At 61.4% G+C, this 56268-nt stretch carries 55 protein-coding genes and 3 pseudogenes (2 of these 58 running past the window's edge); 20 read left to right on the forward strand and 38 right to left on the reverse strand.

Features of this window, described 5'->3' with window-relative positions; all coding sequences use genetic code 11:
* Window positions 1-836, forward strand: the 3' portion of a protein-coding gene (locus tag NKH35_RS08380; protein ID WP_245271347.1) for an NAD-dependent succinate-semialdehyde dehydrogenase. The gene continues 613 nt to the left of window position 1, outside the view; the window shows 836 of its 1449 coding nt (coding positions 614-1449); the start codon falls outside the window, past its left edge; the stop codon is at window positions 834-836.
* Window positions 837-877: 41 nt separating this feature from the next.
* The gene (locus NKH35_RS08385; RefSeq protein WP_352914115.1) at window positions 878-1660 is read left to right on the forward strand and encodes an alpha/beta hydrolase; all 783 of its coding nucleotides are present in this window, start codon (window positions 878-880) and stop codon (window positions 1658-1660) included.
* A 332-nt stretch (window positions 1661-1992) separates the two neighbouring features.
* Here NKH35_RS08385 and NKH35_RS08390 read toward each other — a convergent pair whose 3' ends face one another.
* A complete protein-coding gene (locus tag NKH35_RS08390; RefSeq protein WP_352914118.1) occupies window positions 1993-2889 on the reverse strand; it encodes an NAD(P)/FAD-dependent oxidoreductase in 897 nt (298 codons plus the stop codon).
* 123 nt (window positions 2890-3012) lie between these two features.
* Between NKH35_RS08390 and NKH35_RS08395 the strand changes: the two genes are divergently transcribed.
* From NKH35_RS08395 to NKH35_RS08405, 3 genes are all read left to right on the forward strand, one after another.
* Entirely contained in the window at window positions 3013-3642 is a 630-nt protein-coding gene (locus tag NKH35_RS08395; protein ID WP_352914120.1) for a TetR/AcrR family transcriptional regulator, read from the forward strand.
* Window positions 3643-4176: 534 nt separating this feature from the next.
* Window positions 4177-5352 carry a zinc-dependent alcohol dehydrogenase gene (locus NKH35_RS08400; protein WP_352914124.1) on the forward strand — a complete coding sequence of 392 codons (1176 nt, stop codon included), beginning with the start codon at window positions 4177-4179 and terminating at the stop codon, window positions 5350-5352.
* A 10-nt stretch (window positions 5353-5362) separates the two neighbouring features.
* A complete protein-coding gene (locus tag NKH35_RS08405) occupies window positions 5363-5911 on the forward strand; it encodes a hypothetical protein (RefSeq protein WP_352914127.1) in 549 nt (182 codons plus the stop codon).
* Window positions 5912-6152: 241 nt separating this feature from the next.
* On the opposite strand, the gene NKH35_RS08410 is transcribed toward NKH35_RS08405, so the two are convergent.
* Complete coding sequence (locus NKH35_RS08410) at window positions 6153-6377, reverse strand: hypothetical protein (protein WP_156931519.1); 225 nt, start codon at window positions 6375-6377, stop codon at window positions 6153-6155.
* Between the two features lie 1047 nt (window positions 6378-7424).
* On the opposite strand from NKH35_RS08410, the gene NKH35_RS08415 reads away from it, so the two are divergent.
* Window positions 7425-7631: a hypothetical protein gene (locus tag NKH35_RS08415; RefSeq protein ID WP_023825912.1), complete on the forward strand. Its 207-nt coding sequence runs from the start codon at window positions 7425-7427 to the stop codon at window positions 7629-7631.
* A gap of 283 nt (window positions 7632-7914) precedes the next feature.
* Here the strand turns inward: NKH35_RS08415 and NKH35_RS08420 are convergent, their stop codons facing one another.
* Window positions 7915-8382 carry a hypothetical protein gene (locus NKH35_RS08420; RefSeq protein ID WP_023667769.1) on the reverse strand — a complete coding sequence of 156 codons (468 nt, stop codon included), beginning with the start codon at window positions 8380-8382 and terminating at the stop codon, window positions 7915-7917.
* A 416-nt stretch (window positions 8383-8798) separates the two neighbouring features.
* On the opposite strand from NKH35_RS08420, the gene NKH35_RS08425 reads away from it, so the two are divergent.
* Window positions 8799-9398: an EF-hand domain-containing protein gene (locus tag NKH35_RS08425; RefSeq protein ID WP_031237941.1), complete on the forward strand. Its 600-nt coding sequence runs from the start codon at window positions 8799-8801 to the stop codon at window positions 9396-9398.
* A gap of 199 nt (window positions 9399-9597) precedes the next feature.
* Here NKH35_RS08425 and NKH35_RS08430 read toward each other — a convergent pair whose 3' ends face one another.
* Window positions 9598-9762, reverse strand: a complete 165-nt coding sequence (locus NKH35_RS08430) for a hypothetical protein (RefSeq protein WP_352914131.1) — start codon at window positions 9760-9762, stop codon at window positions 9598-9600.
* Window positions 9763-10772: 1010 nt separating this feature from the next.
* Between NKH35_RS08430 and NKH35_RS08435 the strand changes: the two genes are divergently transcribed.
* Complete coding sequence (locus tag NKH35_RS08435) at window positions 10773-11432, forward strand: L,D-transpeptidase (protein ID WP_023682764.1); 660 nt, start codon at window positions 10773-10775, stop codon at window positions 11430-11432.
* Window positions 11433-11442: 10 nt separating this feature from the next.
* Window positions 11443-11955: an OmpA family protein gene (locus NKH35_RS08440; protein ID WP_023732303.1), complete on the forward strand. Its 513-nt coding sequence runs from the start codon at window positions 11443-11445 to the stop codon at window positions 11953-11955.
* 306 nt (window positions 11956-12261) lie between these two features.
* Here the strand turns inward: NKH35_RS08440 and NKH35_RS08445 are convergent, their stop codons facing one another.
* From NKH35_RS08445 to NKH35_RS08490, 10 genes are all read right to left on the reverse strand, one after another.
* A complete protein-coding gene (locus tag NKH35_RS08445) occupies window positions 12262-13074 on the reverse strand; it encodes an SDR family oxidoreductase (RefSeq protein WP_280940448.1) in 813 nt (270 codons plus the stop codon).
* 58 nt (window positions 13075-13132) lie between these two features.
* Window positions 13133-13297, reverse strand: a complete 165-nt coding sequence (locus NKH35_RS08450) for a hypothetical protein (protein WP_023667762.1) — start codon at window positions 13295-13297, stop codon at window positions 13133-13135.
* A 25-nt stretch (window positions 13298-13322) separates the two neighbouring features.
* Window positions 13323-15089 carry a thiamine pyrophosphate-dependent enzyme gene (locus NKH35_RS08455; RefSeq protein WP_352914136.1) on the reverse strand — a complete coding sequence of 589 codons (1767 nt, stop codon included), beginning with the start codon at window positions 15087-15089 and terminating at the stop codon, window positions 13323-13325.
* A 9-nt stretch (window positions 15090-15098) separates the two neighbouring features.
* Window positions 15099-15242, reverse strand: coding sequence for a hypothetical protein (locus NKH35_RS08460; RefSeq protein ID WP_352914138.1), 144 nt, complete (start codon window positions 15240-15242; stop codon window positions 15099-15101).
* 132 nt (window positions 15243-15374) lie between these two features.
* Entirely contained in the window at window positions 15375-15563 is a 189-nt protein-coding gene (locus NKH35_RS08465; RefSeq protein ID WP_352914140.1) for a hypothetical protein, read from the reverse strand.
* 174 nt (window positions 15564-15737) lie between these two features.
* The gene (locus tag NKH35_RS08470; RefSeq protein WP_352446583.1) at window positions 15738-15983 is read right to left on the reverse strand and encodes a hypothetical protein; all 246 of its coding nucleotides are present in this window, start codon (window positions 15981-15983) and stop codon (window positions 15738-15740) included.
* Window positions 15984-15996: 13 nt separating this feature from the next.
* The gene (locus NKH35_RS08475) at window positions 15997-16212 is read right to left on the reverse strand and encodes a hypothetical protein (protein ID WP_352914142.1); all 216 of its coding nucleotides are present in this window, start codon (window positions 16210-16212) and stop codon (window positions 15997-15999) included.
* A 180-nt stretch (window positions 16213-16392) separates the two neighbouring features.
* Window positions 16393-17520 carry an NAD(P)/FAD-dependent oxidoreductase gene (locus tag NKH35_RS08480; RefSeq protein ID WP_352914145.1) on the reverse strand — a complete coding sequence of 376 codons (1128 nt, stop codon included), beginning with the start codon at window positions 17518-17520 and terminating at the stop codon, window positions 16393-16395.
* 60 nt (window positions 17521-17580) lie between these two features.
* Window positions 17581-19122, reverse strand: coding sequence for an amino acid ABC transporter permease/ATP-binding protein (locus NKH35_RS08485; protein WP_352805792.1), 1542 nt, complete (start codon window positions 19120-19122; stop codon window positions 17581-17583).
* Window positions 19123-19216: 94 nt separating this feature from the next.
* The gene (locus NKH35_RS08490) at window positions 19217-20059 is read right to left on the reverse strand and encodes an ABC transporter substrate-binding protein (RefSeq protein ID WP_023825904.1); all 843 of its coding nucleotides are present in this window, start codon (window positions 20057-20059) and stop codon (window positions 19217-19219) included.
* 213 nt (window positions 20060-20272) lie between these two features.
* Here NKH35_RS08490 and NKH35_RS08495 point away from each other — a divergent pair, with 213 nt between their 5' ends.
* Window positions 20273-21367 (forward strand): LacI family DNA-binding transcriptional regulator, encoded by a 1095-nt coding sequence (locus NKH35_RS08495; RefSeq protein WP_023667753.1) that lies wholly within the window; start codon window positions 20273-20275, stop codon window positions 21365-21367.
* 177 nt (window positions 21368-21544) lie between these two features.
* Here NKH35_RS08495 and NKH35_RS08500 read toward each other — a convergent pair whose 3' ends face one another.
* The 8 genes from NKH35_RS08500 to NKH35_RS08535 all read right to left on the reverse strand — a co-directional run bounded on the left by NKH35_RS08500 (window position 21545) and on the right by NKH35_RS08535 (window position 30082).
* On the reverse strand, window positions 21545-22963 hold the full coding sequence (locus tag NKH35_RS08500) for an NAD(P)/FAD-dependent oxidoreductase (RefSeq protein WP_352914148.1): 1419 nt from the start codon (window positions 22961-22963) through the stop codon (window positions 21545-21547).
* Entirely contained in the window at window positions 22960-23823 is an 864-nt protein-coding gene (locus NKH35_RS08505) for a PfkB family carbohydrate kinase (RefSeq protein ID WP_352914151.1), read from the reverse strand. The genes NKH35_RS08500 and NKH35_RS08505 overlap by 4 nt, the downstream gene beginning before the upstream one ends.
* Window positions 23820-24674, reverse strand: a complete 855-nt coding sequence (locus tag NKH35_RS08510; protein ID WP_352914154.1) for a sugar phosphate isomerase/epimerase family protein — start codon at window positions 24672-24674, stop codon at window positions 23820-23822. Before NKH35_RS08510 ends, NKH35_RS08505 begins: the two co-directional genes overlap by 4 nt.
* A gap of 21 nt (window positions 24675-24695) precedes the next feature.
* Window positions 24696-25514, reverse strand: a complete 819-nt coding sequence (locus tag NKH35_RS08515) for a carbohydrate ABC transporter permease (RefSeq protein WP_352914156.1) — start codon at window positions 25512-25514, stop codon at window positions 24696-24698.
* A 38-nt stretch (window positions 25515-25552) separates the two neighbouring features.
* Window positions 25553-26512 carry a carbohydrate ABC transporter permease gene (locus tag NKH35_RS08520; RefSeq protein ID WP_023682778.1) on the reverse strand — a complete coding sequence of 320 codons (960 nt, stop codon included), beginning with the start codon at window positions 26510-26512 and terminating at the stop codon, window positions 25553-25555.
* A gap of 11 nt (window positions 26513-26523) precedes the next feature.
* Window positions 26524-27846 (reverse strand): ABC transporter substrate-binding protein, encoded by a 1323-nt coding sequence (locus NKH35_RS08525; RefSeq protein WP_352521152.1) that lies wholly within the window; start codon window positions 27844-27846, stop codon window positions 26524-26526.
* A gap of 28 nt (window positions 27847-27874) precedes the next feature.
* Window positions 27875-28888, reverse strand: a complete 1014-nt coding sequence (locus tag NKH35_RS08530; protein ID WP_023710094.1) for an SIS domain-containing protein — start codon at window positions 28886-28888, stop codon at window positions 27875-27877.
* Between the two features lie 171 nt (window positions 28889-29059).
* Window positions 29060-30082: a LacI family DNA-binding transcriptional regulator gene (locus tag NKH35_RS08535; RefSeq protein ID WP_352521151.1), complete on the reverse strand. Its 1023-nt coding sequence runs from the start codon at window positions 30080-30082 to the stop codon at window positions 29060-29062.
* Window positions 30083-31094: 1012 nt separating this feature from the next.
* Between NKH35_RS08535 and NKH35_RS08540 the strand changes: the two genes are divergently transcribed.
* The 6 genes from NKH35_RS08540 (at window position 31095) to NKH35_RS08565 (ending at window position 37995) form a co-directional block, all read left to right on the forward strand.
* Window positions 31095-32174: a substrate-binding domain-containing protein gene (locus tag NKH35_RS08540; protein ID WP_023692318.1), complete on the forward strand. Its 1080-nt coding sequence runs from the start codon at window positions 31095-31097 to the stop codon at window positions 32172-32174.
* A 363-nt stretch (window positions 32175-32537) separates the two neighbouring features.
* The gene (locus tag NKH35_RS08545; protein WP_352521150.1) at window positions 32538-33530 is read left to right on the forward strand and encodes a substrate-binding domain-containing protein; all 993 of its coding nucleotides are present in this window, start codon (window positions 32538-32540) and stop codon (window positions 33528-33530) included.
* Window positions 33531-33610: 80 nt separating this feature from the next.
* A complete protein-coding gene (locus NKH35_RS08550) occupies window positions 33611-35125 on the forward strand; it encodes a sugar ABC transporter ATP-binding protein (RefSeq protein WP_352521149.1) in 1515 nt (504 codons plus the stop codon).
* The gene (locus tag NKH35_RS08555; RefSeq protein WP_023681803.1) at window positions 35118-36125 is read left to right on the forward strand and encodes an ABC transporter permease; all 1008 of its coding nucleotides are present in this window, start codon (window positions 35118-35120) and stop codon (window positions 36123-36125) included. Before NKH35_RS08550 ends, NKH35_RS08555 begins: the two co-directional genes overlap by 8 nt.
* A complete protein-coding gene (locus NKH35_RS08560) occupies window positions 36122-37147 on the forward strand; it encodes an ABC transporter permease (protein ID WP_023667740.1) in 1026 nt (341 codons plus the stop codon). The genes NKH35_RS08555 and NKH35_RS08560 overlap by 4 nt, the downstream gene beginning before the upstream one ends.
* Complete coding sequence (locus tag NKH35_RS08565) at window positions 37144-37995, forward strand: sugar phosphate isomerase/epimerase family protein (RefSeq protein ID WP_023704358.1); 852 nt, start codon at window positions 37144-37146, stop codon at window positions 37993-37995. Before NKH35_RS08560 ends, NKH35_RS08565 begins: the two co-directional genes overlap by 4 nt.
* A 204-nt stretch (window positions 37996-38199) precedes the next feature.
* Here NKH35_RS08565 and NKH35_RS08570 read toward each other — a convergent pair.
* Window positions 38200-38868 (reverse strand): annotated as a pseudogene (locus NKH35_RS08570) (ABC transporter permease); the annotation flags it as partial.
* Between NKH35_RS08570 and NKH35_RS08575 the strand changes: the two are divergent.
* Entirely contained in the window at window positions 38853-39182 is a 330-nt protein-coding gene (locus NKH35_RS08575; protein WP_023740511.1) for a GMC oxidoreductase, read from the forward strand. The pseudogene NKH35_RS08570 and the gene NKH35_RS08575 sit on opposite strands and share 16 nt — an antisense overlap.
* Before the next feature lie 151 nt (window positions 39183-39333).
* Here the strand turns inward: NKH35_RS08575 and NKH35_RS08580 are convergent, their stop codons facing one another.
* Window positions 39334-39498 carry a hypothetical protein gene (locus tag NKH35_RS08580; protein WP_155922419.1) on the reverse strand — a complete coding sequence of 55 codons (165 nt, stop codon included), beginning with the start codon at window positions 39496-39498 and terminating at the stop codon, window positions 39334-39336.
* On the opposite strand from NKH35_RS08580, the pseudogene NKH35_RS08585 reads away from it, so the two are divergent.
* A pseudogene (locus NKH35_RS08585) lies at window positions 39458-39711 on the forward strand (MBL fold metallo-hydrolase); the annotation flags it as partial. The gene NKH35_RS08580 and the pseudogene NKH35_RS08585 overlap by 41 nt on opposite strands.
* Window positions 39712-39734: 23 nt before the next feature.
* On the opposite strand, the gene NKH35_RS08590 reads toward NKH35_RS08585, so the two are convergent.
* The 7 genes from NKH35_RS08590 to NKH35_RS08620 form a co-directional block, all read right to left on the reverse strand.
* The gene (locus tag NKH35_RS08590; protein ID WP_023686849.1) at window positions 39735-40478 is read right to left on the reverse strand and encodes an ATP-binding cassette domain-containing protein; all 744 of its coding nucleotides are present in this window, start codon (window positions 40476-40478) and stop codon (window positions 39735-39737) included.
* Between the two features lie 9 nt (window positions 40479-40487).
* Complete coding sequence (locus NKH35_RS08595; RefSeq protein WP_023818638.1) at window positions 40488-41687, reverse strand: alanine racemase; 1200 nt, start codon at window positions 41685-41687, stop codon at window positions 40488-40490.
* A 12-nt stretch (window positions 41688-41699) separates the two neighbouring features.
* Window positions 41700-42668, reverse strand: a complete 969-nt coding sequence (locus tag NKH35_RS08600) for an ABC transporter permease (RefSeq protein WP_023686847.1) — start codon at window positions 42666-42668, stop codon at window positions 41700-41702.
* Window positions 42669-42703: 35 nt separating this feature from the next.
* On the reverse strand, window positions 42704-43765 hold the full coding sequence (locus tag NKH35_RS08605; RefSeq protein WP_023735717.1) for a substrate-binding domain-containing protein: 1062 nt from the start codon (window positions 43763-43765) through the stop codon (window positions 42704-42706).
* A 67-nt stretch (window positions 43766-43832) separates the two neighbouring features.
* Window positions 43833-44894: a substrate-binding domain-containing protein gene (locus NKH35_RS08610; protein ID WP_031249128.1), complete on the reverse strand. Its 1062-nt coding sequence runs from the start codon at window positions 44892-44894 to the stop codon at window positions 43833-43835.
* 31 nt (window positions 44895-44925) lie between these two features.
* Window positions 44926-46179, reverse strand: coding sequence for a M20 family metallopeptidase (locus tag NKH35_RS08615; protein ID WP_023695126.1), 1254 nt, complete (start codon window positions 46177-46179; stop codon window positions 44926-44928).
* Window positions 46176-47390 (reverse strand): ROK family transcriptional regulator, encoded by a 1215-nt coding sequence (locus NKH35_RS08620; RefSeq protein ID WP_023732327.1) that lies wholly within the window; start codon window positions 47388-47390, stop codon window positions 46176-46178. The genes NKH35_RS08615 and NKH35_RS08620 overlap by 4 nt, the downstream gene beginning before the upstream one ends.
* A gap of 919 nt (window positions 47391-48309) precedes the next feature.
* Between NKH35_RS08620 and NKH35_RS08625 the strand changes: the two genes are divergently transcribed.
* Complete coding sequence (locus NKH35_RS08625; RefSeq protein WP_023732328.1) at window positions 48310-49656, forward strand: family 1 glycosylhydrolase; 1347 nt, start codon at window positions 48310-48312, stop codon at window positions 49654-49656.
* Window positions 49657-49893: 237 nt separating this feature from the next.
* A complete protein-coding gene (locus tag NKH35_RS32015; protein ID WP_460221634.1) occupies window positions 49894-50235 on the forward strand; it encodes an SDR family oxidoreductase in 342 nt (113 codons plus the stop codon).
* A 172-nt stretch (window positions 50236-50407) separates the two neighbouring features.
* Here the strand turns inward: NKH35_RS32015 and NKH35_RS08640 are convergent, their stop codons facing one another.
* The 7 genes and pseudogenes from NKH35_RS08640 to NKH35_RS08670 all read right to left on the reverse strand — a co-directional run.
* Window positions 50408-50950 (reverse strand): protein TonB, encoded by a 543-nt coding sequence (locus tag NKH35_RS08640; protein ID WP_352914163.1) that lies wholly within the window; start codon window positions 50948-50950, stop codon window positions 50408-50410.
* A gap of 195 nt (window positions 50951-51145) precedes the next feature.
* Window positions 51146-51369: pseudogene (locus NKH35_RS08645) on the reverse strand (Arm DNA-binding domain-containing protein); the annotation flags it as partial.
* 344 nt (window positions 51370-51713) lie between these two features.
* A complete protein-coding gene (guaA, locus tag NKH35_RS08650; protein WP_023732330.1) occupies window positions 51714-53276 on the reverse strand; it encodes a glutamine-hydrolyzing GMP synthase in 1563 nt (520 codons plus the stop codon).
* A gap of 55 nt (window positions 53277-53331) precedes the next feature.
* Window positions 53332-54000, reverse strand: a complete 669-nt coding sequence (locus tag NKH35_RS08655; protein ID WP_023732331.1) for a 5'-methylthioadenosine/S-adenosylhomocysteine nucleosidase — start codon at window positions 53998-54000, stop codon at window positions 53332-53334.
* A gap of 127 nt (window positions 54001-54127) precedes the next feature.
* On the reverse strand, window positions 54128-54586 hold the full coding sequence (locus NKH35_RS08660; RefSeq protein WP_023701303.1) for a PaaI family thioesterase: 459 nt from the start codon (window positions 54584-54586) through the stop codon (window positions 54128-54130).
* An 84-nt stretch (window positions 54587-54670) separates the two neighbouring features.
* On the reverse strand, window positions 54671-55123 hold the full coding sequence (locus tag NKH35_RS08665) for a TspO/MBR family protein (protein ID WP_023732332.1): 453 nt from the start codon (window positions 55121-55123) through the stop codon (window positions 54671-54673).
* A gap of 74 nt (window positions 55124-55197) precedes the next feature.
* Window positions 55198-56268 carry the 3' portion of an RsmB/NOP family class I SAM-dependent RNA methyltransferase gene (locus tag NKH35_RS08670; protein WP_023732333.1) on the reverse strand. Its footprint extends 219 nt past the window's final position, so only the last 1071 of its 1290 coding nucleotides appear in the window; its start codon lies off the right edge, out of view — the gene reads right to left on this strand; its stop codon occupies window positions 55198-55200.

The raw sequence follows: 56268 nt of genomic DNA on the forward strand, positions 1-56268 counted from the left end.
ACGTCCTGACGACCTCGACCCCCGGACCGGTGACGGCGGCCATGCTGGCCGATCCGCGCGTGCGAAAGCTGTCCTTCACCGGCTCGACCGGCGTCGGGCGCGTGCTGCTGGCCGAAGCCGCAAAGCACGTCATTTCCTGTTCCATGGAGCTTGGCGGCAACGCACCCTTCATCGTCTTCGACGACGCCGACCTGGAAGCCGCCCTCGACGGTGCGATGGTTGCCAAGATGCGCAACGCCGGCGAAGCCTGCACGGCCGCCAACCGGCTTTACGTCCAGGCCGGCATCCATGATGCCTTCGCGGAAGGCTTGAGCAAACGCATGGCGGCACTCAACCTGGGCCCGGGCACAGACTCAGACACAGAATGCGGGCCGATGATCACCAGGAAGGCTGTGCACAAGATCGACCGGCTTGTGCAGGACGCCGTTGCCCGCGGCGCCAAAATCCTGTGTGGCGGCGGCGTATCTGAAGGCAGAGGCTTTTTCTATCCGCCAACGGTGCTCAAGGACGTGCCGGCCGACGTTGCCATGGCTCACGAGGAGATCTTCGGTCCCGTGGCGCCGATCAGTCGCTTCGACAGCGAGGCGGAGGTCATCGCCAAGGCCAACGACACAGAATACGGTCTCGCGGCCTACATCTACACGCGCGACCTGGCCAGAGGAATGCGCGTGGCATCAAAGATCGAGTCGGGCATGATCGCGCTCAACCGCGGCCTGATGTCGGATCCGGCGGCGCCCTTCGGCGGAGTCAAGCAAAGCGGGTTGGGGCGAGAAGGCGGCCAGAAGCACGGCGTTGCCGAGTTCATGGAGGCCAAGTACATCGCCGTGACCCTGTGAGCGGACATCACGCCAAAGATCCGTTTCGCATTCGCGATCATGTGGTCGAGTTCGACGACATGGTCGCCGAGATCGTTCGCAGAAGCGAGGACACCAGGGCGAATGTTCCCATGGTCGCCGATGTCGCCTACGGGGCTGACGCCACCGAAACCGTGGATCTGTTCTTTCCCGAGGGCAAACGGGACCGCCTGCCGGTGCACATGTTCATCCACGGGGGCTATTGGCGCATGTTCTCCAAGCGCGACTATTCCTACGTCGCCGAGACCGTTACGAACGCAGGTGCGATCGCGGTCATTGTCGACTACGCGCTGATGCCGACCGTCAGGATGGCCAGGATCGTCGACCAGGTGCGCCGCGCCAAGCGATGGGTATTTGACAATGTCGCACACCATGGCGGCAATCCCGGCCTGCTGACCGTTAGCGGTCATTCCGCCGGTGCGCATCTGGCAACAATGCTTTTCGACGGTGACGAGCGGGCTTCCGGCATCAAAGCTGCGCTGCTGCTTGGCGGCCTTTACGACCTGAAGCCATTGCAGATGTCGTTCCTTGCCGCCGAGATCGCGATCACCGACGAGGAGGCCCGCCGATTCTCGCCCATCGATCACAGTTTCGATCCATCCGTGGGCGTAGATATCTTGGTCGGCGCCGATGAAACGCCGCCGTTCCACAGCCAGGCCGCACTCTTCACGGACCACCTTGACACACAGGGACTGACTGTTTCGCGCACGACCCTTGGCGGGGCCAATCACATGAGCAGCGTCCGTGACCTTGGCTTGGCTGGTACCGAGGCCTCGTCACTGCTGGCCCGCGTCGTGGCCGCCTGAGACTTCCGCCAGAAGCGCTGCTGGACGCGACCGTTCTGCAAAGTAGCGTCGCAGCATCGGGTACCGACAGCGGTGGCGAATCTCCCGCCACCGGTCCCCATACCGTAAGCCCGCCGTCGATGTCGACGTCGACGTGGTTCATGCTTTCCAGCGTGATTGAGCTTGATAACCGATGTCGGCGATCGCCGTCATGCAGGCAGCCCAGTTGAGTTCTCAAGGCTGGCCGGCCAAAGACGCCCCTCGGGGGAGAGCGAGCCGACGTTCCGTAACACCGGCCCGCAACCTTCAGAATACGATAGCCCGCGGCACCCCGGAGAAGGGAATCTGCGCTCTCACACCAGCATCGACTGCTGGGCGAAGATGCCCGCCATCGCGCCGTGCGATATTGCCAGGGTGACCGATGGCGGCGTGAGGGGGTTGGCGAGGTCGCCCGCGGCGTAGATGCCGGGCATGCTGGTTTCGCGGCGCTCGTCGACCTTGAGGATTACGCCGAGGGGCGTATCGACCGTGGCGAGGCCCAGTGATTCGTGCAGGCTTGCGGACGGCTTGTTGCGCGGATGCGCGAACAGGATGTCGACCGCGACATTGGGGCCGGTATCGAGCTTGACGGTGGCGTTATGCCCCCCGTGATGGCCGATCTCGCTGATCCGGCCGTCGAGGACAGGTATGTTGCGGCGCGCCAGACCGGCCCGGATATCGGGCGGAATGTCGTGACCATCAGCGAAGACCGTCAACCTGTCGGTCCAATCGTGGAACAGCCTGACCTGATTCATCGACTGTGGGCCGGACCAGACGAGGCCCCAATGCTGGCCGGCGACTTCAAAGCCGTCGCAATAGGGGCAGGGCACGATGGACGTGCCCCAACCTTCGGCAAAGCCCGGAACATCAGGCATCTGGTCGGCGACGCCATAGCTCAGGATCAGGCGGCGCGCGCCGAGGCTTCCGCCATCGCCAGTGAGGACGGAGAAATCGTCGATGGCCCCGGAGAGGCTGTCGGCCCGGGCATTGACCAGCTTGATCGTGGGATAGCGCGCCAGCTGCCGCCGCGCCTCGGCCAGGATGTCCAGCGGTGGCTTGTGATCGTGGCCGAGCAGGCCATGCGAGTGGCCGGCGAAGCGGTTGCGCGGCAGGCCGGTATCGAGAACGGTGACCTTACGGCGGGCACGGCCGAGTTGCAGGGCACCGGCGAGACCGGCAAAGCTGCCGCCGATGATGATGACGTCATCCATGATGGGTTCCGTGTTGTGGATGAGGGGCTGGTTGGACCAAACCTACCCATCGGCTTGCGCATTTCAGAAACTACATGGTATCGTAATCCAAGAATTAGGATACTGTCAAGGACTGGAATTGTCGTGACCGAAAATAGCCAGGGCCGGCGCGGCCGACCCGCCAACGAGGCGCTTGGCCAAACGATACTCGACGCTGCGTCCGAACTCTTTGTGGAATTGGGTTTTCAAGCGACCACATTGGACAAGGTCGCCCAGCGGGCGAAGATATCCAAACTCAGCATCTATCGGCACTTCGAGAACAAGGAGGCGCTGTTCAGCGCGGCCATCGCGTCCGGCTGCCATCAGTTGTTTGCACCACAGGCCCTTCTTGAAGGCGTCGGCGGTTCGGTCGAGGATCAGCTCATGGCGGTGGGATCATCCCTACTTCGCACGCTGTTGAGATCAGATGTCCGCAGTGTCGAAGCCATGGTCATGGCCGACCAGACGAATCCAAAGTCCTTAAGCAAGCTCCATTACGAAGCCGGCCCCGCCAATGTCATCGCCCAAATCGAGGCCCTGTTGCGTCAGTTGCACGCGAAGGCGGTTCTGAACGTGCCCGATCCTCTCCGGTCCGCCCGCTTGTTTGCCGCGCTTTTCAAAGGATCCGATCTCCTGATTATCGCACGCTTCGATGACGCGAGAGCAGCGGACGACAACGAAATCGAATCCTATTGCCGGTCGGCCGTCGCCATGTTCATCGCTGCGCACGGCTAGCAGTCCGCCCTGCCCGCTAATCATTGTATTTCTGCGAAATACTCCGCTAGAGCCGCCGTCGCGATGGCGCCCATCCACCTCATGTCGATCGCGTCGGTCGGGCTGCGCGCCCGCCGGTGAGCGGCATCTCCTACCTGCTCCGGTCACAGCGCTGACCCTTGAGCGCCTCGGCCGACCTGTGAGGGCGAGGAAGAGAATGCCGGTTATGGCCGCGAGAATCGAGCAGATGAGGTGTCGATCGCCGCGAAGGGACACCTGCGGACGGACCTTCTTTGGTAAACTTGAGTACGTCCATTCGTGGCTCGGGCTCCGGCGGTTCGTGCCCCGACGCGCCCGCGAAGGCCGCTGGTGCCCGCGACAGATCCTTCCAAGGTGCGGGTCTGGAATGGCCCAAAAATTCTATCGAGCTCCCGGAACATCGGTCCGCCCCTGTGGTTCGACAAGCAGCGGCACAGTCGATCCAACCAGGCATCGGCCCGCTTAGGACAGGCGCGAGGTCCCTACCCACAGATCTTGCGAAAATAGGAGCAAGCTATGCGAGCGTTGGTCTGGCACGGCAAGGAAGACATACGCTGCGATCAGGTTTCGGACCCGGAAATTGAGGATGAACGTGACGCGATCATCAAGGTGACGAGTTGTGCCATATGCGGCTCCGACCTTCACCTCTACCACAACTATGTGCCAGCCATGCTGCCCGGCGACATCATGGGCCACGAGATGATGGGAGAGGTCGTCGAGGTCGGCAAGGGCGTCAACGGCGCTCTGAAGGAGGGAGACCGCATCGTCGTGCCGTTCACCATAATCTGCGGTGAGTGCGACCAGTGCAAGCGACAGAACTTTTCGGTTTGCGAACGCACAAACCGCAAGAAGAATCTCGGTGACAAGGTGTTCGGGCACACCACCGCGGGTCTGTTCGGCTACACTCATTTGACCGGCGGCTATCCCGGGGGACAGGCGGAATACATGCGTGTGCCGTTCGCCGATGCCACGCACGTAAAGGTGCCTGACAGCCTTACCGACGAGCAGGTTCTCTTCCTCGGCGATATTTTTCCTACCGGCTGGCAGGCGGCGGCACAGTGCGACATTGAGCCTACCGATACGGTTGCGGTGTGGGGCTGCGGCCCAGTCGGGCAGATGGCCATACGCAGCGCCCTGCTGCTCGGCGCGAAACAGGTGGTGGCGATCGATTGCTTGCCGGAACGGCTTTCCATGGCCGCGGCCGGCGGCGCCATCGCCATCAATTTCGCCGAGGAAAGTGTCGTCGAACGACTGCGGGAACTCACCGGCGGAAAGGGCCCGGAGAAGTGCATCGATTGCGTCGGCATGGAAAGCCACGTCTCGCTGGCCCAGCCCGATACCGTGTACGATCGCGCAAAGCAGTTGATGCTGATGGAAAATGATCGACCGCACGTTTTGCGTGAGATGATCTATGTCTGCCGGCCGGCCGGCGTGATCTCGATCCCCGGCGTCTACAGCGGGCTGGTCGACAAGATTCCGATCGGACAGGCAATGAACAAGGGGCTCACCTTCCGAATGGGGCAGACCCATGTCAACCGTTGGACCGAGGATCTGTTGCGCCGCATCGAAGATGGCCAGATCGACCCATCCTTCGTCATCACCCATACCGTGGGGCTCGAGCAGGGACCCGAGATGTACAAGGTGTTTCGCGACAAGCAGGACAGCTGCATCAAGGTTGTACTGAAACCGTAGGGAAATCGTCATGAACGTGATTGCCAAACTTACCAACATCACCCGATCGCCTGGCGATCCCAAAGTGCTGAAGACTGGGCAGAGTGCCGTCGGGGCCTCCGATGGCCTTGCCCGCAAGCTCGGCTGGTTCAGCATCGCGCTTGGCGTCGCCGAGTTGGTTGGCGCCGCGCGGATTGCCGGCGCGCTCGGCATGCGCGGCAAGGAAGATCTGATCCGCGCTTATGGGGCGCGGGAAATAAGCAGCGGCATACTCTCGCTTTCAGTGGACAAGCAAGCGGGGCTGTGGAGCCGGGTGGCCGGCGACGGCCTGGATATCGCGACATTGCTGACAGCGTATCGGCATGGCAACCCAAAGCGCGATAATGTGGGCCTTGCGCTTGCGATGGTCGCCGGCATCACATTGCTCGACATCATCGGTGCGAAAAGCGTGACCGCGCGCCACTCTCGGAGCGGGACCAAGCCACGCGATTACAGCGATCGAAGCGGCTTTCCCGGAGGCACTGCCGCAGCCCGCGACCGTGCCCGCTCGCAGCGCAGCCAGGAGGCCGGCACAGCCTGATAGAGATTTCCGAACCCTGGCGCCATTCGACCTGGACAGGTGGCATCTCGTCAGGCCCTAACGCCAGAGGTGGTTGCTTTCGGCGAGCCCGAACAGAGTGGACCGTCGAGTGGCCGTTCTCGCCGTGGATCACCGCCGCGCATGGTTGTGTGGCCGGTGCGTTAAAGGCAGGAAGCAAGCAGCGATGCGACCAGGCGTCTAGCCTTCCATGTCTCGTACCTTGGCCAGGTTCCGGCGATCCTCAGGCCGAGCCGCGTTCGGGAAGCTCGGTCTCTTCCGCCACCCCTTTCCGCAGGTCTCGGCGCAAGCGTTCCGCTTCGTCGGAATTATTGTCGTCGTCTGTCCGCTCAAGTTCGCGATCGATTGTCTCGCGCGACCCCTCTGCCGGATCCTGTTGCGGAGATGTGTTCGGGCCGGTTTCGATCTTGCCGTCGCCGGGAACGGTGCGGTCGCCAGACTTCGTCATCTTCAGCTTCCCTTTCATCTGTCATCTGCCTCGCCATCTCCGATGGCATGAATTTTGGCCGCTTCCCTGCCGAACCGGATCGTCGACGCTTTGTTCCGGGAAAGCCCCCGCAGGTTCGTGCTGGTCGGCCCGGGGCATTGGTCGATGCCCTTGCCGGGAAGCATCCTATGCCAACGAGGTCGGCGGCAGCCTCATCGATGTCGTTACCAACATGTGGGCTGTGAAGGCGTTTTCGGCCCGGACACGCGAGCACGCCAGGCTCGCGGCGAGTTTTCGAACCGAAGCAGATGCGCAGCGTAACAGCTGGATGTATACGGAAAAGGCTGCCTAATCCACGACATCGCGCTTTCGGTAGTGGCCGGCGGCATGCTCGCCTGGGCGGTCCGGCAGCTGGTAGCGAACTGGTCATAGGCCTTTGCAAAGCCGCGTCGATGAAGCGGGTGCGGTAGCGCTGGTCGGTGTAGCGTCGACGCATCTGTCAATCGGAGACAAGCGCGACCACTTTTGTGACCTCACTGTTTTTTCCACCGGACTCGACATCTCACTATCATAGTTGATTGTGGCTGCCGGTGGCCCTGCGTAATGGATAGCCATTCCAACTCTCCAACAGGAAAACGGTATGTTGTATCCGGGTCGGTTTTTGGGGCCAAGCGACATTGAGATGCTCGCCCAGGTTTGTCACACGGTCTGCAAAGAGCGCGCCCTACCTCTTGCTTCGCAGAACGGAGAGCGCATAGCTGCGCACATACTCAGGCTGTTTATGAACGGCTTGATTGGGCAGAATGAACTGCTTGATGCTGAGAGGAACTGGGCTAGTCGGCCTGACCGTTCGGTCCAGCAGACGATGTCAACTACGCGCACATGAGAGGCCGCGTGACCCAGTCTTGGTAGTCGGAAAGCCGCCAAGGCCAGTTGGGAACAAACCTGACATTTAAGCGTTTGTAGAGCCCTTCCACCGGGCAACTCACCGAAATGCTTCTTGCCGTGCATGATGGAATATCGACGGCCGTTTTGGCGGGCAGGAGCGCCAATGCGGAAATAGTAGGCGTGGTCGACCTCACCAACAAAGCTGAGGTCGACATCGGCATCACCAGCTTGGGAAGAGCCATCCAGTTCGTGGCCAACGCCTCGGTGCTTGGATACGACATTCGCGGCGCCATGGTCTTCTATGGCGCGCCCGGTACCCCGAGCCTAAGGGCGAGAGAGTGCGAGCGCTTGTGGGCGCAGTTTGGCGGCGCGCTTCTACAGCCGTAGCTCTATCAGGACGTTCGCCCCGCCCGTTCTTGGTATGAACGCGTACGGAACTGAGGCGCTACCCAGCCGCAGCGGGAATGGCTCAGTGGTAGCTCTAGCTGGCGACCGCACTAAGCAGCTTTTCGGTAATGGGCTTTGAGCGGCTGAGCCAGCGTGAGAACGTTCGGCCGCATATCTGCCGGTGCCTGCTTTCATGTGACTGGGCGGGGCTATTGGGGAGCCGTGTTGACCACTGGGCCCTTAGCCGAGGGAAGCACAGTACGGCAACCTCGCCTTTTGCTGGCTAACATCCTTCCGCTCTCAGGGACCGGACCATGCGCACAACAACAGGGTCATACGGTTTCTTTTCGGATTTCCGATAATTCATTGTGAAAAGCGCGGCACGCTGGTTGCAGACCATAATTGCACGGACGTAGCGAATCTCGCCATTCTTGACCCCGGAGTAGCTGGCCCATTTCGGGGCTAGGCGCCGATAGGTCAGTCGCCAACCGGCCTTTTCGTCCTCGATCATGCGATGTTCAATCTCGGCGCGAAAACTTGCTTTGCCCAGTCGCGCGCCCCAAACGACCAGAAACGCGTCTCTTGGGCCCTGAAAAGCCGCGCCCTGCTCCGAATTCTGGGTCAGGACGAAATTCGGAGGAATATCGAAACTAAAGCCAAGCTGTCGGACGCCGAAGGGCTGCCACGCCTCGGCCTGAAGCAACGTGGTCCAAAAGAGAAAAACTGTAAGTCCCAGCAGGAGGCGTCGCATTGCTCTGATTTAGCGCTGGCTAACATGGTGTCCAGACGGACAGAGGTCCGTGACATAAAAAATATGCATCATGGCCGCGCAGCATATGGACGCGGGATTCGCGATTGACGGCGTGCGGTCGAAACGGCTTCCGTCCCACGAAAGGAGAGGACGCAGAGGGAATTGGTGCGTCGGTATGATCGACTGGCAGAAAATTGGCGAGGCCGAATGTCCAACGTTCATTGCCCGCAAAAATGGGCGCCGGCTTCCTCTTGTGCCTAGGGAAGAAGAGCCGAAATTATTCCCTGACGAAGACCCTGATCTACCTCAGACGGGGGGCATGCCCTGTAACTTCGCCGTGACCTGATCCCCTTCGGGGAACAATCAGATCGAGCTCCAGTTTGGCCTTCCAAGCGAAGGCACTGATGGAGCATGCCATGAGATTTCCACACAGCACGACGGCCGCGGCCGCCGTTTTCATTGCCCTGACCTCCCCCGCGCTCGCCCAGACAAGCGGAACACCATCACCCTCGACACCTGCACCCGCTCCGGCAACCGAACCGCCGGCCGCCGGACAGTTGCCGGATGCGACCGGACAAGCGGATGGACCAACACGCGAAATGATCCGCCAGATGGTTGAGCAAGCTGTCCGTGACCGACTGCAGCAGGATCGCGGTTCCGAAGAGGGTTTCCGCGAGGAAGATAGTCGCAACTATCAAGGCGATCGCAACGAGGATGCTGACCGCCACGATGAAGATGGCGACCGCTGGCAGAACCACGGTGACCGCGATCGTGGACACAGAATGGCTGGACGCTGGCATCATCAGATGATGCGCGGTGCCGGCATGCGACTGATGTTCGGGCTGTTGGACACCGATGGCGACGGATCGGTGTCCGAGGACGAGGTTCAACGCGCGGTGGGCAGGATGTTCAGTAGCGTTGACGAGAATGGTGATGGCAAGATCGATGTGAACGAGATCCAGTCCTTCATGCATGGCTCCAGCATGCATGGCACTGATAGCGAGGACACGCCGTAGCTGTCTTCAAAGGGAATGCACTCCCTCGGACAAAGCGGGCGCGTGGCGGCCGATCCCGAAGCGGTGTCTCTTGGCTGTTAGGCGCCCGGCCAGCACCCTTTAGGCTTGAGCTATTCCCGCAGTCCCGCGAGACGCCAGCCGTGACAAAAAAGGCTTCGCATTGCTGATCGAGGAACGATCGAAGCCGACCAACGCAAGATCACTCGGGCGCTCGGTCTTCCAGCAGAACGAAGGATGCGGCGATCAAGTCGTCGCCATTGATACGTCCTTGGCTGTCCTCCAACATAGTTGCAACCTTGCGGAAGGCCATCATTTCACCCGCGTCAATCTGCGCTTCACGCATTTTGGCTGTGAGATCAGCCACGCGATTTCCTAACGAATGTGATTTTGCAGTCTCGCAATTCGACATGATTAGTCATCCTTTGCATTGGGGTTTCACGCTGCCGAACGCAATGCTTCAGCGGATGTTCCGAATTTGGCCATCAGTCTTATGGGATAGGACTTGCGTCTGATTGCGGTTGGAAGAAGCCCGAACGGCGGAACACGCAGCCGGACGCCGAATTGGAAACCCACCGTCGATCGAAGTCCCTTGTCGCCGGTTGAGATCCCGCCATCTTCACTGTCGAGAGGGTGGCGGGATCGCCTTCCGAGGAGCGACGCATATGAGGTAATAGATATTTGGCAGATGTACTCACGGCCATCCTGCTCGCTTCTTTTGTCTGCGCATGTTCATTCTTTTCGGGAAACCCCATCTCTCCAACAACACGCAACAACCGCGTTGCTACCCACGATTGATGCGATGACAACTGCATCAACAAAGCAAAGCCTCTTCGCCTAAGGTGCGATTGCCGCGGGCTTTTTCGACTTGAAGGTCGTCCAACGCGCCCGGTGGTCAGGCCATGGCGTTCAGCGGGAGCCAGGTAGACTCATCGCGAAAATCCCGCAGCGAGGCATGTCGCAAGTCCTCCTCGCCGCGTGCGGATACTGGAATCCGCCTGGCTCGTTGTGACAGGCATGCGAAGATGAGTGTCGGCGCATGGACGCGGAAAAACCCGCCAGCGTGAGCCAGCGGGCCTTGTGATGGGATGGCCCGCGCGTGCGGTCAAGGCTGCGCGGGCCGACCATGATGAATGAGGGGACATCTTGGTCACCGGCACGACCGATGAAGAACGAGCCGGGTGTGACAGAACACCCTTGGAGCGAGGATGTTCCCGTCCGCACAAAAAAGCTCGCCGGCGTGAGCCGGCGGGCAGTCGCTATTTTGCCGTCAAGCGGACAGACCGCTTGCGGCCCACCCACTGCACCATTTTTCCACTTTGAGCCGAAATCATTCTCAACTATGGTTCGCCAGGCTTAAGGCATGGGGGATTGCCGATGGTTTTATCACGCAGGGGTGTCGTGCTCGGCGGTCTGGCGCTGGTCGCGGTCGGTGGAACCAGCAATATTGTTCAAGCCGCGGGGGCAAAATCCTTTTTCGCCGGTACCGCCAGCGATAACGATTTCGTCTATCGCAAGACCAACTTCGCCAAGATCGACAAGAGATGGCATCGCCAGATCGTCAAGTATTTCAGCAGCGAGCCGGTCGGCACCGTCGTGGTCGATACCCGCCACCACTTCCTCTACCTCATCATGGAAAACAAGACTGCCATCCGCTACGGCGTCGGCGTCGGCAAGGAAGGCTTCAAATGGTACGGCCGCGCGACGATCGATCGCCGCGCGCTGTGGCCGCAATGGGTCCCGCCCCCCGAAATGCGCGAGCGCAAGCCGGACCTGCCGCCCATGATCGCGGGCGGCGCGTCCAACAATCCGCTCGGGCCGCGAGCGCTCTATCTGTACCGCGACGGCGCCGACATCGGCTACCGCCTGCATGGCACGCTGGAGCCATGGAGCATCGGCACCGACGCTTCCAGCGGCTGCATCCGCATGTTCCCCGAAGATATCATCGACCTCTACCAGCGGTGCCCGATCGGCACCGCGGTGGAGGTCCTGCCGCACATCGCCGACCAGGCGCCCGCTTCCACCACTGTCGAATGATTGGCGCATCATGAACCGCATGATTGAAAACACGCGCCGGCTGCTCGCCGCCGGCCTGCTGGTTCTGGCCGCATCCTGCTCGACCAGCAACACGCTGGCCCCGTCGACGCCTGACGTCACCAACGCCGAGATTGCCGGCTTCCAGAACGTGCAGCCGGGCAGCGAGGAGGATTTTATCCTCAATGTCGGCCGCCGCACCTACTTCACGAAAGGTTCGGCCGCGCTCGATTCTGTCGCCAAGGCCACCCTCGACACCCAGATCGCCTGGTTGACAAAGCATCCGCGCTGGCTGCTCAAGCTGCAGGGTTTCGCCGACGATCCCGGCGCAAGTGAAACGGCGCTGTCACAGCAGCGCGCCGATGCGGTGATGGACTACCTCGCCGCCGGCGGCATAGACCGGAACCGCATGTGGGCCAAGGGCTACGGCAAGGACAGGCTCGTCCGCGACTGCCCCGACTCCGCCTGCAGGTCGCAGAACCGCCGCGTCGTGTCTAATTTGCGCGATGAGAGGGACGAGTCGTAGAGGCTACTGTTTTGCTGGTCGCCAAATCAGTCTCACAACGCGACGGCGGCATGGCTGCAATGCGCCTATCGGGGACATTCACCCAGCGTTTGCCCCTCTCCGAAAGCTGACGCTCCGGTTGAACCCGGAGTGAAGTCAGCTTCCCGTCTACCAACCTCCGGTTCAGGGTCTGGTGGGAGGCTTCGGCATCCGCCTCGACCAGTTTGCGGACGTGGCGGTTGTCCGCGATCCTGATCGCGCATGAGCCTCGCCACATGTCGGTGTGCTACCGGGAGTGGGCGCCGTGGAGCTGGCAGGTACGCTCGCTCAAAGCATCGGCCGTCCACCGGTGACCTCGTAGAGTGCGCCGGTGGTGTAGCTCGATCCTTCCGAGGCAAGCAGCACATAGGTCGCTGCAAGCTCTGCCGGTTGCCCGGGACGCTTGAGCGGTGTGTTCTTCCCGAACTCCTTGACCTTCTCAGAGGGCATTGTCGACGGGATCAGCGGCGTCCAAATCGGCCCGGGAGCGACCGCGTTTACCCGAATGCCGCGTTCAGCTACCAGTCCTGCAAGTCCGGCGGTGAAGTTGGCGATCGCTCCTTTGGTAGTGGCGTAGGCAAGCAGTGCCGGCGAGGGACTAGTCGCGTTGATTGAGGATGTGTTGATGATGGTCGAGCCGGGTTCCATGTGCTTCACTGCTTCCTGGGACAGATAGAACATCGCATAGACATTGGTGCGAAAGGTGAGATCCCATTCCTCCGCGCTGATGTCCTCCAGCTTCTCGAACGACGCCTGGTGGGCTGCATTGTTGACGAGGATGTCCAGGCGCCCGCATTCATCGATAGCTCGCTGCACAAGCGACCGCGCGAAGATTTCGTCCGAGATGTCGCCGGGTGCGAGCACCGCCTTGCGCCCCGCTTCCTCGACCAAGCGCGCCGTCTCCTGCGCATCTTCGTCCTCTTCAAGATAGGAGATCATGACGTCGGCGCCTTCGCGTGCAAACGCGATAGCCACCGCCCGGCCGATGCCCGAGTCCGCGCCGGTGATCAGCGCGACGCGGTCCGTCAGCTTACCGCTGCCGCGATAGCTCTCCTCTCCGTGGTCGGGCCGTGGATCCATCTCGTCGGTGTAGCCGGGCATGTCCTGCTGCTGTTCGGGAAGCGGCGGCCGAGGATATTTCTGCTGGGCATCCTGCATGTCAGCTCCTTTTTTGGCTGGAGTTGCGGTTGTGTCGATCCGGTTCCGTGATCGATCCCTTGGCGGCTTTCGAGCCACCGCCCCATTCCTCGGACTCGCACGCTTGGTCGCCGCCCATGAGGTCCGGCGAACCGCGATTTGCGGTGCCGCTGTCCGTCTTCTTCAACTCGTGCTCCTTCTTGCGTGGCTCGTCATTCTTTCTCGCCAGCGGTAATCATCGACCTCAGCGGCTCTTGCGCCACATTCGCCTCGATTTCCGCGCGTCCGGGGGTATCCGGTAGCGCCTTGCGGAAATTTTTCGCATAATCCGGCGGCATCTTCGGTGGCATCATCGGTTCGTACGGGTCGACCACGGCCTCGATGACCACCGGACCCTCAGCAGCCAGGGCAGCGTCGAGAACGCCTTCCACCTCCTCGGAGCGAGAGACGCTGTAGCCAATGCCGCCCATGGCTTCGGCGGCCATGGCGAAGTCGATGGGCTGGAGTTCGCAGGCGAATTGCGGGTTACCGAGGAACATCATCTGCTCCCAGGCGATCTGATTGAGCATGCCGTTCTTGAGCACGAGCACCTTGAGTGAGACCCGGTACCGAACTGCCGTCGAGAACTCTCCGAGCTGCATCGCGAGACCGCCGTCGCCGACGACCGCAAAGACCGGCCGGCCGGGAAAGGCCAGGCCCGCGGCGATCGCGTAGGGCAGTCCGCATGCCATCGAGGCCAGCGCGCCCGAGACGCCGAAGGCCTGCCCGTCACGCAGTTCGATATGGCGGGCCGCCATCTCGGTGTTCTGGCCGGAATCGGCAACCAGGATCGCCTCATCGGGCAATCGTTTCCCAAATGCGCGTGTGACCACCTGGGGCTTGAGCGAAGTGGCGGCCTTTTGCTCCGACTGCGCCATCATCTCGCGCCAGCGTCGCATGCCCGCCTGCGCCTTCTCGAGGAAGCTGCGATCATCCTTGCGCTTCAGGCGCTTGTTCAGCAGTCGCAGCGTCACGGCGGCATCGCCGGCAAGGCCGGCCTCAACGGGATAGCGCAGGCCGATGCGCTGCGGGTCGCGCTCGATCTGCACCCCGCGCGCCTGTCCCGGCTTCGGGTAGTATTCGATGTAGGGAAAGGTCGAGCCGACGACGAGCAGCGCGTCACATTCCTCCATGATTTCCTGCGACGGCAGCGTGCCGAGAATTCCGATGCCGCCAGTCGTCAGCGGGTGATCGTCGGGCAAGGCAGCCTTACCGAGCAAGGCCTTTGCGACCGGGGCACCAAGCAGCTCCGCCGTCTCTTCCAACTCGTGCCTGGCACCAAGCGCGCCCCTACCGGCGAGGATCGCGACCCTCGTCGCGCCGTTCAGGATCTCGGCGGCTTTCGCAAGTTGTTCTTCGTCGGGAAGCCTGCTTCCTTCGAACCAACGATCCGGCGTATGCGACGGTTTGTTGCGCTTCGAGCGCTTGGCTTGGACGAGCGTGTGCTCCTGCACATCGCTGGCGATCGAGAGATGCGCAACACCGCGACGTGCCAGCGCCGACCTGCAGGCGAGACCGGCCAGGCTTTCCATATGCGCCGCGTCGGAGACCTGCGCGTTGAAGACGGCGACATCGCTGAAGACGCGCGTCAAGTCGACATCCTGCTGGGTGAAGGTCTCGATGAGGTCGTGGAACTGCATGCCGGTAATGGCGAGCACCGGCGCTTGGTCGAGCTTGGCATCGTAGAGTCCCGTCAGGAGGTGTGTGCCGCCAGGGCCGGAAGTTGCGAGGCAGACACCGAGCTTGCCTGTCCATTTTGAGTAGGCGCACGCCATGAACGCCGCGGATTCCTCGTGTCGCACCTGAATGAAGCGGATACGGTCCTGCCGCCTGCGCAGCGCCTCCATGATGCCATTGATGCCGTCGCCCGGCAGGCCAAAGATGATATCGACGTTCCAGTCGATCAGCGTCTCGATGAGGATGTCCGCGGCGGTCGGCATGTCTCAGTCCTACCGCGATGCGGATCCCGCCGCCTGGCTGCTCTTGTTCGCGGTCTTGTCAGTCTTACGCTGGTCCTTGTCGCCGCCGCGATTGCCGCCATGCAAGTCGCCGGAAGATTGAGCGGTCTTGCCGTCTTCCAAATTAGTGGCCATGCGCAAAGCTCCCTTCATCCGGCCTGCCTAACCAGAAAGTCGGTGAGATGTTCCGTGCCCGAAGGCAAGGCCGCCTATTCAGGTGCCGAAGGCAAAGGTGTCAGTACCACCCGATGAGGCGCTGTTCGGCAGTCAGCGGCTGAACAGGCGAGGTGCGATCGAACAGACGAAGGCATCGAACTGCTGCGAGGCCGAGGATTGCATGTAGTGGCCGAGGCTGCCTGATCGCCAAAAGCGCTCGCGGCAGAGCTGGCCGATGTTCAGGTCGCGTCTTCGCAGGTCCCTATAGCCAGAGCGCAACGCCGCCCGGACCGTCCCCATAGGCGAACTCCTCGCACCCCTCGTCGACGATTTCTCGCGCGGGATTCCGCCTCAGTGGCGAAAGGACTCGTTCGTCGCGCACACCGCGGCGGGCGATGTGCGCCTCGACCATGCGGTGCCTGGCGTGCCGGTAGTCTGGCATGGCTCCTCGATAGCCTTAAAAAGACGGCAGGCTTAGTCGTCCTGCCTGCGCTTGTGGTGCTCGCTCTCCTGGTTTTCGCCGCGGATCATCTGGCGATCGTCCTTGTCGGTCAATTCCACGCCCTCGTCGCGTAGATTGGCGCCGTCTTGCCGCGCCTCGCGCTCCTGCTTGGTTCTCTTCAGCTCATCCTCGGCAATGAAATCGTCGCCGGCATTGCTGGTGTTCTCGCGCTTTTCGATGATGCGCAGCTGCTGCTCGTGGGTCTTCCGGCCGGCCATGGCAAGGCGCCTCCTACTTGTTCGTGCGTCCGGTCTGGTCAGGATTGATGCCGCCCTGAGGCGTGACGTCGTTCTCGACATCGCCTTCGAACGTATTGTCCCCATCGAGAGCATCGTTCTCGTCGAGCATATCGCCGCCCTTGACCGCGCCCCTCGAGGTGCCGATTCCCGGGTTGTCTCGCAGATCCTTGTCCGTGGGATGTTTGGTCTTGGGGTGTTGGTTGGTCATGGAATTTCTCAGCGCTGGTTGAGCTTGGGCGAAAGACGGTCCTGGCGCTGTCCAACTTCAACGTGGAGAAAATGTTCCGGTGTCAGGTTCGGTGCGCGTAAGCGGCCAGGCGGCCGCCGTCTCGGCCAGCGAAACTCCAGGCATGCCACAGTACATCCCATTCCGAGGCGAATTGGCGGGCTAAAGTAAAAATCGAGACGGTCGAAAGCTTGCAAGGAGTGGGTGCTCTGTTCCGGTGGCGATCTCGGTTGCAAGCAGTTCGCCGGCAATCAAGCCAAGTGTTGCGCCGCTGTGGCTGAAGGCGACGTAATACCCCTCGATCTCCCGCAACTGGCCGAAGACCGGCTCGCCGTCTCCGGGGATTGGCTTGGGCCCGACACCGTAGCTCTCCAATTCCAATTTCGGATGACCGTCGAGAACATTCGACGCTTCGTCGAGAAGCCCCTGGACGGTCGATGCTTTTACGCGATAAGTCCCGTCCGGATTGACTACCACCTGTTCTTCCGACCAGGCAGAATCGAGCGCGAGGGCGCCATCAGGCGTCGGCCGGATGGCGACGCGCGGCGTGTTGAGCACGGCGCGTAGCGGCAAGTCGACTGGCTTGGTCCTGACCAGCAGCGCGATCGGTGTCCCATCGGCGATACGCTGACCGGCCACGGCGACCATTCGCGGCACATCCGCACCGGTCGCCAGAAGCACCGCGTTGGCGGCGAAGCTGATCCCGCTGGTGGTGGTGACGCCGGTGGCGCGGCCGTTGGCGACGGTGACGGTAGCGCGTCCGGCCTCGGTGACCACCTGGCCGCCCCGCTCCACGAATTCCGCGATCAATATTTCGATCAGCGACGGCAGGTCGACCCAGCCCTCGCCCGGGTTGAAGATCGCGCCTTGAGGCGTGACAGCGCTTGCGCAGACACCCGGCGCGACCAACCTTATGGCGTCCGCGGACAGATGCTGCGCATCATAGCCGAGACGTTTTTCGTGAGCGAAGACATCGGCGATCTCGTTTGAGGCATCGTCCGCATCCCACGTCAGGCCACCGTCGAAACGCAGCCAGGCGGCATCCGGGCATCGCGCCGACAAACTGCGGTAGCGGTCGATACCGATCATGCGCAGGCGATGATATTCAGCCGAGCGCCTGCGCGCCGAATTGATCCAGGCGAGCGAGCGGCCGGAAGCTCCCTTGGCGAGCGGTCCATCATTGACCAGCACGGTCTCGATGCCGAGCCTTGCAAGATGAACGGCCGAGGAGACGCCAAAAATGCCGCCGCCGACAACAACGACCTTGGAAACCTGATGTGATGCAGCCATGAGATATCTTTCACTGGTGGAGGTTGGTTTGGGCGGCCGTCTTGAAGGGCTCATGCGTGATCAAAGCACTTCGGCAAGGAAGTGCTTCAGACGTGGGCTTTTCGGCGTGTCGAAAATCGCGGCAGGCGTGCCGGCCTCGATGATGCGGCCTTCATCCATGAAGACAACCTGATCGGCGACCTTGCGGGCGAAGCCCATTTCATGCGTCACCACGACCATTGTCATGCCGCGCCGGCCGAGATCCGCCATGAGGTTGAGCACACCCTTCACCAGTTCTGGATCGAGTGCGCTCGTTACCTCATCGAACAAGATGACCTCCGGGTCCATCGCCAATGCACGAGCGATTGCCACACGCTGCTGCTGGCCACCGGAAAGGCTCCCTGGACGATGGTGTTTGCGGGTCGCAAGCCCGACGTCGGCAAGGCGCGCCTCGGCGATGCGCTCAGCTTCCTGTACAGGGAGCCCCTTTACCTTGGTCAGCGACAGCATGACGTTTTCGAGCGCGGTGTGGTCGGGAAACAGATTGAACTGCTGGAAAACCATGCCGACACGCCGGCGCAGTTTTTCAGGCTTCATCGCCAGGATGCTCGCACCATCGAGCAACACCTCACCGCCCTTGGGCTCGACCAGGCGGTTGAGGCAGCGCAGCAGGGTCGACTTGCCCGAACCTGATGGGCCAATCACGCATGTGACCGTGCCAGGCTTGACTGCCAGGCTGACGCCTTTGAGAACATCGAGGTCGCCATAGGCCATGTCGAGATCGGTGATGGCGAGACTGCCGCCCTTGAAGCGGGGCAGCGCTGAGCCGGCATCAGAGCCGGCCTCCGAAGGTGCACTGCCCGTGGCGCCCTCCAGTTCGCTCACTTCGGCCAGGCCGCTGATGACGAGGCCGGCCTTTTGCTTTCCGACCCGCAGCGAGTTGTCGATGTAGTTGACCACATGGGTCAACGGCACGGTGATGACGAGATAGAACACGCCGGCCAGAAGCAATGGCGAGAGGTTTCCGGTGACCACTGCCTGGTCCTGACCGACACGGAAGATCTCGCGCTCCGAGGCGAGCAGACCGAGGAAGTAGACAAGGCTTGAATCCTTGACGTTGCCGATGAACTGGTTGACGAGGGCCGGCAAGACGCGGCGGATGCCTTGCGGTATCACGATCAGGCGCATGCCTTGGCCGTAGCTCATGCTGAGCGCCCTGCAGGCCTCCATCTGCCCGCGCTCGACGCTCTGGATGCCCGAGCGGAAGATTTCGCCGATATAGGCGCCGGCGATCAGGCTCAGCGCAAGAATGCCGAGCGGAAAGGGCGAAGGGCCGAAGATTTCACGGCCGATGCGGGCAAAGCCCTGGCCTATCAGCAGGATGGTGACGATCGCCGGCAGCCCACGGAATATATCCGTGTAGACCCGCGCCGGAATGCGCAGCCAGCGCGATTGCGAGATGCCCATGACCGCCAGGATCATGCCGAGGATGACACCCAGCACCGTCGACGCGGCGGCGAGGATCAAGGTGTTCTTCAATCCGATGGTGATCATGCTGGGCAGCACGTCCGCCATGGCCTGCCAGTCGAGGAAACTGCGCCGCAGGTTTTCGAGCCAGTTCATTCGCCCCCCTTTCGGTTGCGCTATTCACATCGTCCGCATCAAGGACGGCGGCGTAATCCGGCCGCCGGCATGAGAGCCAGCGGCCGGGTACGGTCTACTTCTTGGGAAGATACTGGTCGGGCATCGGCGAGCCGGGGAACCACTTTTCATAAAGCGTTTTCCAGGTGCCGTCCTGCATGGCCGCGTGAAGGGCGGTGTTCAGCGCATTGCGGAGCTTGTCGTTGCCCTTGCGCAGGACGAAGCCGGCCGGCGCGTCAAAGGAAGGAATATTGACCGCGATCTTCAGGTTCGGATAGCGAACGCCATAGTCCTTGGCAGCCTCGTAATCGAGGAAGTGGGCATCCACGGTTCCGTTGTTAAGCGCCGAAACGGCGGAGTTGTTGTCGGGGAATTTGACGAGATCGGTTCCGACAAAATTCTTCGCCGCGTAGATTTCCTGGAGCGTGCCTTGCACGACGCCGAGACGTTTGCCCTTGAGCCCGTCCGCCGACGTGATCGCCTTATCGGCAGTAAGCACGGACAGATAGCCTGCGATATACCCGTCGGAAAAGTCGACGGTCTTCTTGCGTGCTTCCGTCGTGCCGATTGCCGCGACCGCGACATCGAAACGCTCGTTTGCAACCGAAGGCATCAGCGCCGAGAATTCCTGGCCGGTGAAGATCACCTGGTCGGGCTTGAAGCCAAGGCGGCTCGCGACGTTGCGGAACAATTCGATGTCGAAGCCGGTGAACGACCCATCGGCCTGGGTGAAAGCGTAGGGTTTGGCATCGCCCATGGTTCCGACGCTGATGACCTTCGCATCAATGAGGCCATAGGGATTGTCATCCGCGGCGGCCGCTCCTGAAACCAGCCCGGCGCCGACGCACATCGCCATAAGAGCCATTGCGCCGGTTCTGACCGGGCACATCAACGACTTGAGGATTTCTTTGCTGCTCATGTCTTTCTCCACTCTGAAGGTCTGTTCTTCTTGGTATTTACGTCGAGCCGCCATCTGGCGCCCCGACATGCCCTTGACGAGATTACGGTCCGTCACGCCTCTCGGCTCCACTCCTTCTAAAGAGACCGGTCTCATATTGCGTGAGACCGGTCTCTTTGTTAATCGTTATCGCCACGTTGACCTCCCGTCAACAACTCTTGTAGTCGTCATCCGATGAAAAGAACCGCCCCCAAGACCCCGTCGATAACGGTCAGCGACGTCGCCCGCGCGGCCAATGTTTCGAAAGCGACAGCCGCGCGCGTGCTCGGCGGATACGGCGTCGTCAGCGACATGATCCGCGCGGAAGTCATGGCCGCGGCCAAGGCCTTGGACTATCGTGCGAACGAGCTCGCCCGCAGCATGACGACCGGCCGCTCCGGCATCATCGGCGTGGTTGTCGGCGACATCGAGAACCCGTTCTTCAGCCTCGCGGTACGCGGCATCAGCGACGCGGCAAAGGCAGCCGGGTTCAACGTCATCCTGGCCAATTCCGGCGAGAAGATCGAGGCGGAAAAGGCGGCCGTGAAACTGCTCATCGGCAAGCGCGTCGACGGGCTGATCGTCACGCCGTCGGAATCGCGCGACATCGCGCACCTGCGCGATATCCACCGCTCGGGCCGACCGCTTGCCCTGCTGGATAGGGCGCTGGCAGATCTGGATGTCGATACGGTCACGACCGACGATCGCGGCATCGCCATGCTGGCGACCCGCTTTCTAGCCGATGCCGGCCACCGCAACATCGCCTATGTGACCGCGGTCGACGCCGAAGGGCACGAGTACCGCGATCTCGGGCAGATCTACACCTCGTCGGTCCGTGAGCGCATCGACGGTTTCCTCACCGTGTGCCGAGAGGCCGGACTTGATCGGCCAGAACGCTTTGTTCGCCTTGGCGCGACAAGCCCCACCGAAACGCGCAGGGTTGCCGGCGAGATGCTGTCGGCGCCGGATCGGCCGACGGCGATCCTCGCCTCCGACAGCGTCATTGCGCTGGAGATCTTCAAGGTGACCCGCGAGCGCGGCCTGCGGGTTCCCGACGACATTTCGCTCATCACTTTCCATGATGCGGACTGGACGAGCGTCACCACGCCGCCCATCACCGTTATCGACCAGCCCGTCTACGCGCTTGGCAAGAGCGTCGCGGAATTGCTCATCCGGCGATTGAAGGGAGATTCCCGCCCGGCGGAAAGGCTCGTTTTGCCGACCGCCATCATTGCACGCGGATCCGTTGGCCCGCCCTCGGATGGAAAGCCGCAAGTGCGCCAAGCATAGGCCTGGCGGCGGTACGGCCCACATGAATACGTTAGAACAAGGTCGACGCACTCCGCTTTAAGAATGTACGTCGATCAACCCAGCAAACACCCTGATCGCAATGCCGCGTCCACCGTCATCGGGACGGCACGTGCCGGCTCATGGTTTGAAGAGCGTGACGATGAGCCAGATGCCCGGCTACTTCTTGCGCCTGCCTGGCTTCAGGGCCGCCAAAAGACTGCTGATCCTGCCGGCCTTGCGGTTGCGGATCTCGGCCTCGTTCTTGCGGCGCACCGCGGCGCGGACAAGTCTGGCGCCGAGATAACGCAAAGGCTCGGGCGGCAGCGACATGCGCCGCTCGATGCCGACCAGACCGCTTTCGCTCCAGCGATCCTTTCGCTCGAGCACCAGGCTCGCCAGAATGCGTCCGGCTATCGGCGTCTGCGCGATGCCGGTGCCGTTAAATCCCATGCCGTAGAAGATATTGGGATGATCGCGCAGGTGGTCGAAGACAGGAACGTGTTCAGGCACGCAGTCGATCGGCCCCGACCAGTCATATTCGATCGCCACACCGCGCAGCGACGGGTAGACCCGATGCAGCTCTCGCATATTGTCGCGGCCGTGCTCCGGGCTGCGGTTGAAGCTGGCGCCGAAATTTCCACTGAAGGCGACGTTGCCGCTGCCACGACCGAAGACCACCCTGCCCCCGATGGTGCGCTGGTAGTAGAGCACCTGGGCTTGGGAATCGCAGATCGAGGCACCGTCGCGCCAGCCGATGCTGTCGAGCAGTTCGGGAACGGCGGCAGTGGCAATCACCTCGCTGCCGACCACATAAAGATGCCGCCGCAGTTCCGGCAGCGCGGAAAGCCAGGCGTTGGCGGCAAGCACGATTTTGTCAGCCCGTACCGCGCCATGCGCCGTGCGCACCGTGCATGTCATGCCGGGTTCGATGGCGAGGACCGGGCTGCGCTCGTGGATGATGACGCCGCGTGCCAGTGCCAGCTTGCGCAATCCGATGGCAAGTTTGGCGGGATGGACCGTGCCGGCAGTGGTCTCGACCACGCCGACATAGGAGGCCGATGAACCGGTGCGGCGTTGAATGTCCTCGGCTGTCAGCGGGCTGAAACGGTTTTCTCCAACAGCCGCCGTCAAGGCCACGGCGGTCTCCCAGGCGCCTTCCTGCGCAATGGAGCTTGCTGTCCACAGCCATCCGTCCAGCCTCAGGTCCATGTCTATGGTGCCGTTTTGCTGCAGCGCCTTCAGCTCCGCGATCGATGCCACCGTGTCGGCGCACAGCAGGCGCGCTTCCTCGAGACCGACGACCGCACTGATCTGGTCGATTTCGGCGAACCATGAATGGACCTGACCGCCGTTGCGCCCCGAGGCCCCCGATCCGCACAGATCGGCTTCAAGGATCACCACCCGCGTTTGCGGCGCCAGTTCAAGGATCCGCAGCGCCGTCCACAGACCGGTATAGCCGCCACCGACGATCACCACGTCGGCGCGCTCGTCGCCTCGCAATGGCTCGGTCGCAGGGGCGGCGGCAATGTCCTGCAGCCAAAACGACCGGTCAGATGCAAGCGCGACCGCAGGCTGCCGCAAACGAATTGTACTCACGCTTGGGCTCCCTGCGCATCGACAATGAAGCTGGCATATTTGGCTGGCAGCCAATCGGGTATCGGACGCGGTCTCTGGGGAAACCCGCCAAGATGGGTGCAGGTCTGCGCCGCCGCGATCGACGCCCTGTGCAATGCCTCCAGGGCGCCGAGGCCGCCGAAATGGAAGCCGGCGAGGAAGGTGGCAATGAAACTGTCGCCGGCGCCACACGTATCCACGACATCGACAAGGGTCGCCGGCGCATGCACGACATTCGTGCCATCGTCGAAGTAGGAGCCGCGTCGACCACAGGTCAAAACTACCTGCCTTGCGCCGGCCGCCCTGAGCGCGCCCAGCGATGGCTCGATGGGAACATCGACATCGTCCGGTCCGGACGCAAACACAAGCGGGACACCGTCGAGCGGCAGCGCCATATGGGCAGTCGATAGATCGATGCTGAACGGCACATGGTCCGCCACCAATCGTTGAACAAGGTGCTTGTTGGCGTTGGTGCCGAGATGCACCCAGTCGGCCGCGGCGATGACCGCATAATGCGCGGGCGCCGGCATGTAGTTTTCGCCCACACCGAAGGATTCGTGCAGGAACTTCCGGTCGCCGGATTCATCGCGCAGCAAGGTGACGGCCGTATCGCCGCGACGCCGTTCGACATCGTCCGGGGATAGGCCGGCACCTTGCAGTTCGGCAAGCACCACGTCGCCTTCGGGATCGTTCCCGACGGCGCCGAAATAGCGCGCGGACCGGCCGTTGCGCCGCCATTGCGCCGCGACATTCAAGGCGTTGCCGCCCACCGTCATCAAGTTGTTGGTCAAATAGGCATCAAGGCAATTGTCCCCGACCGCGATAAGCTTCTTCGACGTCATGCCGGCACCGTTGCGCAATTGAGGTATGGCGCGATGGCGCCAAGGCAGCGTGTCCAGGCTTTTACCGGATCGAGCGCGTAGGAGCCGTTGCCGAACGGCTCGAAGGTGAACTTTCCGGCATAGCCCAGGCGCGCGAGCTCGCTGACATAGTGGCCGAGCGGCAGCGTACCATCCCCCCACACCAGATGCCCGCCTGGTGTGCCGTCGACCAGATGGACATGCGCCAGCCGCGAGCCGAACAGGTCGACATAGCCGGCCACGGTGTCGCCGGCCGTGGCCATGGCGACAGTGTCGAGCACGACATCGACGTTGCCGGCGCCCACCTCATCCAGCATTTGGCGCAGGCCTGCCGCATCATTGACGAGGTTGCTCTCGAACCGCTGCAACGGCTCGAGCAGGCAGCGCACCCCGTTTGCGGCGGCGCGCCGGGCGATCTCGCCGATCGAACCGACCGCGCGGTCCCATGCCGGTTGCCGGGGTTCGCTCTCGTAGCCCCGGCCGGGCGTCAGGAAGAGATAGCGGGCGCCAAGCGCCGCGCAGATGTCGGCTGCACGCCAAAACCGCTCGATGCTGTCCTGGCGCAGTGCGGCGTCGCCGGAGGCAATGTTGATTGGATACAACACCTGCTCAGGCGTAAAGCACCAGGCCGACCGCTCGTTGTCGGCGAGTACCCGGCGAACGGATTCGACACGTGCGTCCGTGGCGTGGAACAGGTCCAGATGCTGGGCAATCCCCCACAGCTCGATCTCGCGCAGGCCAAAGCCTCGGATCGTCCTGGCGACCTCATCGAAGGGGAAGTGCTGGAAGCTGAAATTGGCTCCGATCAGCTGATGAGCAGCGAGCTGCGGCATGAAGGCTCCTTTCGGGAATTGTTATTTGCCGATGCCTTCGGCCAAGCCACGGATGAAGTAGCGTTGTGCGGCAAAGAACACGATCACGATAGGCAGCGCCGAGATCGTCATGGCCGCGAACACCACGGCATAGTTGGTCCCGTGGGTTGCCATGATCGACGTCAGTCCGACCGGCAGCGTCTGCACATCCGAGCCGCTCGTGAAGATCATGGCGAAGAGATATTCGTTCCAGGCGAACAGGACGTGCAGGATGACGCAGGAGATGATTATCGGCCGGCACAGCGGCAAGGTGATGCGCCAGAAGATCTGACCCTCGCTGGCGCCATCCATCGTCGCCGCCTCGTCGATGTCTTCAGGCAGATCCAGCATGTAGGCGCGGATGAGGAAGGTGGTGAACGGCACCCGGAACGCCGTGTAGAGAATGATCAGCGCCCAGTAGGTGTTGTAGAGACCGAGCGCCTGCAACATCTTCACCAGTGGAATGATCGCCACGGTGGGGCTCAGCATCAAGCCGCCCAGAACGATGGCAATAACCAGCGGCTTTGCCGACATCTTGGTGCGGGTCAGGCCGAAGGCCGTCCAGGCGCTGATCAGGACGGTGCATATGGCCGAAGCGACGGTCACCAGCACCGAGACTGTCACGTAGCCACGCACGCCCTGGTTCCATGCCTGCATGTAATTGTTCCACGACCAACGGGTGGGCAGGGCGAAGGGATCGCCGAAGATCTGCGCATTGTCCTTGAAGCCGCTCAGCGCCATCCAGATCAGCGGATAGATGACGACGACACCAAGGCAGACCAGGAACGAATAGAGCAATGTCCTGGCGATGACCGACCACACATTCACGTTCCGGCTGCGACCGGCTGCGACCATCGCACTCATAGCTGCACCCGGCGGCGCTTGGTGTACCAGAGCTGTGCCGCACCTGTGAGCATGGTCAACATGAAGATGACGGCGGCGATCGCCGCGCCATAGCCGAAATTGTCCTCGATGAAGGCCTTCTGGTAGAGCCACGTGCCCAGCACCTGGCTGCTGTTGTTGGGCCCGCCTGCGGTCATCACCATAACCTCGTTGAACACCTGGAACGCGCCCGTGATGGTGACGATGATCATCAACCCCGTCATTTCCCGGGTGAGCGGAAAGGTGATGCTCCACAGGCGGCGAAGCGGACCCGCGCCGTCGATCGTTGCGGCATCGTAGAGGTCGCGCGGGATCTTCTGGATGGCAATGGCGAACAGCAGCGTCGAATAGCCAAAACCCTGCCATTGGCTCATGGCGATGATGGCATAGATGGCGGTGTGCTCATTGCCGAGCCAAGGCATGACGAGCTGGCTCAGTCCAACACGGCTGAGCGCGGCATCCAGCAAGCCGATCTGCGGCTGGTAGATGAAATAAAACAGCAGGCCGGTCACCGTGATCGAGATTGCCGACGGCACGAAATAGACGGCGCGCCACAGCCGGCGCCAGCTTTCGCTTTTCAGGTCCTCGATAATGGCCGCCAGCAGGAACGCGCCGAAGACCTGGAAGATGACGGAGATGAGAGCGTAGAGGCAGTTGTTCCACAGCGCCAGCAGCACGACCGGGTCATGCAGCAGCCGGTCGTAGTTGGCGAGGCCGACATTGGTGACCTCGCCGGTGTAGATGTCCTGGTCGGTGGTGCTGACGATGAAATTGTCGACGATCGGATAATAGACGAACCAGCCGATGAGGATGAGCGCGATCGCCGCCCATCGCAACGACAACAGGTTGGCGAAGCAGGCCCGCCGGCTCTTTGGCCGTTGCGGCCTGGCGACGCCGATGTCGGCGCCGCTGTCCACTGTGTCCGAGGCCCTTGCCATGCTCGCCTGCTTTATTTGGCCGCGGATGCGGCTTTGCGCACCTCGTCCATCACTTGCTCGGGCGTCATCGAGCCGCCCGCCAGCGCCTGCAGGCTGGACAGCCAGACGGCGGCGACGCGCGGTGGGTTGGCCGTATCCAGCCAGGGCATGAGGTATGAGGCGGCGTTGATATCCTTGAGGCCATCGACCACAGCCGCGCTCATGTTCGATTCCGAGGCGCCGCCGATGGTGGCGCTCGGCTGGCCATAGGGTGGCGCAGACAGCACCTGCGCATTTTCCTTCGAAGTCACGAACTTCATGAAATCGATCGCCAGCGGGATGTTCTTCGATGCCGCATTGATCATGTAGCCCTCCGGCGCGCCCTCGATCGACCTGGCGTCACCCTTGGCGCCGGCGGGCACCGGCAGCCGGAAGAATCCGAAATCGGCGGGCTTTAACGCCGACTCCGGCGTGGCGGCCTGATCGAACTCGATGATCTCCTGGTAGTACATGGCCGACTGCGCGTTGGTGAAGGCCTGGAGAGCCGAGGCATAGGATGTGCCGTTGACGCCGGCGCCATCGGTGCAGCGCTCGACAAGCTGGCTGAACTGCTTGAGTGCTGCGATATAGCCTGGGTCGGTGTATTGGGCGGTGGCCGGATCGAAGTCGCGTTCCAGCGTTGCCTGCGGCACGTTGTAGGCGAGCAGCTGGCCTGCAAAGTGGATTGCCGGCCAGGCCTCCTTGTTGCCGAAGGAGATCGGTGTCACGCCGGATTTGCGGATGGCGTCGCAGCTGGTCAGCAATTCCTCGAAAGTGCCGGGTGCCTTGAGGCTGAGCTTGGCGAAGATCTGCTTGTTGTAGCCCATGAACTTGGCATCCTGGTAAAGCGGAATGCCATAGAACTTGCCGTTGTATTGGAACGCCTTGACGGCGGCTGGAGACAGCGACTTGCCCCACTCGGTATCGGCAGCAATGACGGGCGTGAGATCAACGGCGCGATTGCCGCGCACGAAATTGCCACCCCAGCTGCCTGTCCAGGAGAAATAGATATCGGGCAGCGAGTTGGAAGCGACCAGCGTCTTGGTCTTGCCCTTCACGCTGTCGTCGCTCTCCTGGATAAGTTCGACCTTCACATCCGGATGGAGCTTCTCATAGGCCTGTGCCAGGTTGACGAAATAGGGCGACAGCTGTTGCAGCCCGAACTTCGTCAGGACCGAAAGCGTGCCGGTGTATTCCACCTTGGCGTTTGGGTCGGCCGTGACAGCCGGCGAAGCGGCGGAACTGCCGCTTATCGACAGCCCCAATGATGATACCGCGGCCACCGTGACCGCCACGACTTGCAGCGAACGTTTCATGGATAGCTCCTTCAGAGGTAAGAGGGGATCAATATTCCACGCGTTTGTAGTAGCGACGGGTGGTCAGCGGGTGGTTGCGCAGCACCTCAAGATGGGCGCTCAGCCGCTCGAGCAAGGTGGCGAGCAGAACCGGCGAGATCATGCCGCGGACCTTTGCGGAGATGCCCGGCAACTTGACCGAGGCCGCGTCCAGCGTGCGAACGCGGTCCGTGTAGCGCCTGGCGAAGTTCTCGACCCGGTCGGCCAGGGGCCGAAGGGCATCTTCGCCCTTGAACACGAAAACGCTGACGCCCGGCTCGACCAACTCGAGCGTACCGTGGAAGAAGTCGGCGGCGTGCACCGGGCGGGTGCGAATCCACTGCATCTCTTCGAGGATGCACATGCCGTAATAGTGTGCCTCCGGCCACACCGAGCCGGCGCCGGTGAAGATGTGATAGGTATCGTCCTTGATTGTCTGGGCCAGTTCGGCCGCCCTGTCCTCAAAGGCAGCCTTGGCGTCGGCAAGCAGATCCGGCAGCAGTTTGAGTTCGGCGACAGTGCCATCAAAATCATCATATTCGCCGCGCTCTTCCAGCAGGGCCAGGACGATCAGCAGCGTCTGCAGGTAGAAGGATTCCGACGAGGTGTCGTCTTCGGCGAAGTTCGTGAAATTGTGGTCAGCCTCCCGTGCGATTGGCGTATCCGAATGGCCGGTGAGCGAAATCGTGCGCACACCACGTTTTTTCAGAAAGGCCATGAGCTCGACGCCTTCCTTGGTCGTGCCCGACAAGGACGGGATGACCACCACGGCCTTGCTGTCGAGACCGGCGGGCGGATCGATCACGACCTGCGCCGGATAGGCACCGCTCACCGGGAAGGTGGAACAGCGCTGCGCCAACTCGATCGCGGGCGAGGTTAGAAGCTGCACGCCGCCGGTGCCCATGAAAAACAGCCGCTCGACGCCATCTGCCAGCAGTGTGCGCATCAGTGAGCGAACCTCACCTGCGACGGCGACGGCCCCGCTTTGGATCTTCACGAAGCGGTCCCTATCGAAGTTCAGCATGACGTTTTCCTTGTATTTCGCGTGTGACAGGCCTCTAGCCCGCCTTAGGCGTCGGTGGGCCGTCTAGCTCGTTTTCCGATGTGAGATCGATCTCACAAGCAATAATGGGCACGCAATTTCGCCAAGGCAAGTCCTTTAGACGAAATTCTCCGAAATCGAGGGGTTTGCTCTTTAGCGCACAGCGCGCCGGGCAACCGATCCGCGTACGATCAAGCGGGTCTGAAATCGGGTACGGCGCGGTGCAACCTTTTTGCCGGCAAGCCGCTCCAGCAGGTATCTGGCGGCGAGCGGTCCGATCTCGGAGATGGGTTGCGCCACGACCGTTATCTGCGGATCGGTGAACGTGGCGAGGTTGAAGTCATCGAAGCCAACCACCGACACATCATGCGGAATCGAGAGCCCCATTGAACGCAGGCCAAGAAGCGCGCCTTGCGTCATGAGGCTGTCCACCGTGAACAGTGCGGTCGGGCGATTGCGCCGGCTGAACAGGCGGATCGTGGCTTCGATGGCGTGCTCGACGGTCGAGCGCGATACGCCGATGAGCGCTTCATCGACTGCGATCCCATGCGAGTGGAGCGAGTTTTGGTAGCCAGCCAAGCGTTCCTGTGCCGTAAAGATGCGTGACTCGTCGCGCAAAAGACCGATCCGGTGGTGACCGTTGCCAACCAGATAGTCCACTGCCTCGCGTGCCCCGCCCTCGTTGTCGACGACGACGCTGTCGCATTGCAGGTCCTTTACCACGCGGTCGATGAGCACGATCGGTGCGCCTTCGCGGGCCAGTTGCACGATATGGTGGCTGTCGGTTGCAGACGTTGGGGCAAGGATGAAGCCGCGAATGCTGAGCGAGCGAAGGCTCTCAAGCAGTTCTTTCTCCTGTTCTACATTCTCCTCGCTGCTGGCAATCAGAAGATTGTGGCGGTGCTTGCGCAGTTCCACCTCTATGTCGTGCGCGATTCGGGCGAAGAACGGATTCTGGATATCGCCGGGCACGAAGCCTATGATCGGCAATTGTCCGCTGCGCAGCGCCTGCGCGACGAGGTTGGCCCGATAGCCCAGCCTTTCGGCTGCCTCAACCACGCGGAGCGCCGTCTCGTCGCCAACGTAACCATAGCTGTTGAGCGCCCGGGCGGCCGTGGCGCGCGACACCTTAGCCGCTGCGGCAACGTCCTTTAGTGTGATTCCTTTCTGGGCCACAGGTAACCGTCCTTCTTGGATCTGAACATTGCGTCAGATCATCCTCGGCTCGTCTTGCCGGCATCGTTGTGCGGCATATCGGACGATTCTCAAACTGCGAACATAGCTTTCGCAACTCCTTGCCACCTAATCGAGATACGCGCGCTGTTTGGCTATCTGGAAATTTGATCCACGAATGCACCTACATGTTGTGCAGTCAGTTCATTGCCTTGCACTGCCAGCATACGGCAATGAGTTCACGCCATGGTCCAGGCGGCCTCCCTGGCATCGATCATAACACCGATGGAGACGACTAGCCTTGCCGCCAAACTCGTCCAGCGATTGGAGGCGAGCTTTCAAAAAGGTCGAGCCAGACGCTCAAGGCCCGCTGCACGGAGAGCCATAGGCTGGGAGACTCTGAGCAAATCGGGAATCTGAGTCGCTTGCTCTGAACCGTCGGCATCATGCTGCTAACCGGTTTTGATCCTCCGGGGCTCCGCATTGGCAATAGCGACGAAAGTGCTGTCGAGCAGACCCTTGTCGCGGAAGGAACTTGCCAAGCAAGGGCACCTCGGCCAAGTACGCAAACAACGCCCGGAGACGAGGCGCATCCGGCAGCACCCTTTTGGGGCCAGATAGAGACTCAGAAACCCAAAGCTTTCATCTTCCCGCTATTGAAACGGAGGACTCGATCGTGACGCGTGCGCCCGACCATCGCCAACGGTGGGCTCCAAACTGATCGAAACTTCTCGTCGACCTTTGCAAGGTGATTGATCATCGGGGAGACCAAAGCCGAAACACTGGGGTTGGTGTCTCCAGTGACGCTGAACGAAGCTTCAGGGAAAATCCCAAATCTGCCGATTTCCCTGGCGCTGTCATTGCAACGATCGAGACAATCAGGGAGACCGGACCGGAGGCACGAGACGCCGCGTCCTTCCGTGGGGTCGCTCCTCCAAACCGTTTGACGCAATTTAGAGATGTTGCCTTGACCCCGCACTAGCGTCTACTGCATCTCCCAGCGGGAGCGTCACCAATGGCGAGAAAGTCTGTCCGACGCAAGTCAACGATTTATGATATCGCGGTGGCGGCAAAGTCGTCCCCGACCGCCGTCAGTCTCGTCCTCAATGGCTCGTGGCAACAGCACCGGATCAAGGCGGAAACCGCAGCGACCATCCTCGATTGGGCTGAGCGGCTTGGCTATGCTGTCAACCTCAAGGCACGAGGATTGCGGCTTTCCCGATCCGGACTCGCTGGAATGATCTTGCCACATTACCGCAATCGCTTCTTCGCCGGATTGGCCGAAGCCTTTGAAGCGGAATCCCGCGTCCACCGCTTGTGCCCGATCGTCGTCAGCACCCATCGCAATCCTGATAACGAGTTGAGTGTGACGGAAACCCTGCTGGCTCAGCAGGTGGAATTTCTCTTCCTTGCGGGCGTTCGTGACCCCGATCCGCTGAATGATCTGTGCCGGGCAGCGGGCGTCCGGTGCATCAACATCGATCTGCCAGGCCGCCGGGCTCCCTCAGTTGTTTCTGACAACTACGGGGGCGCCAAGGCGCTCACAGAGATCATTGTTCAGAAATTGAAAGAACGAGGGGGCTCCACCGAAGATCTCTTCTTCTTTGGCGGGGTCAGCGATGATGACGCAACACGTAGCCGTTTGCTGGGTTTTCACGATGCGCTGGCAGCGCATGGGATTGTTACGGGCCCGGGCACGATTGACTGCTGCGGATACGCACCGACCAACGCTGCTCGGTCTCTCGCTGCACGATACGCTCAGCTTGGGCATCTGCCCTCAGGTATGTTCGTCAACGGCGTGACCGCTCTTGAAGGAACATTGCGGTTCACTTCGACGCTAGCCTCAAGTGAGCTTGGACGGGTTGTTGTCGGAAGCTTCGACTGGGATCCATTCGCGGCGCATTTGCCCTTCGATGTGACCATGGTCCGACAGAATGTCGAGGTGATGATTGCTGAAGGATTTTCGCTTCTCGAGAATTATTCGATAGACCACTTTCCGCTGGTGACCGTACCGACCAGCTTTGGGCGAACCGGAGAGCATGACGGCGCCCAAGAAGATTGGGATTCGGCATCCAAATCGAGCATCGACCACTAGCAATTCTTTGTCACGAGACATCGTTGCAGAAGTTCAACTCCGTTCATCAGCACCTCGGATCTGGGTAGCACCGCCTCCACCCAAGGCTCGCGGGCGATCGCATGTCGTTCTACGGGTGCAGCCTGAGTGCGAAGGGCGGATCGTTTAGATCAATCGAGAAATGTTTTTAGACGCTGGTGGCGTGACCGCCTTGCTAAATCTATTTAGCACCTTGACCGGCCGGCATTCAAAGTCTTTTATGGCGCGTTCTGGGAGGAATGCGGCGCCGAGTGCGTCAATGCCGTCGGGCACAAAGGGGTGGGCCAAACAAAGCCGACATGGGCAATAGGCAACTGAAAAACTCGTCAATCAGGGAGGAATTAAATGTTAGCAAAAACTATACTCGCGGCAGCGTTCGGCGCAGCCCTTTCGGTCGCCACAATGAATGCTGCGCCGGCAAAGGACGTCAAGGTTGGAGTTGTCGTGAAGATCGGCGGCATTCCCTGGTTCAATGCCATGGAAACGGGAATAAAGGAAAAGTCGAAAGAGCTTGGCGACGACGGCTTCATGGTCGGGCCGACCAGCGCCGACCCGGCACTTCAGGTCCGCGCGATCGAAGACCTGATAGCTCAGGGCGTCAGCGTAATTGGCGTCGTGCCGAATGATGCAAACGTTCTCGAGCCGGTTCTAAAAAAGGCGCGCGACACGGGCATCAAGGTCATAACCCATGAATCGCCAGACCAGGTGAACGCTGATTGGGACTTCGAAATGGTCTCGGCCGTTGGTTTCGGTGAGGCCCATGCCAAGCTATTTGCCGAGAAAATGGGCGGCAAAGGCAAGTACGTTGTGTACGTAGGTTCTCTTACTGTGCCCGCACACAATGCCTGGGCCGATGCTGCAATCGCCTACCTGAAGAAGAACTTTCCCGACATGCAGATGGTTGGCGACAGATATGGCGTCGCCGAGAGCGCCGATGACAGCCGAAAGACGGCTCTGGATGTGCTTGCCGCCAATCCTGACCTCGGCGGCTTCCTGACGTTCGGCAGTCAGGGACCGATCGGCGCCGGACGCGCGATCGAGGAGCAGAAGCTTGGTGACAAGGTGGTTCTTGTCGGTTCATTCTCGCCTAGCCAAGGCAGCGCAATGCTCAAATCCGGCATTATTGACGGCGGCTATATGTGGAATCCTCTGGAAGCGGGCAAAGTATTCGTAACGATGGCTGATTTTCTGGCGGGCGGCGGTGAAATTACCGACGGCATGACGATCGAAGGTCTGGGTGTCGTTCACCCTGACTTCAAAACCGGCACCATCATCGTGGACGCTGTGCAGCCTATCACGGTCGAAACGGTCGATGGTCTTGCAGCCCTAGGGCTTTAGATGGCGGACCATGGCTGGCGTGCCGGGGTGGCAAATCAATCCCGGCACGCCCCATCCTAGTCATTTCAGAAGGGCCCGCCGTGAACCTCGTCGCGTCTACGACGCAGGACCTCCCATCGGTTCTGTCGTTTAGCAACATAAGCGTCACATTTGGTGGCGTTAGAGCCCTCCAGGATGTCGCCTTCGAGGTTCTCCCGGGTGAAGTGCAATGCATCGCCGGTGAGAACGGCAGCGGCAAGAGCACCCTGATCAAGGTAATCACCGGCGTTTGTCAGCCGCTAGCCGGCGCAAACATGTCGATCGCCGGAAAGTCTGTCGACATCATGTCGCCGGCTGCGGCGCGCAGCGCCGGGGTGGAAGTCATCTGGCAGGACCTCGCACTGTTTCCTGAAATGACAGTCGCGGAAAATATCGGGATCAGAACTGTCCTCGGCAACATGCCTCGGCTCGTCGATCATTCGCGCATTCGCGAGGTGGCGCGAGGGCTGTTGGCGCGGCTTGGCGCCGACCTCGATGTCGACGCGCCTCTGCGTAGCTTTGCAATCGCCCAACGTCAGATCGTCGCCATCGCCCGGGCGCTCGCCGGCGATGCGAAGGTTATTTTCATGGACGAGCCCACATCGTCGCTTACTCAATCGGAAACAGACCGGTTGCTCGCGATCGTTCGAACACTCTCGAATGAAGGCATGGCCATCGTCTTCGTCAGCCATCGCCTTGCGGAAGTTCTGGAGATCTCAAGTCGCGTCACCGTTCTGCGCGACGGTAAGGTCGTTGGGGTGTTCCCGACCGCCGGAATGACCCAATCACGCCTCACCGAACTGATGACCGGCAAGACGTTCGACCAAACCGTGAGCACGAGAAACCTTAGTGGATCACCCGTCGTGTTGAAGATCGATCGATTGACCCGCGCAGGCGACTATGACGACGTTTCGCTGACAATACGGCGAGGTGAAACGCTTGGCCTGACCGGGCTACTCGGCGCCGGTCGCACAGAACTCGCGCTTTCTATTTTCGGCATGCTGCGCCCAGACCGCGGCAGCATCGCACTCAACGGGACGGTTCTTCATCTGAACTCCAACCGCGACGCAATCCGCGCGGGTATTGGATATCTCTCCGAAGACCGCTTGTCCCTTGGTCTCATACAAGCTCAGTCCATCGCCGACAACGCCGTTATCCCGGTGCTCGACAAGATCCTTGATCGGGGGCTGATCTCCTCGGAGAAGAAGGACGCGCTCGTCAATCATTGGATCGAGGAATTGGCGATAAAAGTCGGGCGGCAGACCGATGCGATTTCCACGCTCTCGGGCGGCAACCAGCAAAGGGTGGCCATCGCCAAATGGCTGGCGGTCGGCCTGAAACTGATCATTCTTGATTCGCCAACCGTGGGGGTGGACGTTGGCGCGCGGGCCGGCATCTTCGAGATTGTCGCCAAGCTCGCTGCCGAAGGCCTGGCGATTCTGCTGATATCCGATGAAGCGCCGGAGGTCTATTTCAACGCCGATCGTATCCTTCATATGGCTGCGGGCAAGATAGTCGCCGAATACGATCCGCACGCCATCCCGCTCGGCGACCTGGAAGCTGCCGTCTATGCGTAACCGCGGCAAGCTCTTCCGGGCTCATCCCACCGAGACATGGCTCGTTGTGGTTCTTCTCATCATGAGCGCAGGTCTCTCCGTTGCGAGCGACAAATTCTTCACCATTGCCAATCTCTTCAATCTGCTCAACACAAGCTCGACAAATCTGATCTTCGCGGTTGGGCTGCTGGTGGTGTTGATCGCTGGGGGCATCGACATCTCCTTCGCTGTGGCCGCGTCAGTGGTTCAATACGTTGTGGCGCTGGCTCTAGCCCAAATGGGAGGTGGTGATTGGTTCATCGGCCTCACCTTGGCGGCAATTGTCGGGATCGCCCTGGGTGCGGTGAACGCCGGCCTCATCTACTATTTCCAGATCATTTCAATCGTTGTCACCATCGCCACCTTCAATATTTTTTTCGGCCTTCTGATGTTCTTCACGCACGGTGTATCGATCTACAATCTGCCTGCATGGTGGACGCATCGCACTGTGCTTTTCGAGTTCCAACAGGCGAATGGCAATTGGGCCGAGCTAACACTGCCGGTTGCGATCATGGCGGTCTGCGTCGCCGCCACCTGGGGGCTTATCCGGTATACCACCACGGGACGGCAGCTATACGCTTTTGGCGATAACCCGGAGGGCGCCCGTCGCCTCGGTATCAACATCGCGGCGATGCACTTCATTGCCTTCGGCTGGCTTGGTTTGATGGCCGGGATCGCGGGACTTGTGCAGGTGCACTATTCCCAGGAAATCGTGCCCAACGCATTGGTGGGGCGCGAGCTGGACGTGCTGGCAGCTGTTGTCCTTGGCGGTGCCAGGCTGGGTGGCGGGCGCGGCACCGTGCTCGGTTGCATCCTTGGCGTGTTTCTTGTGTCGGTGACGCAAAACGGGCTGAACCTCCTCGGCATCTCTCCCTATGCTTTCAAGATGATCGTCGGGGCGATCATCTTGATTGCCATCACGCTGTCCAACGCGCCGCTCGGGCATATCCTCGCGGGCTTGCGGCAGAGGATGGGTACATGACGCAGCGCGTGCTCGAAACTGGAGCGCTACGGCACGGATTCTTGCGCCGTCTTGCCGGCACGTTGGGCGCCGAGAATATCGGACTTTTGCTGGCATTGATTTTGGTGATTGCATTCTTCGGATCTCTCTCGCCGCGATTCCTGTCCAAAGCTACCTTTGAATCGGTGGCCTTCCAGTTGCCTGAACTTGGACTGCTTACGCTCGCGATGTTGATGCCGATCATCTCGGGCGGCATCAATCTCGCCGTGACGTTCACGGCCAATCTCTGTGGCCTCACGCTCGCCTGGGTTCTTCAGGCCAACGGAGGACCGGACGCAAGCATCTATGCCTTTCTACTCGGTTCCGTTCTTGCGGTCGGCGTTGGCACGGCAAGCGGCTTGGTCATGGGCCCGGTGATAGCCTATACCGGCGCGCACCCCATCCTCGTTTCGCTCTCGGTGATGATTTTCCTGCGCGGCCTTGGCGAGTTTCTGACCCGCGGCGCCGATATTTCGGGCTTTCCCGAATTCATCCAGCCCCTGGGCCACGGCAGCATCGTCGGCATTCCTGTCCCGCTGCTGATACTGCTCGGCGCAGTCATCGTCTGGCATGTTTTGATGACCCGAACCAGGCTTGGCTTTTCAAACTATATGGTCGGCTCCAACATCGAGGCGACGCGCTATTCCGGCATCTCGACGCGACGCGTGATCATTCTGATCTACGCGCTGTCTGGCGCCATGTGTGCGTTGGCCGGCATTATCATGATGGCACGATTCAATTCCGTCCGTGTCGGCCATGGCGAGTCCTATGTGCTGATTACGGTGCTTGCCTGCTTTTTGGGCGGGGTGAATCCGTTTGGCGGCTTCGGCAAGGTCGTTTCGGTCTTCCTAGCCCTCATCGTTTTGCAGTTGCTTTCTTCGGGACTGAATCTCTTGGGCGCCAGCCAGCACCTGGCCACAGCCATTTGGGGCATCATGCTGATCGGCGTCATGATCTTGCGGTGGGCTGCCGGGCAGCTCAATTTCATGAGGATAACACGATGAAGGGTTTTGGCGTTCATACGAGCATGTGGACGAGTGGTTGGTCCGTAGAGGGCGCCGAGCACACTGTAGCGGCGGTGAAAAAATACGATCTCGATTTCATTGAAATTTCGCTGGCCGATCCATTTTCTTGCGATGCCGATCACACCCGCAAGCTGCTGGCGGCAAATGGCATGCAGGCGGTGTGCTCGCTAGGGTTGCCCGAATATGCGTGGGCATCGCGCCACCCACAGGAGGCGATTGACTTTCTTAAGGTGGCTATCGACAAGACGGCCGACATCGGAGCCCAGGCGCTATGCGGCGTAATCTATGGCGGCATCGGCGAGCGTACTGGCGTGCCACCTACGCAGGACGAACTTGATAACATTGCAAAAGTGATGACGTCCGCCGCCGCGCAAGCCAAGTCTCGCGGCATCGAACTCGGTGTTGAAGCCGTGAACCGCTACGAGAACCACATCATCAACACCGCGGCTCAGGCGGTGGCACTAATCGAGAGAGTCGGCGCCGACAATATGTTCGTGCACCTTGATACCTATCACATGAACATAGAGGAGAAAGGTATGGGCAACGGTATTATCGTCGCCCGCGATTACCTCAAATATATCCACCTCTCCGAGTCTGATCGCGGCACCCCAGGCGAGGGCAATTGCAATTGGGATGAGACGTTCGCAACGCTGGCCGCGATCGGCTTCAAGGGCGGGCTCGCGATGGAGAGCTTCATCAACATGGATCCGCGTCTGGCGTTTGGCCTCAGCGTGTGGCGTCCGGTGGCCGAGAGTGAAGCGGTTGTAATGGGCAACGGTCTGCCGTTCTTGCGCAACAAGGCACGGCAGTACGGGCTGATCGCATAAGTTACATCGCCATGCGAGATCGAAACTCGGCACATCATGAGCCGACTGCATCGACATTGCGGCGACTGCCTTCGAAGCAGGAGCCGCTTGAGAGGCAATATTGCGGCGTTTTAGATCCCGGCCTTCGGCTGCCCCCCGGGCGCAAGCAGCCAACCGGTCGGCGATCGCAACTGCCGTGAACAATCTATTTCACCGGCTCGGGCATCACAGCCTACCTTCGGCGGTTGCGAGCCGGCCCCGCATCAATTCGCGGCGCTTTCGAAACTCTGTGTATTCCTGGTCGGCCAGTACCCCGATCAGGATCACCGATCCACTCACGGCAAAGTTGAGTGAGGAGGGAATGCCTAGAAGATTGACAAGGTTCTGAAGCACCTGCAGCAAGATCGTTCCAAGCACCACACCAATGATTGAGCCTTCCCCGCCCCGCAACGAGAACCCTCCAAGGACGGCGGCGGCGATCGCGTAGAGCTCGTAGAAATTGCCGTGCGAGCTTGGCAGGATCGAGCGTGTGTACATTGCGAGAAAGATGGATGACAGCGCCGTCAGCCGGCGCAGATCACATAGGCGCAGATGATAACCCGGCCGGTACGGATTCCCGAAAACCGCGCGGCCTCTTCATTTTTGCCGACGGCGTAGAGGTATAGTCCGAAGGCGGTACGGTGCAGAACGACCAACATCACCGCCGCCAGGACAAGCAGGAAGACAAAAGAATGAGGAATGGGAATGGAGGTAGGCATTGTTGGTAAGAACCGAAACCAGATCGGTGCGACCGGTGGTGAGATATTCCAGATCCTCGAAGCGGGTTTCGTAGGGAAAGCCTGCCGTCGCATCTTGGTGTTGCCCTGCTGCTCGCCGGCATGAAGATCGCCCGCACCATCCTGCGTCAGCCGGCCCTGCAGGCGGTGATCGCCGAGGAGCTGTCGCTGGGCGGGGCCGCCGACCTTTCCGATCAGTCCATAACAGACCACATCCTCGAACACGCCAAAACGGTCTATCACCCCTGCGGCACCTGCCGGATGGGCAGCGATGACCAGGCGGTGGTCGACCCGCAATTGCGCGTGCGCGGCGTGCCGCGCCTACGCATCTGCGACGCCTCGATCATGCCGCGTCTCATCAGCGGCAAAACCAACGCGCCGGTGATCATGATCGCCGACCGCTGCGCCGATTTCATCCTCGGCAGCGCTTAGCGAAAAACGGGCAGCCGAGAGAAATCCAGGCTGTTTTGAGACGGTGTATCTGTCCAGCGCATGCAGCGACTTGTCGCGACCGAAACCGGACAGCTTGACTCCGCCGGGCGGCACGGTGATGTCGGCGCCGCCATACATTGCATAGGTCCTATCAAATCGAGACTGGGACAGCGATGCCAACGCGCTGCTGTTGGCCGCCAGAAAGCTGGTGCGGATACGCCTGGAGAAATTCAGGCGATGCAGGCAGCTTCACCAGACGCAGCAGTTCCAGCAGCATCCATGACGGCGCCGAAGTCGCGCCCGGCTTCCAGATCATCGCTGCGCCGGCCACACGCCCGGCCACTCGGTCTACCTCGCAAACTACGGCAAGGAACAGCGCATGATTTCGGCCGACACGATGTATGTGCCAGCGCTGCTGGCGCCGCATCCGGAGTGGCAAGGCAGCTACGACCAGGACGGGCCGATGGCGATCACCACGCGGCACAAGCTGATCGATCGCGTGATTGCCGACAACATCCGGATCTCGGGCGGGGGCTCTCAGAGAGGTTCCTGCTATTGCTGCTGCAGGCCGGTGATCATGGCAATGATCTCGTTCTTATCGGTCTTCGCGGTCTCGCGAATTCCAATCTGCTTGCCACGCCTGAGAACACAGATGCGGTCGGAGAGCTTGAAGACCTGGTCGAGGCTGTGGCTGATGATCAGGATGCCGACATTGCGCTGCTTCAGCGACTGGACGATAGCCTCCACCCGGGCGGTTTCGGCAACGCCCAGCGCCGCCGTCGGCTCATCCAGCAGGATCAGCTTGCTTGCCCAATGCGTGGCGCGCGCGATCGCAACGCCCTGGCGCTGGCCGCCGGAGAGATCGCGGATAGTGGCGTGGGCGGAGGGGATGCGCACGTCCAGTTCCTTCACCAGTTTCTCGGTCTCGTCGATCATGCGGCGGCGGTCGAGCAAACCGAGGCGGTTCAGCGGCTCGCGGCCGAGGAACATGTTCATGTAGACCGTCTGCTGGTCGGCCAGCGCCAGGTCCTGGTAGACGACCTCGATGCCGTGCGCGCGCCCCATGGTGGCATTCGACATCGTCACCGGTTTTCCTTCGATGACGATGGTGCCGGACGAGGGCGGGTGGACCCCCGAGACGATCTTGACCAGCGTCGACTTTCCGGCGCCGTTGTCGCCGACGAGTGCAACGATCTCGCCCGGGAAAACCTCGAGCGAAAAACTCTCGATCGCGGTGATGCCGCCGAAATTCTTGCGAATGTCGTGCAGCTGAAGGATGGGCGCGCTCACCGTCATGTGTTTCTCCTAGACTGGCCAGGCATAGGGTTCACCGAAGCCGTTCTCGATGGTTTCCACTTTCGGATTGTCCGTCGAAATGCCCGACACGCCGACAATATGGGCGCGGGTGACGAAGGCCTGGCCACGGAAGCCGAACACGGCGCTGTCGCCAGGCTTCGGCGCGTTCGCGCCGGCGGCATCGATCATGGCGTAATAGTCGATCGCCGAGGGCGGCGGCACCTCGACGCTGCGCAGTGCCGAGCCTGCCGTTGTCGGTTCAGCCGAGACGATCGCCTTGACGTCGTAGTCGGGGAAGATCGGATCGATGTAGAAGCCGCCGCCAAGGCAATAGGCCTTGCCGCCGGAGAGATGCGAGACCTCGGCGAGATAGAGCACCGCCGGCAGCTCCGGCAAATCTTCCATGACATGCAGCGCGGTGGTGCCATGTAGTCCATTGCCGGGCTCGCACTGCGTCGCGCCGGCCTCGGCGAGTGCCGCCAGCATAACGCTCGACGTGGTGCCCGGCGCGTTGATCTCAATGTCCTTGCGGCCTGCCTTAGCCAGCGCTTCCGCAGCTTTCGCGAGCGTCGCCAGATTGGGGGTCGGCAGCACTTTTCGCGAAGCATGGTCGAACAGCAGAGCAGGGAAAGTGGTGATGCCGGCGAAACGGCCGCCTTCGACGGCATCCAGCCGGTCGGCGACATCGATAATGTCGGCGGCATTGAAACCGCCTTCATGGCCGCGATAGAAGATATCGCCTTCGGCGGCGATGCGGGCCAGCAGATGCTGCACATAGCCGGCCGCCTTGGCGCCTGTTGCCGCTTCCCCAGCCTTGGTATCATTGAACACGGTCCAGTAGTCCGGCTTGAAGGTTTTCGCCGCAGCCGCCGCTTCGAATTTTGCGACCTGCTGGAGATGGCCGAGATGGCCAAGCTTCATGCCTGCCTTGTGGGTGGCGCGGGCGCAAGCCATGTCGACGGCGACCGCGCGGTCAATGCCGCCGCGCATCACAGCCCGGCAGAACGACGAGGAGCGGCCGACCTGCTTGGTCATGGCGAAGATCTTCAGGCCGTTGCGGTTGGCCTCGCTCTTGAGAACCCGCGCATTGGCCTCAACCGTGTCGAGATCGAGCACATAAGCATTGGCCGGCAGCTTACCTTGCTGGTGCAACCGGATAGCTGATTCGATGAAGGCGGGGTTGCGGCGGCGCAAAATGTCGAGAAACATGGATGGCTTCCTTCAGCGGTTCTTTTCGCGCAGCGACACGGCGACTGCGGTCAGGATGATGAGGCCGCGCACGATCATCTGGTCGGAGACCGACAGGCCCATCAGGATCAGGCCGTTGTTGAGCATGCCCATCATCAACGAGCCGACCAGCGCGCCGACCACGGAGCCCTTGCCGCCATTGAGCAGCGTGCCGCCGACGATGACGGCGGCGATGACCGTCATCAGGTCGGTTTCGCCGAGAGTATATTTCGCCGCCTGCAGGCGACCGGCATAGAGCAAGCCGGCAAGACCGGCGAGCCCGCCGCTGATGGTCAGCACGGCGAGCCTGATCCTGGGCACGCTGATGCCCGATACGCTTGCGGCGCGGGCATTGTCGCCGGTCGCCAGCACATGCGCGCCGAAACGGGTTTCGCGGAACACCAGGTGGCCGATGGCCACGGCAATCACCGACCACCAGACGAGTGAGGGGACACCGAGCAGCGAGCCGGAACCGAAGAAGCCGGTGAACGCTTCGTTGGTCACCGAGATCGAGCGAAGGTCTGTCATCGAACGCGAAACGCCGGCGAACAGGCCGAGCGTCGCCAGCGTCACCAGGAAGGAGGGCAGCCTGACATACGCCACCAGCACGCCGTTGATGACGCCGATCAGCAGGCCGGCGCCGAGGCCGGCGACTATCCCTGCCGGCATGCCGTACGCGTTGATGGTGACGGCGGCTGCAAGGGCCGCCACCGCCACGATCGAGCCGATCGACAAATCTATTTCGCCGGCCGACATGACGAAGACCAGGCCGATGGCCATGATCGTCACCGGCGTCGTCTGCAACACGATGTTCGATAAGTTTCGGACGGTGAGGAAGCCGCTGTCCCTCAGCACAATGGCGAAGAACAGGAAGATCGCCAGGAAACCGAGGTAGACGACATATTGCTGCAGATTGAAGCGGCTGGCGAAGCTGCTACCGGCGCTGGTGTTGGCACTGGACATTTTATTCCTCCGGTGGTGAGCGCTTCGCCTCGAGCCTATTTCACCGCGTCCGCGATAGCCGCCGGTACGTCCCTGTTGAGGGACTTCTTCCAACCGTCCTTCACCGTGTCCTTGGTGACGGCGATGGAATCTACGGCATAGAATGGTTCGGCCTTCTTGCCGACCAGAGAACCTGCCGAGGCGCGCGCCAGCGTCACGCCAATGCTGTAGGCCTCGTCGGCGACGAGGGCCGCGATGTTGCCGCCCTTGACCATGTCGAGCGCGGCAGGCTCATTGAGGTCGAGCGTGACAATCTTGGTGTGCGTGTTGCCGGCACCGCGCAAGGCCGAAAGCACGCTCAGCGCCGGTTCGGCCCAGGTGACATAGATGCCGTCCAGGTCCGGATGCTGGGTGATCATCGCCTGGGCGATGTCTTCGCTGCGCGCCGGGTCGGCCATGCCGGCCTCGGCCTCGATCTTCATATCGGGATAGTCCTGCTCGATGGTCTTCTTGAAGGCCTGGTCGCGCTGGTTGGTGACGTAGAAGTCGGCATCGTGGAAGATGTAGCCGACCTTGCCTTTCTTGCCGAGCGCCTCGGCCATGGCGATGCCGGCCTTGTTGCCCATCTGAAAGAGATCGTCGGAGACGATGGTGACATAGTCCCTGCCCTGCTTGTAGCCGGCCGGGGAATTGTCGACGAAGCCGAGCTTGACGCCGGCCTGTCGTGCCGGATCGTAGACCGAAGCTGCAGTCGCCGGATCGACGGGAAGCGACAGGATGATCGACGGCTTTTTGGCCATCACCGTCTCGATATCGGCCTTCTGTCGCGCGGCGTCGAAACCGGCATCGGTCTGCGCCACCACCTCGATGCCGAGGCGCTTGAATTCGTCATGGGCGCCGGCATTGACGGCGTTGGTGTATTCGCTCATCTCGTGCCAGACGAGGGCGGCGGTGAACTTGCCGTCCTTGATCTGCTGCTCTTCGGCTGGCGTCAGCGTAAGACTGCTCGCCGGCACCGGCTTTTCACCATTCGGTCCTGTGGTGACGCCTTCGGCGGCGAAGGCGTGCATGGCTAGCAGGCTCGCCACCGTCGTTATGATTGCAGATGCTATGCGCATGTCCCGATTCCCCTTTTTGTTGTCGAAGAAAAGCTCCGGTGCGGCGGGCCGCGCCGGAGCGAGAGCCTTACTTGAACGCGTCGAGCACCGGCTGCGGCGCGTCGCGGTTGAGCGAGTCCTTCCAGCCCTGCGCGACATTCTCCTTGGTGACGGTCAGGGCCGGGGCGACGACGAAGGCTGGTGTCGGCTGGCCAAGCAGCGACTTCATGCCGGAAGCAGCCATGGCGCGGCCGAGTTCATAGGCCTTGTCGGCGACGAGGGCTGCGACATTGCCGCCCTTGACCATGTCGAGCGCGACCGGCTCGGCGAGGTCGAGCGTGACGATCTTGGTCCTGGCGTTGCCGGCGCCGCGTAGCGCCGACAGCACGCCGTCGGCCGGCTCGGCCCAGGTCACGTAGATGCCGTCGAGATCGGGATGTTGCAAAAGCATCGCGTTGGCCAGTTCCTCGGCGCGGGCCGGGTCGGATATGCCCTGTTCGGCGACGATCTTGATGTCGGGATAGACCTTCTCGATGGTGGTCTTGAAGGCTTGGTCGCGCTGGTTGGTGACGTAGTAGGCAGCGTCGTGGAAAATGTAGCCGACCTTGCCCTTGCCGCCGATCGCCTTGGCCATCGCGTCCGCAGCCTGCTTGCCCATCTGGAATAGATCGTCAGTCACGATCGAAGCGTAGTCGGTGCCCTGCTTGTAGTCCTTGGGCAAGTTGGACAGGAACACCAGCTTGGTGCCGTCCTTGACCGCCTGGCGGAAGGCTTCTGCCGAGGTGACCGGGTCGAGCGGCAGCGCCAAGATGACGTTGGGCTTGGCGGCCAACGCCGTCTCGATGTCGCTGCGCTGGCGGGCGGAGTCGAACTGGGCATCCGTTTTGACCGCAATGGTGATACCGGCGCGGGCGAATTCGTCGGTGGCGCCGGCGGTTACCGCATTGGTGAAATCGGACGAGGTGTGCCAGAGCAAGGCAGCCTTGTAGCCCTTGTCCTTGAGCGCGGCGATGTCGGCATCGCTTAGGATCACCTCGGCGCTCGGCGTGGCGCTCTCGCCCTGCGGGCCGACCGTCTGTGCGAAAGCTGGGTTGGCGGCAAGCATCAATCCGCCGGCAAAGGCGGCGGCGATCAGTGTCTTCATCGGCATGTCAGTTCTCCCATTTTGCTTCGTTGGTGGTTCAGTCGGCCACGCCGCAATAGCGGGCCATGAAGGCGGCGAAGCCGACTATGCCGGCGAAATATTCCTCGACATCCACGTGCTCCTCGAATGTGTGGCAATTCCTGATGTCGCCGGGCGCGCAATAGACGGCAGGAATACCGAGCTGATTGATGATGAAGGGGGACTCCGACCAGAACGGTGCGCCCTCGATGACGCCGCGTCCGCTCATTGCGCCAGCCATCGCGTCGGACAGCATGGCGACTTCTGCCCGCGTTTCGCCGATCTCGGCAGCGGTGCCGCCCAGCCTGTGGTCGCGGCCGGCGGGGTAGGCGAACTCTACCGAAATATCCGGATCGGCGATCGCGCCGCGCACGGCAGCCTCGATCTCGGCGGCGGCGGTGTCGAGGTCCTCGCCAGGCAACAGCTTGCGGATCAGCGAGAGCGTGCAGCGCTCGGGAACGGCAATGTAGCCGCCGCCGGCAAGCCCGGTGATAAGCAGGAAGCCGCGCCCGACCAGTTTGTGCTCGGCGCGCGCGGCGACCTCATCCGAATGCTTCCAAAGCGCCGTCATCGCGGCATGGCTTGCACGGAGCGCATCCTTGCCGAGTTCTGGCACACCGAAATAGGCGGATTTGCCGGTAATCGAGATATCGGTGATGAAGAAGCCGATCTGTGCCGCATAGACGGCCAGGCGGGTCGGCTCGACATAGACGCTGAAATCGGGTGCTGTGACCTCGCCGGTCTCGATGCGTCCGACGAAGTGCTTGATCCCGGCGGAAATGCCGGTGCCGGGCTGGCCGCTCTCCTCGTCGCCGACGAAGGCAAAGGCGACGTCGCCCTTGAGGCGAACGCCGGCCTTGTCGAGCAGCGCGAGTGCCGCCAGCGAAGCAATGATGCCGGCCTTGAGGTCGCCGGAGCCTCGGCCCCAGACAGCACCATCAATGATCGGGGCGGCGAACGGATCCTCACGCTCGGTGCCTGCCCAATGCTCGCGCCAGCCGTCGACATGGACGGTGTCGGTATGGCCGATGAACAGCAGGCGCTTTCCCTGGTCGGCCCCCTTGCGCTCGCCCCAGATGTTGGGCCGCCCAGGAAGGAATTCCGTCCTGGTCAGGCCGCTGAGGTCAAGGTCGCGCATCCTGGCTTCGAGGAAGTCGACGAAGTTGGCTTCGTTGCCGGTGATGCTCTCTCGGCCGATGGCGCCGCGAAACAGCGTTAGTGCGTCGTCACGGTCGAGCGCTGCCTGCAGGCGGGCGGTAATATTGCAAGTCATATCGCGGCCTCCTTCAGCGCGGCGGCCTGGGCAGGCGGCAGCGAAATCCGGCCATCAGGCGCGTCGACGCCGAACAGCGTGTTGTGCAATTGGCCAAGGCCGATTGCCGCCGCGCCGATGAGGGCTGCGCGTGCGCCGAGTTCGCTCGCCTCGACCCTGACCGGATAGGGGAAGCATAGCGGCAGAAGCGCCTGCACCCTGGACAGGATTTCGGGCCGCAACCCAATCGAGCCGCCGAGGATAAACTTTTCTGGATTGGCGATCGCTGCGATTGCCGCAACGCCTTGCGCCAGATGGCGGGCAGTTTCGTCGAGCACGGTGAGCGCGTCCTTGTCGCCAAGCGCGGCATTCTCGAATATTGCCGGCACCGAGACCTGCCTGCCGGTGAGGGCGTGGTAGCGATCGGTCATGGCGTGGGTGGCCACCGCGCGTTCGAATGCGCCGGTGCGCAGTGATTCCTCGGCGAAGGGATCGGCGCCGATCGGCATAAAACCGATCTCGCCGGCGGCGTGCCCAGCACCCCGCACCAGATGGCCGCCCAGCATCAGCCCGCTGCCGATGCCGGTGCCGAGCGCGATGTAGGCGAGATTGTCGATGCCCTGGCCTTGGCCGAGCCAGTTCTCGCCAAGCACCGCGAGATTGACGTCGTTCTCGATCATCACCGCGACGCCGAGCGCTTCTTCGAAGGCATCCAGCACATTCATTGTGTCGAAGCCGGCAATGTTCGGCGCCATTAGAATGCGGCCGGTGGCCGGGTCAGGAGCGCCAGGCGCGCCGATGACGGCCAGGCGTATCTTCTTGCGCGCGACGTGCTGTCTGGCCGCGGCATCGAAGGCCAGCGCTGCAATCTGATCGACGACGAACTGGCCGCCGCGCGGATCGGTCGGTGTGGCGGCTTCGGCAAAGATCTGGCAGGCAAGGTCGGTCAGCGCGACCCGCACCTTGGTACCGCCAAGGTCGACGGCGATGATATAGGCTGCGTCGTGGACCAGTTCGTAGGTGACGGCGGTGCGCCCGACATGGCCGCTGGTGCGGCCGGTTTCCTGGACCCAGCCCTCCTGCTCGAGCCCGCGCATGATTTCGGAGATGGTCTGCTTCGACAGGCCCGTCAGCTTGGCGATCGAGGCGCGCGAGATCGGCCCGCCCTGGACGATCGCTTCCATCACGGAGCGCTGTGAGAACTGACGGGATATGCGCGGCAGGTCAGTCACATCGAACCCCGGTTAATTCGTTCTGTGACCGAACTTATTATTCGGAACTGGACCTGTCAATGTATGTTCGCGAGCGGCGGTTTTTGCGTACGCGAACATTGATCCGGAGGCAGGATTCAGGCGCGTTGCTGCCGTTCGGCAGAAGATAAATGCGGTCAGGGAGTGGCTGGATCAGCTTCTTGAGTCAATTGGGCGAACAGCTTCGTAGCGCATTGACAAATAATGATCATGCTAGTCTCTGAGGGGCACTGTTTTCTACAGGAGATCAATACAGCGGATGGTTCGCCGGTCCACACCTCTCGTATTCTCTCGTATGGGTCTGTCGAACCATGGGACGATGAACGAGACTAACTATTGGCTTCGAGAATATCGGTGATGTACTGCGGGTCTGCCTCCCAGTGAATGGCTCAAATGGGGCCGGCAGCGGAACATCCGCTTACGGTTTGCAAACGTGGATAACTGCCATACCGCCTTAACTCGCAAAGACCCGTTTGACGCCAACTGGGCTGGCCCGAAGCCGACCTCTCCGTCCAGCATAGTCCGATCATATTCGGCGCAAGCTGCTCGCTTGAACCGTGGGATAGAATTCCGCCAATCTCGACCCGCCTATGCCTGGGGTGGCCCTGCTCACGATCACGAGCGTAGCGCCGTCTTCCGAATGGCCGGGTAGGGCTGGAGAAATCGCCGCCGAACCTTCTCGACCAGCCATTCTCCGGCTTTGGCAAAAAGCCGGTTCGAAGGCTTTCCCGCCATGTGGCGTTGCCTTTCGCAAAGACCGGTCACCCGACTTTGAATAGCACTTGCAGGCACGTGGTTGCCAGGCGCCCACCGAACTTGACAAGCAGTCTTGCAGGAACTGCGTCGAGCACTGAACGTTTGACCCAAGCGCGGGCATCTCCGCCTTGGCTAAGGACCATCAATGTTCACGTTCATGTTTGCCACCGGCATCGAGAACAGCACCCCCACCATTCGACAAGGCCGGGAGCGCGTCGACGAAATGGAAAAATGCCGCTTCTACGAACGATGGCGCACCGACTTCGAACTGGTCCAGGATCTCGGGGTGCATTTCCTCCGCTACGGACCTCCCATCCACAAAACGTGGCTGGGTGATGGACGTTATGATTGGGCATTCGCCGATGAGACCTTCGCGGACCTGAAGGAGAAAGACATTCTTCCGATCGTCGACCTTTGCCATTTTGGCGTGCCGGACTGGGTTGGCAACTTCCAGAACCCGGACTTTCCGACACTATTCGAGCACTACGCCAGGGATTTCGCGATGCGCTATCCGTGGATCCAGCTCTTCACCCCAATAAATGAGATGTTCATCTGCGCCACCTTTTCGGCTCGCTGGGGATGGTGGAACGAACAACTGAGCAGCGACACTGCTTTCGTCACCGCCCTCAAGCACATCGTGAAGGCGAACGTGCTTGCCATGCGGGCGATCCTCGAAGTGCGGCCGGACGCCATCTTCATACAGAGCGAATCCTCGGAATACTTCCACGCCGATTCTCCCGAGGCGGTCGGCAGAGCGGAACGGTTCAACAGCGAGCGTTTCCTGTCGCTTGATCTCAACTACGGTCATGACGTCGACGCGCACACCTATCGCTATCTTCTCGAAAACGGGATGACGGCCGAAGAATACAGTTTCTTCCTGGAGAGCCATCTGCGCAGGCATTGCGTGATGGGCACCGACTATTACCAGACCAACGAACATCGGGTTTGGGCAGACGGAACGACGTCCGGGTCCGGCGAGGTGTTTGGCTATGACGAGATCACGCGGCAGTACTTCAACCGCTACCGGCTTCCCGTAATGCATACGGAGACCAACATCAGCGAAGGCCCCAATGGAGACGAGGCCGTCTATTGGCTGTGGAAAGAGTGGGCCAACGTGCTGCGGATCCGCAACGATGGCATCCCCATCGTAGGCTTCACCTGGTACTCGCTGACGGATCAGGTGGACTGGGACAGTGCGCTTCGGGAGAACAACGAACGGATCAATCCGCTCGGCCTCTATGACCTCGACCGAAATCCGAGGGCGGTGGGGCGCGCTTTCAAGGGGCTGATCGCGAACTGGAACAAGCTGCTGGCCACACAAAGTGTCTGCCTTGCTTTGCCGGTCTTTCTTCCCTCACAGCAAGACGATGCCATTGTTCGCGCGCAACAGGATTATGCGCGCAGCCTGCTGAGCGTGGATCGGGTCGCTGAAGGCTGGACTGAACCACTTGCTGCTCCCCAGAAAGAGGTCGAACCCGATGCGCCTGGATAACAAGACTGCATTGTAACCGGTGCTGCAAGCGGCATTGGACTGGCCATCGCCATGCGGTTGGGCACCGAAGGTGCACGGGTGAGCCGACGTGGGTGGAGGCAAGGTCGAGAAGGCGCGCATCGGTTCGACAAGGGGCGCGCCGGGGAGGCCGCTATCACGGTGCTGTCGACTTGCGCTCACGCGTTCGGCAGGTTGGTGATAATCGTCAACAACGCGCCGGCCTGATAATCTTTAACCATTGAGGCATTCACTAGAGCGGGCTGGCTGAAGGTGCTGAGCGTCGACCTGCTGGGAGCAATTTATTTCGCCGGAAAGGCATTCGCTCATATGACATCTGGCGGCGTCATCGTAAAACATATTGAGTGTGCGCGGTCGAGACGAGCTCCGCATGTCGAGCTATACGCCGCGGCAAAGGCCACCCTCCTGTCTCTAACCGAGACCCGACGCAGTTCGCACCTTGGCCGACTGGGCATGAATCCGGACGATTACCGAACCAAATGGAACCTGCCTCGCAATTACCCGATGGTGGCACCCAACTATTCGGGAAGCGTTCCGCATATCGCCTCTAACACCCAGTAGCGGACAGCTCTCGCCTGAGGCGTCAGTCGTCGTTGAAGCGCTCCGGCATCGCATTCGAGGCCAAGGCTGGTGCACAAGGATCATGACATCGAATTCCACTCTTTACAGGAACAAGTGCCTTTCCTCGGGATTAGGATTCGACGCCGCAACGGCGTCGAACCCCAAAGGAGACTCACATGAAACGTAAGATTTTGACAGCTACAGCGATCTCTCTCTGTCTCGCCACCGCGGCCTTGGCGCAGTCGTCGGGAACATCCAGCGGCACGAACGGAACTTCCGGCTCATCGGCCGGGTCGGGTATGAGCTCTACGTCCCGCTCCGGCCAAAGCGGTATCCCGAGCGGCTGGGACAGCAAGCTCTCCGGCTCATTCTTCAGCGACGCCAATTCGGGAAGACTTCTGTCGCAGGATGAGATCCGCAAGAACTGGTCGTCCCTGAGCTCTGAACAGCAGGCACAGGTTCGCTCCGACTGCTCGAGAATGACGGCCAGTAACGGCACTGGCTCTGGCACAATGACCGGCACGTCAGGTAGCTCGGCTTCGACCGGCAGTGATACAACGGCGAGTATCGGCACCGGCTCTGGCACAGCCACCGGCACTTCAGGCAGCTCTGGTTCGACCGGCAGTAACACCACGGCCAGCAACAGCACTGGTTCGGGTACAACCACCGGCACGTCGGGATCCTCGAATACAGCTGGCGATACGACCGCCAGCACCAGCACGGGTTCGGGCGCGAACTCGGCTGCTCAAATGGCTTCGATGCGGCAACTCTGCACTCAGGTTCAAGGGATGTGAGTGAATGCGGCGCTCCGGGCCGGCTTGGCCGGAATAAGAAGAGGCCTTGAAGGCCCGGGCATCGCTTTGGTTTGGTAGCCATTTCGGCGCTGAAGTCGGCCGGAGATCGGGGTGACAACTCGGCGCTTGTCGCGCTGCTTTTCTATCGCCGGCGACCGTCCCTCGCCAATAGCGCGCTTCGCGTCGAGACACTTCTCCCGGCCGAGGCAAGCGAGATTCCGTCCCGTCCATACCTGCCAAGATAGACCGTCTCGCGGCGTCCGTTGAGCCTGTAATCCAGCCGAAAGGAGATCGCGCCACTGGGCATGACGCGAACATATATGCCGTCGCGGTCCGCAATCTAGATTTTCTCTTTTGGTTTCAGTGCCTTAAGGGCGGCATCCGTCAGCATACCCATTGCCTTCTGAAAAGTACCGTCAGTACAATTTCGAGGCTGCGTGGCAGGAAATTCCTTTTTTTTCTTCAATGCCTTAGGCAGAAAAAAGTACCGTCACGAGCCTCGTTGGCTCCTACGGTACTTGGAAAAACTCGGGTGGGCAATGTGCGGAAGGGTCCGTCAACCGGTCCGTCAAAGTTAATCTTTGCGTACCGATTGTCGCTGATTGTACGTGAAGGATTTATTTTTGTTTTCAGTAGGTTACATCGCAGATCGGCATATTTCGGCGGCGTTTGAGTGGGCCTGAATCACTCCCACTCGATGGTGCCTGGCGGCTTTGACGTCACGTCGTAGACGACGCGGTTGATGCCGCGGACTTCGTTGATGATGCGGGTGGCCGCCGCGCCGAGGAAAGCCATGTCGTAGTGGTAGAAGTCGGCGGTCATGCCGTCGACGGACGTCACGGCGCGCAGGGCGCAGACGAATTCGTAGGTGCGGCCGTCGCCCATCACACCGACGGTCTGCACCGGAAGCAGCACGGCGAAAGCCTGCCAGATGGCGTCGTAGAGGCCGGCCTTGCGGATCTCGTCGAGATAGATGGCGTCGGCCTCGCGCAGGATTTCGAGCTTTTCGCGGGTGATACCGCCGGGGCAGCGGATGGCAAGGCCTGGTCCGGGGAACGGATGGCGGCCAATAAAACTTTCGGGCAGGCCGAGTTCCTTGCCCAGTGCCCTCACCTCGTCCTTGAACAGTTCGCGCAGCGGCTCGACCAGCTGCATGTTCATGCGCGCCGGCAGGCCGCCGACATTGTGGTGCGACTTGATGGTCACCGACGGGCCGCCGGTGAAGGAGACGCTCTCGATGACGTCGGGATAGAGCGTGCCTTGCGCCAGGAAATCGGCGCCGCCGAGTTTCTTGGCCTCTTCCTCGAACACTTCGATGAACAGCCGGCCGATGGTCTTGCGCTTCTTCTCGGGGTCGGACTCGCCTTCCAGCGCCGAGATGAATTTTTCCGACGCGTCGACCAGGATCAGCGGCAGATTGTAGTGCTGGCGGAACATCGCCACCACGCCGGCCGCCTCGTCCTTGCGCATAAGGCCATGGTCGACGAGGATGCAGGTCAGCTGGTCGCCGACCGCTTCGTGGATCAAAAGTGCGGCGACCGAGGAATCCACGCCACCCGACAGCGCGCAGATGACCTTGCCCTTGCCGACCTGCTTGCGAATGGTTTCGACCGCATGCTCGCGATAGGCGCGCATCGTCCAGTCGCCTTCGATGCCGGCGATGTTGTGGACGAAGTTCCGGAGCAGCCTGGCGCCATCCGGCGTATGCACCACCTCCGGATGGAACATGATGCCGTACATCTTGCGCGCGACATTGCCGAAGATGGCGAAGGGCGAGCCTTCCGACTTGCCGAAGACTTCGAACCCCTTGGGCAGCGAGATGACGCGGTCGCCATGGCTCATCCACACCTGGTGACGCTGGCCGGGCGCCCACAGGCCTTCGAACAGCGGGCTGTCCTTTTCGATCTCGACGAAGGCGCGGCCGAATTCGCGATGGTTAGAGCTTTCGGCGACGCCGCCCATCTGCACGCACATGGCCATCTGGCCGTAGCAGATACCGAGCACCGGCACGCCGGCATCGAAGACGATCTGCGGAGCGCGCGGGCTGCCGATGTCTGATGTCGAGGCGGGACCGCCCGACAGGATCACGGCTTTTGGATTGATACGCTTGAAGGCAGCTTCGGCCGATTGAAACGGCACGATCTCGGAAAACACGCCGGCCTCGCGGATGCGGCGGGCGATGAGCTGCGTAAACTGACTGCCGAAATCGACAATCAGGACTGTATCGGGATGATTGGCTGTCGTCATGGCGAGCCTTTAGAGAAAGAAACGAGTCGGCGCAATGGGGTGCGTAGCCCGACTTTCAGAGCGCTGCCGGCTCTTGCCCAGGCTGCTCCTTGTGTAGCGTGCCGGAGCCGATGGCCTGTTCGAGGCGCACGACTGCATCCGCCAGCTTCTCGTCGATGACATGCAGATATTCGGTCCAGTCTCCAACGTGGCGCAGATCGGCTGCACCGTCTGAAATGCCGCGCAGGCCGATAAGCGGGACATCGAACAACTGGCAGGCGCGCAGGCAGGCGAAGGTTTCCATGTCGACCATGTCGGCGGCGATGGCGTCATAGGCGGCACCGGTGATGATGGCGCCGCCGGTCGACAGGCTGGCTTCTTTAATGCCCGGTATCCTGAACGGCAGCGGCACTGTCACCGGCAGGTCGAGAAACGGCGTAACCCCTTTCTCGAAGCCCAGCGGCGAAGCGTCGATGTCGCGATAGCTGACCGAGACCGCCTGGTAGATTTGCGTCTGTTCAAGCGTGCGGCTGCCGGCGGAGCCGAGCGAGACGACGAGATCGGGCAACGCCTTCTCGGATTTCAGCCATGACAGTTCGGCGCCGAGCCGCACACCTGCCTCTACCGGGCCGACGCCCGTCATCAGCGGCGTGAACAGTTTTTGCAGATGCGGACCGTACTCGGCCTGCGCCGCCATGACGAAAAGTACGTCCTTGCCGCCAATTCGCGACACTTTGCCGGTCATGAATTCGACTCCCTCGGCTGCGGAACAAAAAGGGCGGTGCTCTCGTCGGCTGCCGGCCCTTCGCTATGGCTCCGGGTCGCTCGAAAAGCCAATTTGGGGGCTTTTCGTCGGTTACACGGACCACTCCTCATCCCGCTATCCCGTCACGGCCAACCACCGTCATCATCGTGCCGGTCATGGTCGCGATCAGCTTGGCCTCGCCATCGGCGGCAAAGGCGTACGCCTGGCCATCGGCGACAATGATGGTGCGGCCGGGTTTGGTCACCGAGCCGCGGAACAGGAAGCGTTCGCCCCGGCCGGGCGCCAGGAGGTTGACCTTGAATTCGATGGTCAGCACGCCGGAATTTTCCGGCATCAGCGAGAACGCGGCATAGCCGCAGGCCGAGTCCAGCGCCGTCGAAATCACCCCGGCATGGAGGAAACCGTGCTGCTGGGTCAGTGCCTGGGAATAGGGCATTTCGATCTCGATGATGCCCGGCGTCACAAGGGTCAGCTCGGCGCCAATGGTCGCCATCGCCTGCTGGCGGGCGAACGACGCCCTGACGCGGTCCTCATAATCGGGTGCGGGTACGATCTTTGCTGCCATGGCCATCGCCCTGATTTATCTGCAAAGCTTATCGCAGACGCCTGAACGCCACGCAAATGCTTTTGCTGCACTGCAGCAAAGCACTCAGTTCAACAGGAGCAGCGACGCATTGAGCAAGGTGGCGAAGGCCACCCATAGGGCATAGGGCGCAAACAGCCAGCCGGAAACCCGGTCGCGGTTCCACACCGTGGCTATGAACAGCGCAATGCTGGCGAGAAGAGCCAGGATCACGACCAGTGCCGGCGCCACCAGTTTGGCGCCGAAGAAAGTCGGCGACCAGGCGAAGTTCAGAACAAGCTGGAGGGCCCAGATCTTCATCGCGGCGCCTGCTCGTTCCCGCTCCCATGTCCGCCAGCCGGCCACGGCGATCAGCACATAGAGGAGCGTCCAGGCCGGCGCGAAGACCCAGTTGGGCGGGTTGAAGGGCGGCTTGGCGAGCGAGGCATACCATTCACCCGGCAGCGTCGCATAGCCGATCAACAGGCCGCCGCCGAGCACCAGAAGGAGGAAAAGCAGAAGCGACACATATCTTTGCAAGAATTCTACCCCGTCTGGCGGCCGACGCCGCGCATCTGCAACTGGAGCGCTATGTCAGCCTGTCAATCGCAGCGTCAATTCGCCCGACGCAGCGCACAGAAATAGAAGCCGTCGGTGCCGCTCAGAGCCGGCGACAGCGAGATATCGCTTGTCTTGCCGATCCGGGCGGCCGCTGCGTGACCGGGGAAGCTGGCATCCCAAAGCGCGCGATGATCGACCGGAACGAAGCCCTTGTGCCGTTCGCGAAAGGCGGCGACCTGCTCGCCATTCTCCTCGTCGAACACCGAACAGGTGATGTAGACCAGCAGGCCGCCCGGTTTGACATAGGCCTTCGCCGCATCGAGGATCGCCGACTGCTCGCCCTTGCGGGCATCGAGCTGTCTTTGCGTCAGCCGCCATTTGGCGTCGGGACGGCGCCGCCAGGTGCCGCTGCCGGTGCAGGGCGCATCGACCAGCACAATGTCCATATGGCCCACGAGGGGGCTGAGTTCAGCCGGCTTGGTGACGACCTGCACGTTGCGGTTTTCCGAACGGCGGATGCGGTCGAAGATCGGCGCCAGTCGCGCCTTTTCGGCATCATGGGCGAAGACCTGGCCTTTGTTGGCCATCGCCGCAGACAGCGCCAGCGTCTTGCCGCCGGCGCCGGCGCAGAAGTCGAGCACCTGCATGCCGGCCTGCGCGCCGGCAAGGGCGGCAACGATCTGCGAACCCTCGTCCTGGACCTCGAACCAGCCTTTCTGGAAGGCCGGCTCGGCCTGTACGTTCGGGTGCCTGCCGTCGCCGTCGATGGGCGGGATGCGAATGCCTTGCGGCGCGATAGCAGCCGGTTTGGCGCCGGTGTCGGCGAGTTCAGCCAGCACTTTGGCGCGGTCGGATTGCAGCGTGTTGACCCTGATGTCGAGCGGCGGGCGGGTCGCCAAGGCAGCACCTTCCGCGACCCAGCCTGCGCCAAAGGCTCGTTCGAACAACGGCGCGCACCAGTCGGGTACGTCCGCTCGCACCGCCTCCGGCGCGCCTTCAGGCCGGCGCTCGGCCAGCGCCTGCAACTCGGCGGCGCTGAGCAGCGGCGGCGCGAACTTGTCACCCTGGAGCGCATCGTTAAGCGATTGCGGCGTCTGGCCCCATTCGATGAGCAGCGCGCCGAA

It is taken from the genome of Mesorhizobium sp. M1143, assembly GCF_040318435.1.
GTDB lineage: Bacteria > Pseudomonadota > Alphaproteobacteria > Rhizobiales > Rhizobiaceae > Mesorhizobium.

What these genes read in the sequence shown, in the direction of transcription:
- NKH35_RS08530 (WP_023710094.1), bottom strand. Translation starts at nt 28,888, where the DNA reads ATGCTGAACTTCGATAGGGACCGCTTCGTGAAGATCCAAAGCGGGGCC.
- NKH35_RS08600 (WP_023686847.1), bottom strand. Translation starts at nt 42,668, where the DNA reads ATGTCCAGTGCCAACACCAGCGCCGGTAGCAGCTTCGCCAGCCGCTTC.
- NKH35_RS08435 (WP_023682764.1), top strand. Translation starts at nt 10,773, where the DNA reads ATGGTTTTATCACGCAGGGGTGTCGTGCTCGGCGGTCTGGCGCTGGTC.
- NKH35_RS08575 (WP_023740511.1), top strand. Translation starts at nt 38,853, where the DNA reads ATGAAGATCGCCCGCACCATCCTGCGTCAGCCGGCCCTGCAGGCGGTG.
- NKH35_RS08470 (WP_352446583.1), bottom strand. Translation starts at nt 15,983, where the DNA reads ATGGCCGGCCGGAAGACCCACGAGCAGCAGCTGCGCATCATCGAAAAG.
- NKH35_RS08595 (WP_023818638.1), bottom strand. Translation starts at nt 41,687, where the DNA reads ATGTTTCTCGACATTTTGCGCCGCCGCAACCCCGCCTTCATCGAATCA.
- NKH35_RS08400 (WP_352914124.1), top strand. Translation starts at nt 4,177, where the DNA reads ATGCGAGCGTTGGTCTGGCACGGCAAGGAAGACATACGCTGCGATCAG.
- NKH35_RS08495 (WP_023667753.1), top strand. Translation starts at nt 20,273, where the DNA reads ATGAAAAGAACCGCCCCCAAGACCCCGTCGATAACGGTCAGCGACGTC.
- NKH35_RS08490 (WP_023825904.1), bottom strand. Translation starts at nt 20,059, where the DNA reads ATGAGCAGCAAAGAAATCCTCAAGTCGTTGATGTGCCCGGTCAGAACC.
- NKH35_RS08505 (WP_352914151.1), bottom strand. Translation starts at nt 23,823, where the DNA reads ATGACGTCGAAGAAGCTTATCGCGGTCGGGGACAATTGCCTTGATGCC.
- NKH35_RS08615 (WP_023695126.1), bottom strand. Translation starts at nt 46,179, where the DNA reads ATGACTTGCAATATTACCGCCCGCCTGCAGGCAGCGCTCGACCGTGAC.
- NKH35_RS08540 (WP_023692318.1), top strand. Translation starts at nt 31,095, where the DNA reads ATGGCGAGAAAGTCTGTCCGACGCAAGTCAACGATTTATGATATCGCG.
- NKH35_RS08565 (WP_023704358.1), top strand. Translation starts at nt 37,144, where the DNA reads ATGAAGGGTTTTGGCGTTCATACGAGCATGTGGACGAGTGGTTGGTCC.
- NKH35_RS08455 (WP_352914136.1), bottom strand. Translation starts at nt 15,089, where the DNA reads ATGCCGACCGCCGCGGACATCCTCATCGAGACGCTGATCGACTGGAAC.
- NKH35_RS08390 (WP_352914118.1), bottom strand. Translation starts at nt 2,889, where the DNA reads ATGGATGACGTCATCATCATCGGCGGCAGCTTTGCCGGTCTCGCCGGT.
- NKH35_RS08485 (WP_352805792.1), bottom strand. Translation starts at nt 19,122, where the DNA reads ATGAACTGGCTCGAAAACCTGCGGCGCAGTTTCCTCGACTGGCAGGCC.
- NKH35_RS08580 (WP_155922419.1), bottom strand. Translation starts at nt 39,498, where the DNA reads ATGATCTGGAAGCCGGGCGCGACTTCGGCGCCGTCATGGATGCTGCTG.
- guaA (WP_023732330.1), bottom strand. Translation starts at nt 53,276, where the DNA reads ATGACGACAGCCAATCATCCCGATACAGTCCTGATTGTCGATTTCGGC.
- NKH35_RS08520 (WP_023682778.1), bottom strand. Translation starts at nt 26,512, where the DNA reads ATGGCAAGGGCCTCGGACACAGTGGACAGCGGCGCCGACATCGGCGTC.
- NKH35_RS08425 (WP_031237941.1), top strand. Translation starts at nt 8,799, where the DNA reads ATGAGATTTCCACACAGCACGACGGCCGCGGCCGCCGTTTTCATTGCC.
- NKH35_RS08440 (WP_023732303.1), top strand. Translation starts at nt 11,443, where the DNA reads ATGAACCGCATGATTGAAAACACGCGCCGGCTGCTCGCCGCCGGCCTG.
- NKH35_RS08655 (WP_023732331.1), bottom strand. Translation starts at nt 54,000, where the DNA reads ATGACCGGCAAAGTGTCGCGAATTGGCGGCAAGGACGTACTTTTCGTC.
- NKH35_RS08525 (WP_352521152.1), bottom strand. Translation starts at nt 27,846, where the DNA reads ATGAAACGTTCGCTGCAAGTCGTGGCGGTCACGGTGGCCGCGGTATCA.
- NKH35_RS08545 (WP_352521150.1), top strand. Translation starts at nt 32,538, where the DNA reads ATGTTAGCAAAAACTATACTCGCGGCAGCGTTCGGCGCAGCCCTTTCG.
- NKH35_RS08610 (WP_031249128.1), bottom strand. Translation starts at nt 44,894, where the DNA reads ATGCCGATGAAGACACTGATCGCCGCCGCCTTTGCCGGCGGATTGATG.
- NKH35_RS08590 (WP_023686849.1), bottom strand. Translation starts at nt 40,478, where the DNA reads ATGACGGTGAGCGCGCCCATCCTTCAGCTGCACGACATTCGCAAGAAT.
- NKH35_RS08460 (WP_352914138.1), bottom strand. Translation starts at nt 15,242, where the DNA reads ATGGCCACTAATTTGGAAGACGGCAAGACCGCTCAATCTTCCGGCGAC.
- NKH35_RS08605 (WP_023735717.1), bottom strand. Translation starts at nt 43,765, where the DNA reads ATGCGCATAGCATCTGCAATCATAACGACGGTGGCGAGCCTGCTAGCC.
- NKH35_RS08475 (WP_352914142.1), bottom strand. Translation starts at nt 16,212, where the DNA reads ATGACCAACCAACACCCCAAGACCAAACATCCCACGGACAAGGATCTG.
- NKH35_RS08420 (WP_023667769.1), bottom strand. Translation starts at nt 8,382, where the DNA reads ATGCGACGCCTCCTGCTGGGACTTACAGTTTTTCTCTTTTGGACCACG.
- NKH35_RS08660 (WP_023701303.1), bottom strand. Translation starts at nt 54,586, where the DNA reads ATGGCAGCAAAGATCGTACCCGCACCCGATTATGAGGACCGCGTCAGG.
- NKH35_RS08405 (WP_352914127.1), top strand. Translation starts at nt 5,363, where the DNA reads ATGAACGTGATTGCCAAACTTACCAACATCACCCGATCGCCTGGCGAT.
- NKH35_RS08625 (WP_023732328.1), top strand. Translation starts at nt 48,310, where the DNA reads ATGTTCACGTTCATGTTTGCCACCGGCATCGAGAACAGCACCCCCACC.
- NKH35_RS08410 (WP_156931519.1), bottom strand. Translation starts at nt 6,377, where the DNA reads ATGACGAAGTCTGGCGACCGCACCGTTCCCGGCGACGGCAAGATCGAA.
- NKH35_RS08560 (WP_023667740.1), top strand. Translation starts at nt 36,122, where the DNA reads ATGACGCAGCGCGTGCTCGAAACTGGAGCGCTACGGCACGGATTCTTG.
- NKH35_RS08510 (WP_352914154.1), bottom strand. Translation starts at nt 24,674, where the DNA reads ATGCCGCAGCTCGCTGCTCATCAGCTGATCGGAGCCAATTTCAGCTTC.
- NKH35_RS08465 (WP_352914140.1), bottom strand. Translation starts at nt 15,563, where the DNA reads ATGGGGACGGTCCGGGCGGCGTTGCGCTCTGGCTATAGGGACCTGCGA.
- NKH35_RS08555 (WP_023681803.1), top strand. Translation starts at nt 35,118, where the DNA reads ATGCGTAACCGCGGCAAGCTCTTCCGGGCTCATCCCACCGAGACATGG.
- NKH35_RS08445 (WP_280940448.1), bottom strand. Translation starts at nt 13,074, where the DNA reads ATGCCCGGCTACACCGACGAGATGGATCCACGGCCCGACCACGGAGAG.
- NKH35_RS08480 (WP_352914145.1), bottom strand. Translation starts at nt 17,520, where the DNA reads ATGGCTGCATCACATCAGGTTTCCAAGGTCGTTGTTGTCGGCGGCGGC.